The sequence below is a fragment of the Streptomyces sp. NPDC015242 genome (assembly GCF_043079125.1).
Lineage (GTDB): Bacteria > Actinomycetota > Actinomycetes > Streptomycetales > Streptomycetaceae > Streptomyces.
Window position 1 is genome coordinate 57,447 of sequence record NZ_JBIBUF010000010.1, and the last position, 57,671, is coordinate 115,117.

A 57,671-nucleotide genomic window follows, 5' to 3' on the forward strand; every position below is an offset into this window, starting at 1 on the left:
GCCTGGCCCTGCGGCGACCCCGGCGCCCCCCTGGTGATCCTGCTGCACGGCGGCTACTGGCGCTACGACCGCATGCACCTGACGCCCTTCGCGGCCTGGCTCTCCCGGCAGGGCTTCGACGTCCTGCTGCCCGGCTTCCGCCGCTCCGGCGGCGCGGGCGGCTACCCCGAGACCTTCGACGACGTCGCCCGCATCGTCGACACCCTTCCCGAGGGACGGCCCTACGTCCTGGCGGGCCACTGCTCCGGCGGTCACCTGGCCCTGTGGTGCGCCGCCCGGGGACTGCTGCCGCCCGGGTCGCGCTGGCACACCCGCACCCTGCCGACGAGTGTGCTCGCCCTGGCCCCGATCACCGACCTCGCCGCCACCCGACGCGACCGCCTCAGCGACGACGCGGCCCTGCAACTCCTGGGCGGCGAGGAGCACTTCGACGAGCGCCTGCCCGAGGTCGACCCCCTCACCCTGCTGCGGGACGCCGGCACCACCGGCGTGCCCACGGTGCTGCTGCACGGCGCCGCCGACGAGGAGGTCCCGCTCGGCCAGTTCAGCGACTACGCGGCCGTGCACCGGGACCTCAGGACGGTCGTCCTGCCCGGCACCGGGCACTACACCCTCATCGAACCGGGAGCACCCGGCGCCCGCGCGGTCGCCGACACCCTCCGGGACATGGCGGCCGCCTTCACCCCGGGGCACGCCGCCCGCGCGGACGAGGAGGCCGCACACCGATGACCACCTCACTCTCCGCACCGGCCGGCCTGCGCGAGAAGGCCGAACAGCTCGACGCCGACGACCCCCTGGCGTCCCTGCGCAGCCGTTTCCTGCTGCCACCGGACGTCGTCTACCTCGACGGCAACTCCCTCGGCCCGCTGCCCGCCGCCGTGCCCGCGGCCCTCGACGACGTGGTGCGGCGCCAGTGGGGCACCGGGCTCATCGGCTCGTGGAACGCCAACGGCTGGTGGGAGGCGCCCCTGCGGGTGGGGGACGCCGTCGGCGCGCTCATCGGCGCCGCGCCCGGCCAGACGATCGCCGGCGACTCCACCAGCGTCCAGCTGTTCACCGCGCTCGACGCCGCCGCCGCGCTCCGCCCGGACCGGCCGCTGCTGGTCACCGACCCCGGGCACTTCCCCACCGACCGCTACCTCGCCGACGCGGTGGCCGGCCGCCGGGACCTGCGGGTGCGGCGCGTGCCACCGGCGGACCTGCCGGACTTCCTCGCCGCCGAGGGCCACCGCGTCGCCGTGGTCAGCTACTCACCCGTCGACTTCCGCACCGGCGAGCTGTACGACATGGCGGCACTGACCCGGGCCACCCACGACGCGGGCGCCCTCGCCCTGTGGGACCTGTGCCACGCGGCCGGCGCCCTGCCCGTGGACGTCGACGCCCTCGGTGTGGACCTGGCCGTCGGCTGCGGCTACAAGTTCCTCTCCGGCGGCCCCGGTGCCCCCGCCTTCCTGTACGTGGCACGACGTCACCACGCGGCACTGGAGACGCCATTGCCCGGCTGGACCGGACATGCCGACCCGTTCGCCCTGGCCCGGGAGTACACACCCGCCCCCGGCATCGCCCGCGCCCGCATCGGCACGCCGCCGATCCTGTCCCTGCTGGCCCTCGAGGCGGCCCTCACCGCCTTCGACGGCGTCGACCTGGCCCAGGTCCGCGCCAAGAGCCTGTCCCTGACCGGGTTCTTCCTGCGCTGCGCCGACGACCTCCTGGCACCCCTCGGCTTCACCTCGGTCACCCCGGCCGACCCCGCCCGCCGCGGCAGCCAGGTCACCCTGCGCCACCCCCACGCCCGCGGACTGGTCGCCGCCCTCGCCCAACGCGGCGTGATCGCCGACATGCGCGCGCCCGACCTGCTGCGCTTCGGCGTCAACGCCCTCTACACCGGCCACCAGGACCTGCTCGGCGCCGCGCTCCACCTGCGCGATGTGGTCCGGCACGCCGCCTACGACCCCGCTCCGCCGGCCGCGGGGCCGGTGACCTGAGGGGCGGCGGAGGCACGCGGCACGGTGGCGGAGGCCGGGAGCCTCCGGATCCGGGTCGCGCGGGCGGCTGTCAATGACGATGATGGGGAGGTGGTTGAAAGAAGAAGGAACCGGGGGGAGGCGCCGGACACACCGGCGCACGGAACGACGGGCGCCGTGCACGCCCCGGCGGAAGCGGAGAGCGAGCCGCCGGGCGCGACGGCGAGGGCCCGCCATGGTGGTTAGCGGCGACACCACGCGCCGGTCAGGACCGGGCGCCGGTCTGCTGGGCCGGCAGGACGAGGTGGCCCGGGTCCTCGCACTCGTCGACGAGGACCACCCCGGGCCACGGACCCTGCTCCTGCTCGGTGACGCGGGCACGGGCAAGTCGGAGCTGCTGACGGCCGCCGCCGGCCACGCACGCGACAGCGGGACGCTCGTCCTGGCGTCCCAGGGCATCGAGGCCGAGTCACGCCACTCCTTCGCGTCCCTGCACCAGTTGCTGCTGCCCGTCCTCCCCGGTGTCGGCGCCCTGCCGTGCCATCTGCGCGCGGCGCTGGAGACGGCGTTCGGCACCGCCCCCGACGGCGGACCGCCCGACTCGATGCTGCTGCGCACGGCCGTCCTGACGCTGCTGGACGCCGTCTCGGACCACCGGCGGGTCCTGCTGTGCCTCGACGACGTCCCGCACATGGACCGGGACTCCCTCGCCGTGCTCGGCTTCGTGATCCGCCGCATCACCGCACAGGACGTGGCGGTCCTGCTGACCGCACGCGGGCACACGGCCCCCGCCGGGCTCCCGGCCGGCCTGCCCACCGTGCTGCTGGGCCCGCTCACCGCACAGGCCGCCGCCGAGCTGATGGACGCCCAGCCGCAGCCGCCCACCGGCCGCACGCGGATCGAACTGCTGCGGCAGGCCGGCGGGAACCCGCTGGCCATCATCGAGCTGTGCCGCGCGGCGGGAACGGGCGGCGCGGGCGTCCTGCCCGGCGGCGGACTGCCGCGCACCGAGCGCATCCAGGAGCTGTACGCCGCCCGGCTGCGCGCCCTGCCGGAGACGACGCAGCGGCTGATCCTCTACGCGGCGGCGTCGCAGGGAGAGGACCTGGCGACCGTCATGGCCGCCGCGCAGGCGGGTCCGGACCTGTCGGCGTGGGCCCCGGCCGAGGAGAACGGCCTCGTCACCGTCATGGACGGACAGGTGCTCTTCCGGCATCCGCTGGTCCGCGCGGGCGCCTACCACGCGGCACCCGCCCACCTCCGGCAGCGCGCGCACCGGGACCTGGCGGCCGCCCTCACCGCCGACCCGGCCCGCCGCGCCTGGCACCTGGCGGCGGCGTGCGTCGGCCGGGACGAGTCCGTGGCGACGGCCCTGGAGGACACGGCCGAACTCGCCGAGCGGCGCGGCGGCTTCTACGCGGCCGGCCAGGCGCTGCAGCGCGCCGCCGAGTGCAGCCCGGCGCCGGCCGACCGGGCCCGCCGGTACACCAAGGCCCTCAGGGCCGCCCAGAACGTCGGTGACCCCCTGTGGGTGTCCGAACTGTACGACCAGGTCACCGCCCTCACCGAGGACCGGGACCTGCTGGGCATGGCGGCCTGCGGGGCAGGCATGGGCCTGTCCCTGTTCGGGCACCAGCGGCAGGCGTTCCGGGTCGTGCTGAGCGCCCTGGAGCCGGACCCGCCCGCGAACGGCATGACCGTCGTCGCGCTGACCAGCATCCTCTCGGCCATCGCCTACCAGTCGGGCCTGCCCGGGTTCAGGGGCCCGGTCACGGCCGTGCTGGAGGGCGCGCGGCCGGGGAACCACGGAAGTCCCTACGCGGAACTGGCGACGAGCGACAGCTCCGACGCCGTGCGGGCCGCCGCCCTGGCCGGGGCCGATCCCACCCGGGCCGCCGAACTGCTGCGGCACCTCCGCCGGGAACCGGCCGCACGCGAGCCGGCGGCCGGCATCGCCGAGACGACACGCCTGCTGGGGCTGGGCGGCGTCTCCTGGTACGCCGACGAGTCCGACCTGTGCGTCGAGGCCCACCGGCAGGGGTACGCCCTGCTCAGTGCCTTCGGCGCCATGGGCTCGGCCGCCCCCTCCCTGGCGGCGATGGCCGCGTCGCTGATCGACACGGGCCGCTGGGCGGAGGCGGACGAGCACCTGGACCGGTCCGCCGCGCTGGCGGCCGTGCACAAGTGGGCGCATCTGCACAGCGATGTCGAGGCCCTGCGGGCGACCCTGCGGGCCCTGCGCGGCGAGACCTCCGGCAGCCCGGCGGACGCGGCCTGGACCGCGGTCGGCCTGGAGGAGAACCGCGCCACCCACGCCCGCCTCCTGCGCGCCGCGGGCACCGCCGCCGCCGCGGCCGGTGACTTCGACGGCGCCTTCCGGCACTTCCGCTCGCTGTTCGCCGAGGACGGCACGCCCCTGCACTACTTCCTGTCCCCGCGGTCGATCGCGGATCTCGCCGCGGCCGCGCAGCGCACGGGACGGGAACGGGAGGCGGCGCGGGTCGTCGACGCGGTGCGCGCCGCGGTCGGGCCGCAGCCGACGACGCGGATGACCCTGCTGCTGCACCACGCCGCCGCGCTGACCGGAGCCCCCAAGGACACCGAGCACCACTTCCGGCTGGCCACGGTGAACCCGGTGGGCGACCAGTGGCCGCTGGCGCGGGCGCAGGCCAGGCTGCACTACGCGCAGTGGCTGCGCAGGCGACGGCGCCCGCTGGACGCCCGCCCGCTGCTGGTCACGGCGGTGGAGTCGTTCACCCGGCTCGGCGCGGCGGGCCTGGCGGACGAGGCCCGGGTGGAGCTGCGCGCCAGCGGCGTGGCCACCGCCCCCGCCCAGGCCGACCCGCTGGCCGAACTCACCGCGCAGCAGCGGGAGATCGTACGGCTGGCGGCGCGCGGACTGCGCAACCGGGAGATCGCCGAGCAGCTGCTGCTGTCGCCGCGCACGGTCAGCTCCCACCTCTACAACGTGTATCCCAAGCTGGGCGTCAGCAGCCGCAACCAGCTGCGCGGTCTGTTCGAGGACCTGTGAGCCCGGCACGAGGAGCAGTAGGGTGGCGGCACTTGAGCGGCGTGGCCCCGCCCGCCGCGGCCATCGGCGTGAGGTCATGGAGCGGCCGTCCGTGACCGTGCAGGGAGTTGCGTGAACCTCGATCCCCCCACGGACGACGGCGGATCCGACCGTCCCGCCGTCGTCCTCGATCCCCTGGTCCAACGGCTCGTCGACGCCTCGGCCGCACCGCCCTACCTGCACCAGCTCGGCCCCGCCGACGGGCGGCAGGCGCTGCTGGAGATGCAGGGCCAGGCCCTCGACGACTTCGCCGTGGACGCCGAGTTCAGGGTGGCCCCCGTGGGCCCCTCCGGGCTCGTCGGCTTCTGGCTGTTCCGGCCGGCGCGGCCGCCCGGGCCCCTGCCGGTGGTGGTGTACCTGCACGGCGGCCGGTGGATGCTCGGCGATGCCCGGACCCACGCACCGATGATCGCCGAGCTGGCGTCCCTCAGTGGCGCCGCCTTCGTCGTGCCCGAGTACACCCGCACCCCCGAAGCCCGCTACCCGGTCGCGCTGGAGGAGGCGTACGCGGTGCTGACCTGGGTCACCGGACAGGCGGCGGAACTGGGCCTGGACGACCGCAGGCTGGCGGTGGCCGGTGACTGCGCCGGCGCGACCATCGCCACGGCCCTCACCATGCTGGCCAAGCAGCGCGGCGGCCCCCGCATCCGCGCCCAGCTGCTCTACTACCCGCTCACCGACCCGGACTGCGAGACGGCGTCGGCCGAGCAGTTCGAGTTCGGCTACCTCCTGACGCGCGGGGCCGTCGAGTGGTACTGGCGGCAGTACACCGACGACGAGAGCGAACTGGCCGAGCCCACGGCCGCGCCGCTGCGGGCCACCCGCGAGGACCTCGCCGGGCTGCCCCCGGCCCTCGTCGTGTCGGCGGAGGCCGACGTCGTGCGGGACGAGGGCGAACACTACGCCCGTCTGCTGCGCGAGGCGGGCGTGCCGGTGACGTCCGTGCGCTACCTGGGCACGGTGCACGACTTCGTGTCCCTGACCCCCCTGCGCGACAGCCCGCCCACACAGGCCGCGCTCAGGCAGGGCGGCCACTTCCTCGCGGACGCGCTGGCCGGCCGGTCCTGAGTCCTTCCGAAGCGACCGTCAACTTACTGATGCCGGTGGGGAACGCGCTTGCCAGGCTGGGGGAGTCCCGTCGCCGCTCGTGCCGCTGGAGAAGCCCTCATGACCGAGTCGACCCCGCTGTCCGGGTGCATCACGATCGTCCCCGCCGTGCCGCACCGGGGAGACGACGGATTCCTCTACCTGGCGAGGATCGACCGCCCTTCGCGGACCATCACCCGGGACGGGACGGAGGTCACCCTGCTGCCGAAGGACCTCGTCTTCTGCGATCCGGCCCGGCGCCGCCTCGCGCAGGCCGGCGACGACGGCCGGATGACGGTCTTCCGTATAGCCCGCCGCCACCTCGGAGTGCCGGACCCGGACCTGGACCGTGTCGTGGGGGCGAGCGTTCCGGGGCGCGGACTGGGCGCGCTGGTGTCGGACTTCCTCGCGGCACTCGCCACCGAGGCGCGGTCCCCGCGACCGATGATCGGCGACCGGCTCGCCCGCGGCGCCCTGGACCTCGTCGCCGTGCTCGTCATGGACCTCCTGCAGACCCCTGCGCCGCAGGAGGCGGAACCGGGGCGACGGGCCGACACCGAGATGCTGACCCGCATCCGGACCTACATCGAGGCGCAGCTCAGGGAGCCGGACCTGTCTCCGGGTTCGATCGCCCGCGCCCACCACATCTCGGTCCGGTACCTGCACAAGCTCTTCCAGAGCGACGGCACCACGGTGGGCCGGTGGGTACGGCAGCGCAGACTCGACTCCTGCCGCCGCGAGCTGAGCCGGACACCGAACCGCCGGATCACCGTGGCCGCCGTCGCCAACCGCTGGGGCTTCAGCAGCCCGGCCCACTTCAGCCGCACCTTCCGGGAGGCGTACGGCATGACCCCCAGCCAGTGGCAGGCACGGGCGGCCGCGGGCCCCGGCACCCCGGCCGCCCTCCGGTGACGGCCGGGAGTGCGGCATCGTGCCGATCGGCCGGCGTGCCCCGCGAGGTCCTGGACTTCGCCGGAGGCGGCGAGGAGCGCGCCCTGAGGTGCGAGGTCGTACGAGTGATCGATGCCCGCCCGGGTGGAGTGCTGGGCGCACCGCTCGACGAGCTCATGAGCGCGCAACGCGGTCCCATGAGGTGATGTCGCGGAAACTCGGGGAAAAAGTTCCGGGCAGCTGAAGGGAGGTTGTCGTGGAACGTGGAGATCTCGAACTCGGCCATGTACTGGCCGCTGCGGAGGCGGCGCCGCCGGGGGAGTCCGTGAACGTGGTGGCGCGCGATCTGCAGAAGCGGTTCGGCGCGTCACGCGTGTCGTTCCTGTTCGCCGACCTCATCGGTCAGCGGCTGGTGCGGCTCGCCGCGGCCGACGGCGACGTCACGGGCGACGCCCGGCCGATCGATCTGCGGGGCAGCGTCTACGACCGTGTGCTGCAGAGCCAGCGCCAGTACGTCGAACCGGACAGCCAGGGCGGACGCCGCGTCATCACGCCGGTCACCAACCGCGGCGACTGCATCGGCGTCCTGGAGACGACCCTGCAGTCCGCCGACGACACCGTGCTGCGCCAGGTCCGCGACGCGGCGCACGCGCTGGCGTACATCATCGTCACGGACCGCCGCTTCACCGATCTCTACCACCTGGGACGGCGCACCACCGAGACCAGTCTGGCCGCCGAGATCCAGCACCAGCTGCTCCCCTCGGCCTCCTGTTGCGAGGCACCCCAGTTCACCCTCGCCGCCGGTCTGATCCCGGCCGACGACATCGGGGGCGACACGTACGACTACACCCTCGACCACGACACCCTGCACCTGTCCGTCACCGACGCCATGGGCCACGACACGAACTCCGCCCTGCTGGCGACGCTCCTGGTCAGTGCGTTGCGGCGGGCACGACGCAGCGGCTGCGACGCGCTGAAGCAGGCCAACCACGCCCACCGGGCCCTGCTCAGCCACAGCCGCGGTCTGGCCACCGGGCAATTGCTGTGCGTCGACCTCGCCACGGGCCTGTGCGAGCTCGTCAACGCCGGTCATCCCTGGCCGCTGCGGCTGCGCGACGGTGCCGTCGAAGAGGTCAGGCTCGCGGTGAACCTGCCGTTCGGCGTGGCGGCGCCCACCTCCTACCGCGTACAGGAGCTGCAGCTGCTTCCGGGCGACCGGCTGGTCCTGCTGACCGACGGCATGCAGGACCGCGGCGCCGCGGCGGTCGACCTGGCCGCGGTCGTTCACGACACGCGCGCGCAGCATCCGCGTGAAGCCGTCCGCAGCCTGACCGGCGCGGTGCTCGACGCCTGCCACGGCAACCTCAGGGACGACGCCACCGTTCTGATACTGGACTGGCACGGCAGCCGCCCGAATCCGTCGGGCACCGCACCGGACCCCCGCTGACCGTGGCCGGACGGGCGGCCGGGCAGCGCGGGACTTCCGGAGGCGGGGGGACGTCACCGGCCCACCGGGTCCGCCTCGGCGCCGTCGTCCCGGATGCGCAGGACGGCGTGGCCGCCGTGGTGCAGCGGGGTGTCCAGCCGGACACGGGCCGCCTCGGTGGCCGTCCGGGCGTCGAAGAGGTGAACCTCGCCGTGTCCGCCCCGGGTGACGGCGACCCAGTCCGCACCGGGTGAGGCGGCCACCGCCCGGCGCTGGACGCCCTCCCAGGGGGTGCCGCCCCGGCGTGGGGCGCCCGTCATGGCGGGCAGCGGGACGCGGCGCACGGCCGGGCCGGTGTCCAGCAGGATCAGTTCGTCCCCGTCGGGGTGGACGCGGGTGAACGCGGCGTGGTCCCGCGCGAGGGCCAGCCGGAAGACCAGGCCCGGGCCGAGTTCGGTCACGGTCGTCCGGCCCGTCGTGAGGTCGTGGCGCCATGCGAGGTTCGTCCACTCCGGCCAGCGCAGCGGGTCCGCCGGGCCGCCCCGCAGGGCCGACCACAGGGCCCGTCGCCGCGGGTCGAGGCGCAGGTACCAGCCCCTGCCGGGGGCGTTCCACGGGATCACCGGCTCGGCGACGAGGGCGTCGCCCTCGCGGCGCGCCCGGCAGACCCCCTTCCCGGTGGCCGTGAAGACCCGCCCGGTGGCCGGGTCGTGGGCGTCCCCGTGACCGTCGTCCGGCAGCGGGAGGGCCCCGTGCGCCGTGACGGGCGGGCAGCCGGGCGGTGCGGCGAGCAGGTCGGCGAACCGGTGCGCGGTCAGGGCGCCCGGCTCCCGGTGCCGCAGCACGGCCCAGGGGGAGTCCCCGCCCAGGACCAGCACCCCCGGCTCACCCTCCCGCGTGCGCACCCGGACCGCGTCGCGCGTGGCCAGGTCGACGACGGTGAGCAGGTCCGACCACGGTCCGGCGTTCTTGCCCAGGCCCGTCGTGACGGCCGTCCACCGGCCGGAGGGGTCACAGGCGAGGTGCTCGGCCGGCACGGCGACCGGAACGGCGGCTTCCACCGGTTCGGCGGCGAAGGGGTCGAGCACCAGCAGTTCTCCCCGGCGGTCGTCGACGCATGCCACCCGCCCGCCCGGCAGCGCCAGGAAGCCTGCGTGCTCGGACAGGTGACGACCGGTGAGCCGGTGCGTTTCGACGCCGTCCGGCACCGTCAGCACGTGGAGGGAGCCCCCGACGTGGTCGGAGACGAGCAGCAGCGGGGCGTCGTTCATCGGGGTCCTCCAGCGGAAAGGGGATCTGATGAAAACGATTATCATGTATGGTCGTCGCGTTCCGATGCCATGAGAAGAAGCGAGGGCATTGATGCGCTCACCGTCCATATCCGTCCGCACCTGGATCGCCGCGGCCGCAGTGGGGTCCGTCCTGGTCGGATGCGGGGCGTCCACCGAGCCCGCGGGCGACGATGCCGCGGCGGCCGGCCCGAGGACCACCGTCACCGTCGAACCCATCCAGGCCACCCGGGAACTGACCGACGCGAACGGCGTGAAGATCTCCCTGAAGCAGGAACCGCGGCGCATCGTCTGCCTGTTCGCGCTCTGCGACGACATCCTGACCGAACTGGGCATCGTCCCCACGGCCACGAACAGCGCCCTCCTCGCCCATCCGGACTTCCTGGGGGAGGGGAAGGCGAAGCAGGTCGCCGTCGTCCCCGGCGGTTTCATCGCCCCCGAGGTGGAGGCCATCCTGTCCCACAAGCCCGATCTCGTGATCGGCCTGGAGGACACCCACGGCAAACTCGCGCCGGCCCTGAAGGACGCCACCACGTTCTGGCCCATGCAGCCCGAGACCTGGCAGGACAGCGTCGGATACCTGCGCGACGTCGCGGCGCTCACCGGCCGTACCGCCGAGGGCGAGAAGGCGGAGAAGACCTTCCGTGCCAAGCTCGCCGAGGCCGAGAAGACCAGGAGCGACAAGACCGCGCTCGTCATCTACGGCAGCGACGAGAACTTCGGGGTCGCCACCCCGGGCACGGACGTCGCCGCCGGACTGTTCCCGAAGATCTCCCGCTACCCGTGGAAATCCCGTGGCGTGGAGGGCAGTTACAGCCTGGAGGAGATCCTCGCCCGCGACGTGGACGTGCTCTTCGTGGAGACGATCGCCTTCGGCGAGGCCGACGGGAAGCTTTCCGAGAAGCTGGCCGGGAACCCGCTGTGGAAGAAGATCCCGGCCGTGAAGAACGGCGACGTCCACGAGGTGAACTCCGAGGTGTGGGCCAAGGGACGCGGCACCCGCTCGCTGGGCATCGTCCTCGACGAGGCCATGGCCGCCCTGCGGTGAGCGCCCGCACCGCGACGCCCGGCGCGGTGCGCGCGGGGACCGGTGAGGTACGGTCCCCGCGGGCCGCCCGGACGTGGCAACTCCTCGCGCTCGCCGCTCTGCTGGCGACCGCGGCCGTCTGCGCCCTGAGCCTGGGCACGCCCTGCGTGCCACCGCACCGGCTGCCCGGCGCGCTGCTGGACGCGGACGACTCGCTCGCCGGGGTCGTCGTCACCGAGCTGCGCGTGCCCCGCCTGCTGCTGGCGCTGGTCGCCGGCGCGTGCCTGGGCGCGGCCGGGCTCGTCCTCCAGGAAGCGCTGCGCAACCCCCTGGCCGTGCCGGAGATGCTGGGCGTGTCGTCAGGAGCCGCACTGGGAGTGGCCGCACCGCTGGTCCTGGCCGTGTCCATCCCGGCGGCCGTCCAGCCGCTGCTGGCCATCGGCGGCGCGGCGTTCGGCGGCGTGCTCACCCTGGTCGCCGCCGGCCTGGGGCGCAGCCCGTCCGCGGTCCTGCTCACCGGGGCCGCGGTCGCCGCAGCGCTGCAGGCCGCGCTGCTCGTGCTGATGGTGATGGCCGACCAGCTCGACCTCCAGCTCATCTACCGCTATCTGCTGGGCTCGCTGTCCGCCCGCACCTGGGACGACCTCACCGGGCTGTGGCCCTGGCTGCTGGTCGCCGTGCCCGCGCTGGTGCTGTGCGCCCCGGTGCTGTCGGTGCTGCGGCTGGGCGACGAGGACGCCGAGGCGCTCGGGGTGCGCGCGCAGCGGGCCCGGTTCGCCGCGCTGGCCATCGCCGTCGTGCTGATCGCGCCCGTGACCGCCGTGTGCGGTCCGGTGGCGTGGGTCGGCTTCCTCGCTCCGCACCTGGCACGCCGGCTCCACCCCACGGGGGACGCGGTGGCCTGGCTGCCGTGGTCGGCGGCGTGGGGCGCCGTCGTGGTGGCGGTCGCCGACCTGCCGGCCCGGCTCGCGCTGGCGCCCGTGGAGACACCGGCGGGCGCCTGGACGGCCCTCTTCGGCGTTCCCGTCGGCGTCGCCCTGCTCCGCTCGCGCCGCCGGAGGCCGGCGCGGCCCGCCTCGCGCACCTCCCGGGGCGTGCGGGAGCGGGGGAGCGGCGCCGCTGTCTCGTCGATCGAGCGGAGGGAGACCCGGTGACCCGGCGTATCACGGTACTCGTCGCGCTCCTCGCCGTCTGCGCCTGCGCCGGGCTCACGGCCGGACGGGGCATGTCCCCTGCCGCGGTCTGGGACGTCCTCGGCGGGGGCGGCGACGCCACCGAGCGGCACATCCTGCTGCGACTGCGCCTTCCCCGGCTGCTGGTGGCCCTCGGGGCGGGGGCCTGTCTCGGCGTGGCGGGCCTGGTCCTGCAGTCCGCGCTGCGCAACCCCCTCGCCGGCCCGGAGGTCACCGGCGTGACCCCGGGCGCCGTCCTCGGGGCCGTCACCGCGAGCGGTCTCGGGCTCGCGGGATGGGAATCGCCCCTCGCCGTCGTGGTGTCCGCGTGCGCGGGCGGCTTCGCGGGAGCCGGCCTGCTGTGGCTGCTGGCCGGCCGCGGCCGGGGGGACCCCGCGCAGACGGCCGTGCACGGCGTGCTCGTCTCGGCGGTGCTCGGCGGACTCACGGCCATGGTCCTGCTGGTGGCACCCGGTGAACTCGGCAGCGTGGTCCAGTGGCTGGTCGGCACGACCGAGGGCCGTGTGTGGCAGCACTGGCACCTGCTGTGGCCCTGGGCGCTCGTCTGGGGAACCGCGGCGTGGTTGCTGACCGGGCCTCTGACGCTGCTGCGCTGCGGCGACGACGTCGCCGTGGCCGCCGGGCTGTCCGCCGCCCGGGCCCGCGGCCTCGCGCTGGTGTGCGCGGTCGCGCTCACGGCGGGCGCCGTGGCCGCCGTGGGGGCGCTGGGGTTCGTGGGCCTGCTCGTACCGCACCTGGCCCTGGCCCGGTTCGGCGCGGACCTGCGGGTGGCGCTGCCCGGCGCCGCGCTCGTGGGCGCCCTCGTGGTGTGCGGGGCCGACGCGGCGGCCCAGCTGGCGTCCCGGCTGCTGGCCGTCGCACTGGACTCCGGCCGGCTCACGCTCCCGGTCGGGGCCCTCACCGCGTGCGTGGGCGCCGGGCTGCTGCTGGTCGTCGTGCGCCGCTCACCGGGTCGCACGTTCTGATGTCGACGAAGGACAGAGCATGACCGAACCCATGGGCATCCACGTCGAGGGAGTCCGCTTCGGCTACCCCGGCCGACCCGTGCTGCGCGGCGTCGACGTGAGCGTCGCACCGGGCGAACTGACCGCCCTCATCGGCCTCAACGGCTGCGGCAAGTCGACCCTGCTGCGCCTTGCGGCCGGGCTCCTGCGGCCGGACGAGGGGCGGGTGCTGCTCGGCGGCGACGACCTGTCCCGGCTCTCCCGGCGCGCCACCGCACGCCGGGTCGCCCTGCTGCACCAGTCGGCCCCGGCCGTACCCGGTATGACCGTCCGTCACCTCGTGCGGCAGGGGCGGTACGCCGCGCGCGGCCCGCTCGGGATGCTGCGCGAGGGTGACGATCCCGTGGTGCGGCGGGCGCTGCGCGACGTCGGGGTGGAGCAGTGGGCCGACCGTGACGTCGACGCGCTGTCGGGAGGCGAACGGCAGCGGGTGCGGCTGGCGATGGCGCTCGCCCAGGACACCCGGGTCCTGCTGCTCGACGAGCCGACCACCTACCTCGACCTGCACCACCAGCTCGACGTGCTGCAGACCGTGGTGCGGCTGCGCGCCGAACGCGGTCTCACCGTGGTGATGGTGCTGCACGACCTGGCCCACGCGGCCCGGTTCGCCGAGCGGATCGTCGCCCTGCGCGACGGCCGTGTGGTGGCCGACGGGCCGCCGAAGCGGGTCGTCACACCGGGGCTGCTGGCGGAGGTGCTGCAGGTGGCCGGCCGGGTCGGTGAGGACCCGGAGGGCGGCTGGCCGGTGTGTTACCCAGATCACCCTCTCCCGGTACTAGAAAATGAAAATCAGGTTCATTAGTGTGGCGTCCACGGCGCTCAGCCGAACGCCGTATCTCCCTGACGATGAAGGAGAGTTCATGGACAACGAGCAGGTCTTCGCGCCCATCGCCGACCCGGGTCAGCTGGCCCACGACTCGGCCTCCCACTCCAACGCGCTCGTCGAGAACCCCTTCGAGGACACCGAGGAGTAAGCGGGGGCTCAGCTCCCTCGACCGTGGGCCCGCCCGTCGCCTTCCGGGCGGGCCCACGCCCGTCCCACGCCCGTCCCAGGCCCGTCGTCAGGAGGATCACCGTGTCCCGCAGCCGTCTCGCACCCGGTGTCGAGGTCGTGGCCGTGCCCGGCCGAGGACTCGCCGTCCGCACTTCCGAAGGGGAGTTCCTCAGCGTCAGGACCGGTGAGGCGGACGAGCGGCTGCTGCTCTCCCGGCTCTCCGGGGAGACCACCGTCCCGGCGGACGCGGAAGTCGACCGTGTGGTGCGCGGATTCGAGCAGGCGGGCTTCCTGGCGGACGACTCCCAGCCCGCGGCATGGCCCGCCGGCCGGCGGAACGTCCGGCTGCTCGGCGACGCGGCCCTGACCCGGCCGCTGGCCGCGCAACTGGCGGCGCTGGGCGCCGAACCGCACATCACCGCGGGCCGTTTCCCTTCCGCCGCCGACGACTTGACGCTTGTCGAGGGCGGATCCCCGTCCGGTGCCGACGACCTGCCCAGCACCGCAGGCACCTCAAGCACCGCAAACACCTCCCCGTCCGGTGCCGATGACCCGCCCACCACACCGGGATCCGCACCGCGGGGCGTCGACGAACTGCTCAGTACCGCACCCGCCGCCGTCGTGTGGTGTCTCGACGGACCCGTCCCGGACGGGCTGTGGGACGACGCCGACCGGCTGCCCGAGCACGGCGTCGCGTGGCTGCGCTGCCACCGCGAGGGCTGGCAGGCGTACGTCGAGCCCCTGGCGGCCGAACCCGGAGACGTCACCTCGGCGCACCTGCGCTCCCGGCGCCTGGCCGCGACCCCGGCGCACCGCGAACTCGCCGCGTACTGGCACGGGCCGCGCACCTGCGGCCGCCCGGCCCGGCTCACCCTGCCCGCCGCCACCCTGCTCGCCGCGCTCCTGGCCGACGACCTCCACCGGTGGGCCACCGGCACGCCCGCCACGGCCGGACTCCCGGCGCGGCGCCGGCTGCGCCAGGTCGACCTGCGCACCCTGACCGTCACCGAGCACCCCGTGCTGCCCGTCCCCGCCGTCGCCCCGATGCCGAAGAAGGCCGGATGACGGCGTACAGCACGGCGGTCGGAGGACTCGCCACCGACATCACCCTGCCCGACGGCGACGGACCCTTCCCGGCCGTCGTCATCCGCACCCCCTACGACCGTGCCCGGCACCGGCCCGAGGCGCGCGGCTGGGCCCGCCGGGGTTTCGCCGCCGTCGTCCAGGACGTACGGGGCCGCCACGCGTCGGCGGGGGAGTGGCAGCCCTACGCGCACGAGACCACCGACGGGACGGCGGCCGTGCGCTGGATCCGGCGGCAGCCGTGGAGCGACGGCCGGCTGGTGGCCGCCGGCGCCTCCTACGCCGCCCACTGCGCCCTCGTCCTCGCCCTCGACGCACCCGGGGACGCCCGGCCGGACGCCGTCATCGCGGCCGTGCCCGCCCTCGGCCCGGCGGACACCGCCCGCGAGGCGTCCGGCGTGGAACGGCTGCTGGCCCGCGCCGGATGGTGGGCCGCCCACGGCGACCGGCGCGACTCCGACGAAACCGCCCTGGACAAGGCCCTCGCCGAGGACCCCGGCCTGCTCGCCCACCTGCCGCTGACCGCCCTGCCCGAACGGCTGGGACGCCCCCTTCCCTCGTGGGCGGGACTGTGGCGGCACCACGCCCGCGGACGCCTCGTGGCGCGGGCGGCATACGCCGCAACGCCCCTGCTCGCGGTGGGCGGCCACCACGACCACTTCGCCGATGAGACCGGCGCCCTCTGGCGCGCCTGGAAAGGCCCCTCGGCGCGCCTGCTGCTCGGCCCCTGGGGACACGCCCTCACCTCCGCCCCGGGTCCGGACGCGGGACCCGCCCACCGGCTCGACCTCGGCGAGCTGTACGTGCGCTGGGCGCGCCGGGCCCTGACCGGCGGGCTCGCCCCCGGCCGCCACGGCGCCCTCGCGCTCGGCGGCGCGGACCTGTGGCTGCCCGCCGGTGCCGAGGGCGCACCGCGCACCCTGCGCACGCGCCTGGTGCACGGGTCCGCCTTCACCGCCGACCCCGCACGTCCGGTCCGCTCCGACGACCTGACCGTCCCCGCCGACGGCCCGGCGGACCGCTGCCTGCTGCTCACCCCGCCGCTGCCGCGCCCCCTCGACCTGGTCGGCCCCGCCGCGGTGCGGCTGCGCGCCACCGCCCACTCGCCGTCCGCCGACTGGGCGGCCCGGCTCGTCGCGCTCACCCCGGAAGGGACCGCCGAACGGCTCGCCGCCGGCATCGTCCGGCGGTCCGGACCGGCGGGCCGCGCAAGCGAGTTCACCGTCGGCCTCGGCCGGCTCGCCCGCCGGATCGGGGCCGGCACCCGGCTGCGCCTGGAGATCTCCGGACACCACTTCCCGGCCCACGCACGCAACCCCCACACCGGCGACGACCCGGTCACGGCCGTCCGGGCCGCCGTCTCGCGGCGCGAGGTCGAACCGGCCGCGGTGGCGCTCACGCTCCACGTCCTCCCCCGCCGTCCCGCCCCCACCGACCCCGCCCAGGAGATCCTGCGATGACGGCGCTGCCGCTGGAAGCACTCGTCGACCCCGTCTGCGGCATCGTCCGCAAGGTGAAGCCCGTCGAGCACCCCCCGGGCACCCCGCCCCGCTACACCGCGCTCACGGCCGAGATATCCGACGCGCGCAGACTCGGCCTGTGGCCCGCCGACCGGGTCTCCCTCGGCACCACCTTCGGCGACCCCGCACAGGCCCGGATCGCCGCGATAGCCGAGGGCGTCGAGCGCTACTGCGGCAACCGCGTGCCGCCGCCCGGCCACCCCGACGCACCCCTGCGCGCCACCGCCGCCGAACTCGCCGACAAGGGCCTGCGCCTGTACGGCCCCGGCGAACTGCCCGCCTACGCGCCCTGGCAGTACGCCCGGGACAGGTTCCCCTACCGCCCCCTCACCGCCGACACCCCGGCCCTGTGGACCCGCGGCACCGAACGGCTGCCCGACGGCACCGCCGCCGAGGTCTGGGCACCCGTCTCGCTCACCCACCTCAACTGGCGCCAGGGCGACCTGCGCGAGCTGCCCCGCACCCACCACCTCAACTACGCCGGGATCGCCACCGGACAGGGCCTCGACGACGCCGTCGAACGCGGTCTGCTGGAGATCGTGGAACGCGACGCCCTGGAACTGTGGTGGCACCTGGACGGCCCCGCCCGCGGCATCGACCCGGCGAGCGTGCCCGGCCTCGCCGGCGACCTCGCCGGCTCCGCCCTCGACGTCCACATCGTCGAGATGCGCTCGGAGTTCGCCCCCTGCATGGCCGCGCTCGTCCACGACCCGCGCCTCGGCCTGTACGCCGCCGGGTTCGCCTGCAAGTACGACCCGGCCGAGGCCGCCCGCAAGGCCGTCCTCGAAGCCGTCCACACCTGGGTCTTCACCCAGGGGCTGACCGATCCCGGCGGCTGGGTCTTCCAGGCCGTCGAGGCCGGGCTCCTCGCCCGCGGGCTCTACCTGGAGCACCGCCCCGACGGACGCTACCTCGACGTGTGCGGCGAGCAGTTCGAACACGTGCGGGACCTGGGCGCGCACGTGCAGGTGTGGCTGGACGAGCGGATGGCGGCCGAGGCCCGCCGCTTCACCGCGCCGGCCCTCGGCACGGTGCCCGTCGACGCCGTCGCCCCCGGCAGCCGGGAGCGCCTGGACACCGCGCTGCGCGACGGCGGCCACCGCGTCATGACGTTCGACCTCACCACCGAGGACGTGGCCGAGACCGCGCTGCGCGTCGCCAGGGTCCTGGTCTCCGGGCTCCTGCCCAACGCGCCCGCCGCGTTCGGCTACTTCGGCTGCCCGCGCCTCGCCGAAGCCGCCGTCGCCCGCGGCTGGCGCGCCGAACCGCCGCACGCCCCGGGGGACTTCACCCTGGCGCCACCGCCGCACATGTGAGGCCTCCCCCGTGGAACACGCCCGTGAGGACCGCATGCCGGACCTCGTCGCCGCCCTCGCCCGCGCCCGGTCCCCGGAGCGGCCCGGCCCCGACACGCCTGCCGGGGGAGCCGTCCGGACCTGGCCCGGCCCGCCGCTCGCCGTTCCGCAGGCCGGCTCGGCGGACCTCGACCTGCACCTGCTGCTGCGCCTGTCCCTGGCCGCCTCCGACCGCTCCGGGCGGCTGCGGCCCGCGCCCTCCGCCGGCGCCCTGCACCCCGTGGACACCGCACTGACCGTGGGCGCCGGCTGCTCCCTGCCGCCCGGCCGCTACGGCTACGACCCGCTGCGCCACCGCGTGCACCACCTCGGCCCGGCACCCCACGGCACACCCCCGGGGGTGACCGCCGACCTGTCCGTCACCGCCCGGCGCACGCTCTCCCACTACGGGCACCGGGCCTGGCCCCTGCTGCTGCTCGACACCGGCCACGCGGCCGCCGCCCTGTTCCTCGCCGCCCGGGCCCTCGGCGTGCCCGAGCCCGAGGTACGGCTGGACGGACAGGCCGAGAGCCCGCTGGCCGCCGTCCACGTACCGCTGCCCGGCCTGCGCGGCACACCGGCCCCGGCCGGAACCCCCGCCACGGGCGGGCCCGCCGGCCCGCCCGGCGCCGCAGAACTGCTGGCCCGCCGCAGCTGCCCGCCTCCGCTGCGGGGCACCCCACCCCCCGGCGCCCTGCGCGCCGTCCTCACCACCGCCGCCCGGGCGGGCGCCGGTGACCTGCGCTGGAGCGCCGCCGTCGGCCCGCCCCGACCGGGCCTGCTGGCACCGGCCGCCGACGGCACGCCGCGGCGGTACGCGTCCGGTGAGGCCCGTCCGACACTCGCCGCCTGGGCCGCGGGCCAGGCGTGGATCGCCGACGCGGGCGCCGTCCTGCTCGCCCACGGCTGTCCCGCCGACGCCGACGCCCCGCACATCCGCCGCACCCACCTGAGGGCCGGCTTCGCCGTCCACCTGGCCCATGTCACCGCCCTGCGCCACCGGCTGGCCGCCCGGCCCGTCGGCTCCTGGCAGCAGGCCGACCTCGGCGCCGCGCTCGGCGCCGCCCCGGGCCGTGACTGGGTCGTGCACGCCCTGGCCCTCGGCACCCGCCACGCCGACGAGGAGAACTCCCCGTGATCGTCCACCCCGAGCTGCGCCGCGCCGCCCGGCGCGCACGGCGCCCCCTGCTCGCGGCCACCCTCCTGCAGGGAGCCGTCACCCTCACGCACCTCGCGCAGGCGGCCCTGCTGGCCCTCGCGCTCGCCGCACTGGCCGACGGCGGCACCGGGCGGCTCCCGTGGCTGCTGGCCGCCGTGCTCGCCGTCGTCGCCGTCCGCGCCGGCCTCGCCCTGGGACAGCGACGCACCGCCACCCGCGCCGGGGCCCGGGTCAGGGTGGCCCTGCGGGACGAACTCGTCGCCCACCTGGGCCGCCTGGGGCCCGCGCACCTGACCACCGCGCGGGCCGGAGCCGTCCGCACCACCCTCGTCGAGGGGGTGGAGGGCGTCGACGCCTACGTGTCCCGCTACCTGCCCCAGCTCCTGGTCACCCTCGTGGTGCCGCCCCTGGTCCTCGCCGCTCTCGCCGCGGTGGAACCCCTGGCCCTCCTCGGGCTCGTCCCCGCCCTGCTTCTGGCCCTGCTGGGACCGCGCGCCTGGGACCGGCTCCTCGCCGCCCGCGGCAAGGAGCACTGGGACACCTACGAGGGACTGGGCGCCGACTATCTGGAGGCCCTCCAGGGCATGCCGGCCCTGCGCGCCGCGGGCGCCGTCGGCCGCACCCGCGCACGCCTGGAGGAGCGCTCCGCGGCCCTGCACCGCGCGACCGTCGCGAAACTGCGGGTCTCCCTGGTCGACACCGGCATCACCGACCTCGCCATCCAGGGCGGCACCGCCGCCGCGGCGCTCCTGGCGTGCCGGTCGGCCGTCACCGGATCCACCACGGCGACCACCACCTATCTGGTGCTGCTGCTGGCCTCCGAGTGCTTCCGTCCCGTCCGTGACCTCGCCCGCGAATGGCACGCAGGCTACCTGGGGGCGTCGGCCGCCGACGGGCTGCGGGCCCTGCGCACGGCCGAGCCGGCGGTCCCCGACACCGCGACCGCCCCCGCGCCCCGGCACGCACCGCCCGAACTGCGCTTCCACGACGTCCGGTTCACCTACGACGGCGCCCCCGCACCCGCCCTGGACGGCGTCTCCTTCACCGCGCGGGCCGGACTCACCACCGCGATCGTCGGACCGTCCGGCGCGGGCAAGACGACCCTGCTGGCCCTGCTCCTGCGCCACCACGACCCGCAGGAGGGACGGATCACCCTCGACGGGCGCCCCACGACCGAGTACGCGCTCGGCTCCCTGCGGCAGAGCATCGCCGTGGTCTCGCAGGAGACGTACCTCTTCCACGCCACCATCGCCGACAACCTGCGCATGGCCCGGCCCGGCGCCACCGACGACGACCTGGCCCGGGCGGCGCGCGCCGCCGGGATCCACGACGAGATCACCGCCCTCCCGGACGGCTACGCCACCGTGCTCGGCGAACGCGGCGCCACCCTCAGCGGCGGCCAGCGCCAACGGCTCGCCCTCGCGCGGGCCCTGCTGGCGGACGCCCCGGTCCTCGTCCTCGACGAGGCCACCAGCGCGGTCGACGAGCGCCGCGAGGCGGACATCGTCCGGGAGTTGCTGCACGCGGCCGGCGGCCGGACCGTGCTGGTGGTCGCCCACCGGCTCGCGGCCGTCCGGCACGCCGACCACATCGTCGTCCTCGACGCGGGACGGGTGGACGCCGCCGGCGACCACACCGGCCTGGTCGAGGCCGGCGGTGTCTACACCCGGCTGGTCGAGGCCGGCCACGCCCACCGAGGGGAACTCGCCGCATGAGCACCGTCACCGGCCCCGCCGCCACCGCGGCGGACGCGCCCGCGCGCGGCGCGCTGCGCGCCCTGCTGCCCGCCCTCGCCGCGCACCGCGCCATGACGGCACGCACCTGCGCCGCCGCCGTGCTCGAACAGGGCTCCCTCGTCGCGCTGCTGACCCTGGCCGCGCACACCGTGGGCACCGCCGTCATCGACGGGCACGCGCCCTCGGCCGGCACCGTCGCCGCGCTCGTCGCCCTCGTCGTGACGCGCGCCCTGATGACCTGGCGGGAGATGGACCTCTCCCACGACCTCGCCTACCGGGTGCTGGCCGCACTGCGCGTGCGCGTCTTCGACGGGCTGGCCCGCAGCGCGCCCGCCCGGGTCGCGGGCCGCCGCAGCGGCGACCTCGCCGCCACCGCCATGGCCGACGTGGAGGCCCTGGAGTTCTTCTACGCCCACACCACCGCCCAACTGCTCGCGGCCGGCACGGTCCTCACCGGCGGCTCGGTGCTGCTCGCCCTGGTCGAGCCGTGGCTGCTGGCGGCCGTCCTGCCGGTCGCGGCCCTGCTCGCCGGGGCGCCCTTCGCCGACGCCCGGGCGCGCACGGCACGCGGCGGCCGCACCCGCGCGGCCGTGGCCGCGCTGTCGGCCGACACGGTGGAGACCGTCGACGGGCTGCGCGAACTGCTCGCCTTCGGCGCTCTGGGCGGACGCCGCCGCGCCCTGGCGGAGCGGGGGCGGCAGGTGGGGGACGCCCAGCGCGCCGAGGCCACGTGGGAGGCCGTCGCCGCCGCCGTCCGCGACCTGCTCATCGTGGCCGCGGTCCTCGGGGTGGTGGCCGCGGCCGCGCAGTCCGTGACCGCCGGACGGCTGCACGGCGCCTGGGCTCCGGCCGCGATGGCGCTGGCCCTGTCCGTCCTCGGGCCGGTCGCGGAGTCGGCCCGCGCCCTCAGTCAGGCCGTGGCGCTGCGGGCCGCCGCCGCCCGGGTCGACGCGGCCGTCAGGGCCCCCGCCCTCGCACCGCCGCCCGCCGCACCACGCCCTCTGCCCGCGGGGCCCCTGGGCGTCCGGCTGCGGCAGGTGCGCTTCGGCTACGGCGGCGAACCCGTGCTGGACGGCGTCGATCTCACCGTCCGCCCCGGCCGGACCCTCGCCCTCGTCGGCGCCTCCGGTGCCGGCAAGTCCACCTGCGGCCACCTGCTGGCCCGCTTCTGGGACCCGTCCGCCGGGGCGGTCGAGTTGCTGCCCGCCGACGGCGAACCCGTGGACGTGCGCGAGGTGGACGACGCCGCACTGCGGCGCGCGGTGGTGCTGGTGGGACAGGACACGCCCCTGTTCCACGGCACGCTCGCCGAGAACCTGCGGCTCGCCGCACCCGAGGCCGACGACCGGGCGCTGGCCGAGGCGGCACGGCTGTGCGGCGTCGACCGGATCGCCCCGCTGGACACCCTCGTGGGGGAGCGGGGCGCCACACTCTCCGGCGGTCAGCGGGCCCGCATCGCCCTGGCCCGCGCGCTGCTGGTCCGGCCGCGGGTCCTCGTGCTCGACGAGTCCACCGCCCACCTGGACAACGCCGGCGACGCCGCACTCGCCGCGGCGCTGGCGCGGGAGGAGCGCACCACCCTGGTCATCGCCCACCGCCCGGCCACCATCCGGCGCGCCGACCGCATCGCCGTCCTGGAGGGCGGCCGCATAGCGGAGGAGGGCACCTGGGAGGAACTCACCGGCCGGCCCGGCAGCGCGCTCAACCGGATCCTCACGACCACCCCCTGAGCGGGCCGGGCGCCGCGAGCCGGCCTTCTGCCGGCGGCAGAACACCGGCCCGACCGGGCCCGGCGATCACTACAGTCCAGCTCATGACGACGGTTACCACGCGCACCATCACCTACGCGGCCGACGGCCTGACGATGACCGGCCATCTCGCGCTCCCGGCCGGAACCGACCGCCGGCCCGCGGTCCTGGTCGGGCCCGAGGGGGTGGGGCTCAGCGACGTCGAGCGCCGCCGGGCCGACGCGCTCGCCGAGCTGGGCTACGTGGCGCTGGCCTTCGACCTGCACGGCGGGCGCTACCTGGGCGACCCCGAGGAGATGCTGGCCCGTTGCATGCCGCTGCTCTCCGACCCCGGCCGGATGCGGGACATCGGCCACGCGGCGCTCGACGTGCTGCGCGCCGAGCCGCGGACCGACCCCGGCCGGATCGCCGCCGTCGGCTACGGCACCGGGGGCGGGATCGCGCTGGAACTCGGGCGCGACGGCGTCGACCTGCGCGCGATCGCCACGGTCAACGGACTGATCACGGGCCGCCCGGACGAGACGGCGCGCATCCGCTGCCCGGTGTGGGCCGGGGTCGGGTCGGAAGACCCGATCATGCCGCCCGCGCAACGGGACGCGTTCACCGCCGAGATGCAGGCCGCGGGCGTCGACTGGCGCCTGGTGGTCTACGGCGGTGCCCTGCACGCCTTCCACCACCCCCCGGTCGACCACACCGTGCTCCCCGGCGTCGGCCACCACCCGCAGCACGCCCGGCGCGCATGGCGGGACGTCGTCGACCTGCTCGCCGAGTGCCTGCCCCTGACGGAGTGACAGCGTCGCGCTGCTTACGACCGCACCCGCCGAACCTCGAAGGGACGGGAAGCGGAGACGGCGGCCGCCGTCCCCGCGCGTTCGTGGGTGTGGCCGTGTTCCGCCTCGCACGCGTCGCCGGTGTCCCACGCGGGAAACGGGTCGTCGGCGGGTGCCTGCTCGGCGTCGGCCAGCAGGCACGCGGTCAGCGCCGCGCGCAGACCCGGCTCCCGCAGGCCGACGCCGATGAAGACGAGCTCCTGCGCGTGCGGCGCGTCGGTGTCCCGGATCCCGGACGGTTCGAAGCGGGCCACGGCTCCCGCCTGCGACCACAGGCCGGTCACGCCGTCCCGCCCCGCCAGGGTGAAGAAGCCCTTGGAGCGCAGTACCTGACCGTACGCGCCGCTGTCCAGGTCCTCGGTGACGAACGTCCACAGCCTGCCGGGGTGGAACGGCCGCGCGGAGCGGAAGACCAGGGAGGAGATGCCGTACTCCTCGGTCTCCGGGACGTGGTCGCCGTTGAGTTCGCGCACCCAGCCGGGCGCCTGCTGCGCGCGCTCCAGGTCGAACCGCCCGGTCTCCAGGACGTCGCGCACCCCGACCCGGCCGTGCACCGCGGGGATCAGGCGAGCCGTCGGGTTCAGCCTCGCCAGCACGCCGCGCACCCGGTCGGCGTCGGTCTCGGCGACCAGGTCCAGCTTGTTGAGGACCAGCACGTCGGCGAACTCGACCTGGTCGATCAGCAGGTCGCTGACGGTGCGTTCGTCGTCCTCGTAGGGGGCCAGGTCCCGGTCGGCCAGGTCGTCGCCCGTGGCCAGTTCCGCGAGGAAGCCGGCGGCGTCGACGACGGTGACCATGGTGTCGAGGCGGGCCACCTCGTCCAGTGTGGCGCCGTCGTCGCGGGCGAAGGCGAAGGTCGCGGCGACCGGCATGGGCTCGGAGATGCCGCTGGACTCGATGAGCAGATAGTCGAAACGGCCGTCCCGGGCGAGCCGGTCGACCTCCTCCAGCAGATCGTCCCGCAGGGTGCAGCAGATACAGCCGTTGGTCATCTCCACCAGCCGCTCCTCGGTCCGGGACAGGGCGGCCTCGCCGCCGCGCACCAGGGCGGCGTCGATGTTGATCTCGCTCATGTCGTTGACGATCACCGCGACGCGCAGGCCCTCGCGGTTGGTGAGGACGTGGTTGAGGAGGGTCGTCTTTCCGGCGCCGAGGAATCCGGACAACACGGTGACGGGGAGACGCTGCGAGGCCATCGGGGGTCCTCTCGGTGGGAGCAGGGGAGACCGACAGCATACGGCAATGGTTTTCATGTGCGATAAGGGTTCCGGGTGCTCAGCGCGCGGTCCGCCGCCGCTCGTGGGGGATCCTCTCGCCGGCCTCGACGGCGACCGGCAGCCGGTTCCCGGCCGGCGGCAGCGGGCAGGTCGCGAAGTCGGTGTAGGCGCACGGCAGGTTGGTGGCGCGGTTGAAGTCCAGCACCACGGTCCCGTCGGGCGCGGGGGCGTCCACGTGCAGGGCGCGGCCCGCGCCGTACGTGGTCACGCCGGAGGTCGCGTCGGTGAACAGCACCAGCAGACTGCCCGGCGTGTCCCCGGTGAAGGCGGTCAGGTCCGGTGTCAGGCCGTCGATCCCGAAGCGGATCGTGCCGGGGGCGTCGTAGACGTGCTGGAGCCCTTCGACCACGGCGCCGACGGTGGTCGGCCGCGGCTCGGCGAAGGCGGTGTACGTTCCCGTGACCACCCAGCGCGGGTCCGGCGCGTACGCGGGCGTGCCGGTGAACCCGGTGCGCAGGGGATGGCGTGGGTCCCGCGGCCTGATGACGTACCGGCCGCCCCGCTCGGCGACCTCGATCACCGTGTCGCCCCAGGCGGCTTCCGTACCGCCGCGCTCCGGGATGCCGCCGAAGGTGTGCCGTCCGCGCACCGGGGTTCCGTCGACCACGAGTTCCTCCCCGTCGTCGAGCACCACGGTGACGCCCTCGTCGCCCGCGGACCAGGTGCCGGGCACACCGGGGAGGCGCTGAGGGCTGGTGTCCGGCCAGTACAGGCCCGTGACGGCGAGGAATCCGTGCTCATGGGCGAGGGCGGCGTCGCGCCGCAGATGCCACGCCTCCCAGTCGGCTGTGAAGGCGTCGAGCGAGGTGGCGGGGTCGTGCAGAGTCATGTCCGCTCCTGGGGAGAAGTGCGCGAGAGGAGATGAGGGCGTCGGTCAGGGGCTGGGGAGGAGTTCCCGCACGAGCGCGGCGACCTGGCCGGCCTCGATGAGGAAGCCGTCGTGGCCGTGGGCGGACGCGATGACCCGCAGGCCGTCCGCCGTGCGGATGCCCGCCGCCAACTCGGCCTGCTGGGACGGCGGGTAGAGCCGGTCGGAGTCGACCCCGGCCACGAGGGTCCGGGCGGTCACCCGGCTCAGGGCGGCCCGCACCCCACCGCGCCCGCGGCCGACGTCGTGGCTGTTCATGGCCTCGGACAGCACGACGTAGCTGGCCGCGTCGAAGCGGCGCACCAGCTTGACCGCGTGATGGCCGAGGTAGGACTCGACCTGGTACCGGCCACCGCCGAACGGGTCCTCCGCGCCCTGGGGCGAGCGGCCGAAGCGGAGCTGGAGTTCCGGCTCGCTGCGGTAGGTGACATGGGCGATCGCCCGGGCCAGGCCGAGTCCGTCGTGCGGTCCCTCGCCGGTGGCGTGGTAGTGGCCGCCACGCCAGTTCGGATCGGAGCGGATCGCCTGCACCTGGAGGGAGGACCAGGCGATCTGCTCGGCGCTCGCCGCGGCCGCCGTGGCGAGCAGCAGCAGCGCGTCCAGCCGTCCGGGGTACGACACCGCCCACTCGAGCGCCCGCATCCCGCCCATCGAACCACCGACCACCAGGGCCCACCGGTCGACGCCCAGCGCGTCGGCCAGCCCTGCCTCCGCCGCCACCTGGTCACGCTGCGTCAGGAACGGGAACGCGCCGCCCCAGGGCCGGCCGGACGGGTCCGGCGAGGCCGGCCCCGTGCTGCCCTGGCAGCCACCGAGCACGTTCGGCGCCACGACGAAGAAGCGGTCCGTGTCGAGCGCCCTGCCCGGGCCGACGAGGCCGTCCCACCAGCCCGGAGTGGGGTGACCGGGCTGGGCGGGCCCGGCCACGTGGCTGTCGCCGGTGAGGGCGTGCAGCACCAGCACCGCGTTGGACCGGTCCGGCGCGAGCCGCCCCCACGTCTCGAACGCCAGCCGTACACCGGGCAGTTCACCACCGGCTTCCAGGGCGAGCGGCTTCTCCCGCTCGTACCACCGGCGACGCCCGGGCGGGTCCCCCTCCCGCCAGGCCCCGGAGGCCGGCGGGAGGGGGACCGGGGACGGCGTCAGGGCGGTGTTCAGGACGCGCCCTTCGCCGCGCGGAACCCGGCCTCCAGGTCCGCCTTGAGGTCGGCGAGGTTCTCGATGCCGACCGAGAGGCGCACCAGACCCGGCGAGGTGCCGGTGGCCGCCAGCTGCTGCTCGTCGAGCTGGCTGTGGGTGGTGGAGGCGGGGTGGATGATGAGGCTGCGGACGTCGCCGATGTTGGCGAGGTGGCTGAACAACTCCACCGCGTCCACGAACCGTTTGCCCGCCTCGGCGCCGTCGCGCAGCTCGAAGGAGACGATCGCGCCCGCGCCGCGCGGCAGGTACGTCCGCCCGGCCTCGTACCACCGGCTGGACGGGAGTCCCGGGTAGTGCACGGTGGCGACCTCGTCGCGCTGCTCCAGCCACTGGGCGAGGGCCAGTGCGTTCGCGGAGTGCCGCTCGATGCGCAGGCTGAGCGTCTCCACGCCCTGCAGCAGCAGGAAGGCGGAGTGCGGGGAGAGCGCGGGACCGAGGTCGCGCAGCAACTGCACCCGCAGTTTCACGGCGAAGGCGCCCGGGCCGAGCGCGGGCCAGTACCGCAGGCCGTGGTAGCTCGGGTCGGGCTCGGTGAAGTCGGGGAACCGGTCGGCGTGCGCCCCGAAGTCGAAGGTGCCGCCGTCGACCACGACGCCCGCGATGGTCGTGCCGTGCCCGCCGAGGAACTTGGTCGCCGAGTGCACGACGATGTCCGCGCCGTGCTCGAAGGGCCGCAGGAGATAGGGAGTCGGGACGGTGTTGTCCACGATCAGCGGCACGCCCGCCTCGTGGGCGACGTCCGCGACGGCCCGCACGTCGAGGACGTTGCCGCGCGGATTGCCCAGTGCCTCGGCGAACAGCGCCTTGGTGTCGGGCCGGACGGCGGCCCGCCAGGCCTCGGGGTCGTCCGGGTCGTCCACGAAGGACACCTCGATGCCCAGCTTCGGCAGCGTGTGCCGGAACAGGTTGTACGTACCGCCGTACAGGGAGGTGCTGGAGACGACGTGGTCTCCCGCGCTCGCCAGGGTGAGGATCGCCAGGGTCTCCGCCGCCTGCCCCGAGGACAGCGCCACGGCCGCGACCCCGCCCTCCAGCGCGGCGACACGCTGCTCGAAGACGTCCTGGGTGGGGTTGTGGATGCGGGTGTAGATGTTGCCGGGCTCGGCCAGCGCGAACAGGTCGGCGGCGTGCCGGGTGTCGCGGAACACGAACGACGTCGTCTGGTAGATGGGCGTCGCGCGCGCACCCGTCGTGGGGTCGGGCGCGGCGCCGGCGTGGATCTGCCTGGTCTCGAAGGACCAGGCCGAGGTGTCGGGCCCGGTGGGCTCGTCGTCGGGGGTGTGGCCGGCGGTGACGGAGTCGATGGGCTGGCTCATGGTGGTGCTCCCTGGTGCGGAGGGGAAGCGCGCAGGCGCGAGGGAGCCGCAGAGCCGCGCGGGCACCCCGAAGGGGGCGGCGATCAGCGCGGATACGGCGAGGAAGAGGAGAAGAAGAGGCTGCTCAGTGGCCGGAGCGAGGCGTCAGCTCGTGGCGGAACAGCCCGTGGTGGTGACACGCACGTAGTCGACGTGGCGGCGGGTCACGAGCACGGTCATGGAGCCAGACAACCACACGGGGGCCGGGGTGCACCAGGTCACCCGGGAAATCTCAACCACTGGGACGCCGGTCCCGGGCAGGCTCCCGCGGGTGCCCGCCCGCCGGGCCCGCGGTGGTGCGCCGGTCACCACCGCGGACCCGGCGTGTCGTGGCCTCAGACCCTGGCCGGGTCCTTCGTGTCACTCGCGGCGGACACAGCGGGCCCGGCCACGGACGGCGCCTGCGGGCCGCCCTCGCTGAGGCCGTACCGCGCGTGGAACGCGCGCAGGAAGCCGGGCGCGTACCAGGCCGAACGCCCGAGCAGACGCATCGCGGCGGGGACGAGGACGCCGCGGACGGCTACGGCGTCGATGAGGATGGCCAGTCCACTGCCGAGGCCGAACATCTGCATGAAGCTGAGGTCGGCGGTGCCGAAGGCGAAGAAGCTCACCGCGAGGAGGCAGGCGGCGGCGCTGACGATGCGTCCGGTGTGGCCGAGGCCGTCGACCACCGCGGTCCCGTTGTCCACCCCCTGGTCGTGCAGCTCCTTGATCCTGCTGGTGACGAAGACCTCGTAGTCCATGGACAGGCCGAAGGCTATGCAGAACATCAGCACGGTCATCGACAGCTCCATCGGCTGCGGCGTGAAGCCGAGCAGGGAGGACAGGTTGCCGTCCTGGAAGATCCAGGTCATCACGCCCAGGGTGGCTCCGAGGCTGACCAGGTTGAGCGCCAGCGCGCGCAGAGGCTGCACGACACTGCCGGTGAACAGGAAGAGCAGCAGGAAGGTGGTGAGGACGACCAGGGTCACGGCGAGGGGGAGCTTGCCCGCGATGGACGCCTTGGCGTCGACGAGCACGGCGTCGTTCCCGCCGACCAGGGGCTCCGTGCCCGGGGGCGGAGTCACCGAACGCACCCGTTCGACCAGCTTCTCGGCCGCCTCCGACTTCGGTGTCAGGCCGCTCACCACGCTGATCCGCTGCGCGTCGGGCCGGCCGAGCGCGGGGTCGGCCGGGCCGGTCGGCGCGGACCGTCCGGCCGTGTGGACGCCCGCACTGGTCTCGACCCGCTCCACACCGTCGAGCGCGGCCAGCCGGCCCGCGTACGCCGCCAGCGGGGCGCCGGCGACGGACTCGTCGATGGCGATGTGGAGGGCCGAGTCCTCGCCGCCGCCGAAGTCCTCCCGCAGCACCCGCGCGACCTGGCGGCTCTCGGCGTCCTCGGGGAGCACGCGTTCGTCCGGTGTGCCGAAGCCGATGTGCAGCAGCGGGCTCGCCGCCAGCAGCAGCACGGCGAGGACGGGTACCGCCGTGAGCACGGGCCGCCGCATGACGGTGCGTGCCAGCCGTCCCCACAGGGGCGCCCGCGCCCCGGAACGCTGGGCCTTCGCCCACGGCATCCGCCCGCTGTCGACCCGGTGCCCCAGCACCTTCAGCAGGGCCGGCATCACGAACAGGGTGCTGAGCGCGGCGATGGCGACGACGCCGACCCCGGCGAAGCCGAACGAGCGGAGGAAGTACTGCGGGAACACCATGAGCGCCGCCAGGGCCGCCGCGACGGTCGCCGCGGAGAAGGCCACGGTGCGGCCCGCGGTGTGCACGGTCCGCCGGACGGCGTCGTCCACGCCGGCCCCCGCCGCCAGCTGTTCCCGGAAGCGGCTGACCATCAGCAGGGCGTAGTCGATGCCCAGCCCGAGACCCAGGGCGGTGGTGAGGTTGGTCGCGGTGTCGGCGACGTCGGTGACGCTGCCGAGCACGAAGAGCTGGGCGAAGGAGCCGACGACGGCGATGAGAGCGACAGCCAGCGGCAGCAGGGCCGCCACCACGCTGCCGAAGACGATCAGCAGCAGGACGAGGGTCAGCGGTATCGCGATCGCTTCGGCGAGGATCAGGTCCTCGACCACCTGGTTCGACAGGCCCGCGCCCACCGCGGCGCCTCCTCCGGCCCGGACGGTGAGGGTGTCCCGGTACGTGCCGCCGTAGGTGTCGAGGATTTCGGTGGAGCTTTTCCGCTGCTCGGTGGTGTCGCCCTTCACGTGCGCGAGCACCAGGGCCTCGCGGCCGTCCTCGGAACGCAGGTCGGGGCTGTTCGTCTCCCAGTACGAGACGACGTTGCCGAGCCGCTCGTCGTTCCTGAGCTCCGCCACCAGGCCGAGGCCGCTCTCGGCGGCGGCGGGGGCGTCGACGGGGCCGTCGGGGGAGCGGATCAGCAGGACGAGGTTGGACTCGCCGCCGAACTTGTCGGCGATGACCTGCCCCGCACGGGTGGAGGGGGAGGCGGGGTCGTCGAACCCGCCGCCCTTCAGTTTCTCGAAGGCGCCGGCGCCCAGCACGCCCATCAGGGCCACGGCCAGGGCGGCGACGATCAGGACGAGCCGGGACCGGCGCACCGCCAGTTCGGCCAAACGTTCGAACACGAGTCGATCTCCTCGGGTGGTCTCTGAAGACGGGGTGTCGGCCGGGCGGGGGCCGGCTCCATGCGCCGCAGAGCCCTTCGCCCGTCCAAGGGGGCGCGGTACCGCGCTCTTCGTCGCCGGGAACGACGCTAGTGAGGCGCGGGATTTTTGAGCAGAAGGAGATTTACCTAACAGTGTCAGGTAAATCTGGCACCCCCCGTTTTCTGATGCCGCGTCGGGTCGGCCGACGTAGGATCGCCGCCATGGCCGCAGAGGAGTACGCGACGGCGCAGCCGTCCCTGCGCGAGCGCCGCCGTGCCGTCGCCACCCGGGAGATCGTGGACGCCGCCGAGCGCCACGTCGCCGAACACGGACCGCACGCCCTGTCCCTGAGAGCGGTCGCCCGCAGCCTCGGCATGACCGTGCAGGGGCTCTACCACTACTTCCCGAGCCGGGACGCCCTCGTCACCGCACTCGTGGCCAAGGCGTACGAGGACCTCGCCGACGCCGTGACATCGGCCGTCGAGGCAGTGGCGGAGAAGCCGTCGGCGCAGCGGTTCCTGGCCGCCGCCGAGGGGTACCGCCGATGGGCCGTCACCCACGTCGAGCGGTTCCAGCTGCTGTACGGCGCGCCACTGCGCCAGTACGAGGCACCTGCCGAGGGCCCGACCACCCTGGCCATGCGGCGGATGGGCACGGTCTTCCAGCGGGAGATGTTCGACGGGTTCACCACGGCGCAACTGGCCGCAGCCGACACCCGGGCGCTGTCGCCGGCGCTCCGCGCCCAGCTGGCGCCTCTGTTCCCGCACGGCGCGGACACCCTGCCGCCTCCCGCGACCGCTCTCCTGCTCGGCGCGTGGGGGCACCTGCACGGCATGGTCGTCCTGGAGGCATTCGGGCACACCTCCTTCGTCGGCGCACACCAGGCCGAGATCTTCCGCATGGCGATGCGGGACCTGCTGGACGACATCCACCGCCGCATCCCGGCGCAGCCGGAGGAGACGCCGGCCGCACCCTGACGCTTCACCGGGCAGCCCGGAACGAGTTCCCCGGGCGGCCCGGAACGGCTCACGAGGCCGCCCGCACCGCCCTCATCCCGCGGCCGCGACCGGCTGCGTGAGGTTCACCGGGTTGCCGTCCGGGTCCGAGATGTGGGCGACGCGTTGCCCCCACGGCATGTCGCTGGGGCCGCTGCGGACCGTGCCGCCCAGGGCCGTCACCCGGCCGAGCGTCTCGTCGACGTCGTCGACTCCTATGCTGAGCAGGATCCTCGGCGCGCCCCCGGACCCCAGGTCCTTCTTGTCCACCAGCCCCAGTTCGGTGTCGCCGATGCGCAGTCCGAGATAGAAGGCCGGGCCTTCCTCCGGTACGCGGGATACCTCCTCCGCGCCGAACAACTGCGTGTAGAAGCCGAGCAGGACGTCCTGGCGGGCCGTCAGGATCACCGGCTGGATGGTGGACATGGCACTCCTGTCGTGAGCGGTCGTGTCACGGGGCAGACCGTCCGCGGACCTGGAACTCATCGGCGACGGTGGACCCCCCTGACGCCCGAGGGGAGTTGCCCACTCAGGAAGACTCCCGCACCACCAGCTCCGTCGGCAGGGTGACCTGCTGCCGGGGCGCTCCGTGCCGTGTGATGTCGGTCAGGATGCGGGCCATGGTCCGGCCCAGTTCCTCCACCGGCTGGCGCACGGTCGTCAGCGGCGGGCTGGTGTGGCGGGCGAGGATGGAGTCCTCGAAGCCGACGACGGCGACATCACCGGGCACCTGTCGCTTCCACCGCCGCAATTCGGCCAGGGCGCCCACGGCCATGAGATCGGAGGCGGCGAAGACGGCGTCCAGGTCCGGGGCGCGTTCAAGAAGCAAACGCATGGCACGGGCACCGCCCTCCTCGGTGAAGTCGCCGATCTCGACCATGAGTTCGGAGGCGGCGAGGCCCGCCTCCTCGTGCGCGGTGCGCCAGCCGGCGAGCCGGCTGCGGCCGACGTCCATGTCCAGCGGACCGGTGATCGTGGCGATCCGCCGCCGTCCACGCTCCAGCAGATGCCGTACCGCCGCGGCGGCGCCCCCGGCGTTGTCCGAGTTGACGTAGCTCAGGCGCTCACCCGCGTCGCGGCGGCCGGCCAGCACGGTGGGCAGCCCCATCTCCTCCAGCATTCCCGGCAGCCGGTCCTCGGAGTGCACCGAGACCAGCAGCACGCCGTCCACCCGGCGCGTCGCCACCGACTCGGTCAGCTGGTCCCGCTCGGCCTGGTCGCGGACCAGCATCAGCTGCAACTGGGTGCAGCTCTCGGCGAACGCGCCGCTCACGCCGCGGATGAGGGCCGCGAAGAACGGCTCGGAGCCCAGCCGGCTCTCCGACTCCGGGATCACCAGGGCCACGGCGTCGGTGCGGTTGGTCACCAGACCGCGGGCGACCGAGTTGGGGACGTAGTTGAGCTCCTTGATCGCCGCCAGGACGCGGGCCCGGGCCTCGGCGCTGACCAGGTCCGAGCCGTTGACGACACGGGACACCGTGGTGCGGCCCACTCCGGCGCGGGCCGCGACCGTTTTGATCGTTGGACGGCGGTTGCCGCTCATGTGCTCCCCCCTCGGCGCCGCGGAGGCAGGACCTGCCGCGGAGGTGACCTGCGGCAATTCTTGCAGACGCGGCAGCCGGGGAAGCACCCCGGGGATGCCGGGGGAGCCCGCCGCGCCGCCGCGCGGTGGCGACGAGTCGCGTTCAAGTCATTGACAGATCGGTCCCCGCCCACGAGTCTTCGATGCGCCGGTGGGAACGTGCCCACCCACAAGTGGGCACGTTCCCATTGTGTAGAGCCGCCATGAACGTCATCGCTGTAGCCATCGCAGTAGTCAGCGCAGAACTCGTCACTCCGATGTGTCAGCGCCGTCGCTAGGAGGAGATCAATGGGCACTTTCGGTTCGTTGCGCAGAAAGGCGGTGGCGACGGCCGCGACCGCAGGCGCGCTGGCGCTCGTCGTCGGCTGCGGCGGGAGCGACAGCTCCGCCACCGGAGGTGGGAAGAAGGACGGCAAGGTCACCATCACCATGGGCCTGTACGGCGTGATGGGCATCAAGGAGACGGGCCTGCTGGAGCAGTACGAGAAGGAGAACCCCGAGGTCGACATCAAGGCGGAGATCGCCGGCGACGAGCAGACGTACTACACCGCCCTGCAGACCAGGCTCGCCGCCGGCAAGGGCCTGAAGGACATCCAGGGCATCGAGATCGGCCGGGCCAAGGAGATCACCGACACCCAGGCGGACAAGTTCGCCGACTTCGCCGGCCTGTCGGGCACCGACCACTTCCTGCCGTGGAAGCAGTCCCAGATCAGCACCGCCGACGGCAAGGTGCTGGGCCTGGGCACCGACATCGGGCCCATGGCCGTCTGCTACCGCAAGGACTACTTCGAGAAGGCGGGCCTGCCCACCGAGCGGGACGAGGTGGCCAAGCTCTGGGAAGGCGACTGGAAGAAGTACGTCGAGGTCGGCCGCACCTTCAAGAAGGACTTCAAGGGCAAGAACGTCGCCTACATGGACGCGGCCAGCGGCCTGTTCAACGCCATGGTCTACGGCCACTCCAAGCAGTTCTACGACGAGAAGGGCGAGTTGATCTACGACTCCAACCCGGTCGTCAAGGACGCGTGGGGCCTCGCCGCCGACGCGGCGGAGGACGGCCTGACGGCCAAGCTCCGCCAGTTCCAGCCCGGTTGGGACCCCGGCCTGGCCAACGGCACGTTCGCCACGGCCGTGTGCCCGGCCTGGATGCTCAGCCACATCAGCGAGAAGGCCGGCCCGGCGAACAAGGGCAAGTGGGACGTGGCCAAGGCCCCCAAGGGCGCCAACTGGGGCGGTTCCTTCCTCGGCGTCGTGGAGCAGAGCCCGGTGAAGGAGGAGGCCAAGAAGCTCGTCGCCTGGCTGACCGCGCCGGAGCAGCAGGCCCACATCTTCAAGGAGATCGGCAACATCCCCTCCTCGCGGCAGGCGCTGGACAGCCCGGACGTGAAGGGCGCCGAGTCGGAGTACTTCAGCGGCGCGCCCATCGGCCAGATCTTCGGTGCCGCCGCGCAGGAGATACCGGACAAGCAGGTCCTCGGCCGCAAGGACGGCACGATCAAGGACACGTTCTCCCAGGGCCTGACCCTGATCGAGCAGCAGGGCACCGCGCGTGACAAGGCGTGGGACACCACCGCCGAACGCATCGAGAAGGCCGTCGGCTGATCCCTGGGCTCCCGCCGCCGCCCGGGCCCGCACCGCCTCCCCGCAGGCGGGCCCGGCGGCACCCGGCTCACACATCCGCTCTCAGGAAGGAAGTCCGGTGGCCACCTCCACCACCCAGGCCCTGGCCGGGGACGAACCCCGGGGGCCGTCCCCGGACCGGCGCCCCGCCCCGCGGCGCGGCCCGTTGCTGCACCGGCTCGACGTCAAGGGCGCGCCGTACGTGTTCGTCGCGCCGTTCTTCGTGATCTTCGCGGCGTTCAGCTTCTACCCGCTCGTCTACACGTCGTGGATCTCCCTGCACGACGTCGAACTGGCCACCCTCGACGTCATGGAGTGGGTGGCGTTCGACAACTACGTCGAGCTGTGGGGGGACTCCAGGTTCTGGAACGCGCTGCAGAACACCATCACCATCGGCGTCATCTCCACCGTTCCGCAGCTGCTGATGGCACTGGGGCTGGCGCACCTGCTCAACTACCGGATGCGCGCCTCGCTGTTCTTCCGCGTCGCGTCGCTGGTGCCCTACGCGACCTCGGTCGCCGCCGCGGCCCTCGTGTTCACGATGATCTTCGAGCGCGACTTCGGGATGATCAACTGGGCGCTCGGCTCGGTCGGCATCGACCCCGTGGACTGGGAAGCCGACAAGTGGCCCGCCCAGGTCGCCATCTCCACCATCGTCATCTGGCGCTGGACCGGCTACAACGCGCTGCTCTACCTCGCCGCGATGCAGGCCATCCCCGCCGAGCGCTACGAGGCCGCCTCCCTCGACGGGGCGTCCCGCTGGCAGCAGTTCACCCACGTCACCGTCCCGGGGATCCGCTCCACCATCGTCTTCACCATCGTGCTCTCCACGATCGGCGCGACCCAGCTGTTCGGCGAACCGCTGATCTTCGGCCAGGGCCCCAACGGGGTCAGCGGCGGCGCGGACAACCAGTACCAGACGCTCGGCCTGCTGCTGTACGAGGAGGGCTGGAAGAACTACCAGATGGGCCGCTCCGCGACCGTGGCCTGGGCGATGTTCCTGCTGCTCGTGCTCGTCTTCGTCGTGCAGCGCCTCATCCAGCGCGCGCGTTCCCGTACGTCCTGACCTGGAGTCACCATGACCACTCAGAGTCTCCCGGCCCGGACCGGTACCGAGGCCCGGACCCCCGCCGGCCGGCCGGCCGGGCGCGGGGGCCGCAGGCTGCTGCGCCAGCGCGCCGGCCGCCAGCACCACGCCGGCCCCCTGTCCTACGTGCTGCTCGGCATCATGGCGCTGCTGTCGATCTTCCCGCTGTACTGGACGATGGTGGCCGCGTCCACCGACAACACCCGGGTCAGCCAGACCCCGCCGCCGTTCCTGCCCGGCCCGAACCTGTTCAGCAACCTCGCCCGGGCCTGGGACGAGGCGGCGATGGGCAAGGCCATGATCAACAGCCTGATCGTGGCCGGGGTGATCGCCCTGTCCACGGTGATGTTCGCGACGCTCGCCGGGTTCGCCTTCGCCAAGCTGCGGTTCAAGGGGCGCAACGTCCTGCTCATGCTGGTGATCGGCACGATGATGGTGCCGCCGCAGCTCGGCGTCGTACCGCTGTTCATGATGATGGCCGAGCTGGGCTGGTCCCAGCAGCTGCCGGCCGTCATCTTCCCGACGCTGGTGAGCGCGGTGGGCGTGTTCTTCATGCGGCAGTACCTGTCGGAGGCGCTGCCGGACGAACTCGTCGAGGCCGGACGCGTGGACGGTGCGCACTCGCTGCGCATCTTCTGGAGCATCGTGCTTCCGGTCGCCCGACCCGCGATGGCCGTCCTGTTCATGATCACGTTCGTGCACGCCTGGAACGACTTCTTCTGGCCGTTCGTGGTCCTCGACATGACCAACCCGACGGTCCCGGTCGCCCTCACCCAGCTCAGCGCGGGCTATGTCCGCGACCAGTCGCTGATCATGGCCGGCGCGCTGCTCGGCACCCTGCCGCTGCTGGCGATGTTCATCGTCTTCGGCCGGCAGATCGTCAGCGGCATCATGGCCGGCGCCGTCAAGGGCTGACCGCAGCACCCGCTCCCGGACGACGCCCCGGAGCCCCTCCACCCCCGAAGACCCCGTCTCGAAAGGACCCACGTGGTCACCGCAGCAGAGCAGACCGCGTCCGCGCCGGACGCCGCCCGCACCTTCCCCAAGGGCTTCCTGTGGGGCTCCGCGACAGCCGCCTACCAGATCGAGGGCGCCGCCACGGAGGACGGCCGCACACCGTCCATCTGGGACACCTACGCCCGCACCCCCGGCCGGGTCCGCAACGGCGACACCGGTGACATCGCCACCGACCACTACCACCGCCGCAGCGAGGACGTCGCCCTCATGGCCGAACTCGGCCTGGGCGCCTACCGGTTCTCCCTCGCCTGGCCCCGCATCCAGCCCACCGGCCGCGGCCCCGCCGTGCAGAAGGGCCTGGACTTCTACCGGCGCCTCGTGGACGAACTGCTGGAGAAGGGCATCAAGCCCGTCGCCACCCTCTACCACTGGGACCTGCCGCAGGAACTGGAGGACGCCGGCGGCTGGCCCGAGCGTGCCACGGCCGAGCGGTTCGCCGAGTACGCGGCCCTCGCGGCCGACGCCCTCGGCGACCGGGTGAAGACCTGGACGACACTCAACGAGCCCTGGTGCAGCGCCTTCCTCGGCTACGGCTCCGGGGTCCACGCCCCCGGCCGCACCGACCCGGTCGCCGCCCTGCGCGCGGCCCACCACCTCAACCTGGGGCACGGCCTGGCCGTCCAGGCGCTGCGCGACCGGCTCCGCGCCGACGCGCAGGTCTCGGTCACGCTCAACATCCACCACGTCCGCCCGCTCACCGGCTCGGACGGCGACGCCGACGCGGTACGCCGCATCGACGCCCTCGCCAACCGGGTCTTCACCGGGCCGATGCTGAACGGTGCCTACCCGGAGGACCTGTTCAAGGACACCGCCGAGCTGACCGACTGGTCCTTCGTCCAGGACGGCGACCTGACGCTGATCCACCAGCCGCTGGACTTCCTCGGCGTCAACTACTACAGCCCCACCCTGGTGTCCGAGGCCGACGGCAGCGGCACCCACACCTCCGACGGGCACGGCAACAGCCCGCACAGCCCCTGGCCGGGAGCCGACCGGGTGGCCTTCCACCAGCCGCCCGGCGCCACCACCGCCATGGGCTGGGCCATCGACCCCAGCGGCCTGTACGAGCTGCTGCGCCGGCTCGCCTCCGACTTCCCCCGCCTGCCGCTGGTCATCACCGAGAACGGCGCCGCCTTCGACGACTACGCCGACCCCTCCGGCCAGGTCAACGACCCGGCCCGGATCGCCTACGTCCGGGGCCACCTGGCCGCCGTCCACCAGGCGATCCTCGACGGCGCCGACGTGCGCGGCTACTTCCTCTGGTCGCTCCTGGACAACTTCGAATGGGCGCACGGCTACAGCAAGCGCTTCGGCGCGGTGTACGTCGACTACCCGACCGGCACCCGCATCCCCAAGGCCAGCGCCCGCTGGTACGCCGAGGTCGCCCGCACCGGAGTGCTGCCCGGCGCCTGACCGGCCGGCGGTGGGCGGCACCATTCGCGTGAGAGAGATCGAATTCCGGGCCGGCAGTCGGATAATCGGCGGCCATCGGGGTAGAACGGTGGGCGGGTGCCTTCCGGTGACGGCGGGGACCCACCCACAGACCAGCCGGGACCCCTCGGCAATATCGAAGGACAAGCAGCATGGCCAGCGGCACTGTGAAGTGGTTCAACGCCGAAAAGGGCTTCGGCTTCATCGCCCAGGACGGCGGCGGCCCCGACGTCTTCGCGCACTACTCCAACATCACCGGCAACGGCTACCGGGAACTGGTCGAGGGCGAAGCGGTCACCTTCGACGTGACGCAGGGCCAGAAGGGCCCCCAGGCCGAGAACATCGTGCGCGGCTGACCTGCGTCGCAGCACCACCCTGCTCCACAGCATGACGAGGGGCCCGGCTCATGCCGGGCCCCTCGCCGTGCGCCGGCGGCAGCTCCGCCGCAGGACGTCGGCGACGGGGCGGGTGGCGTGCGGGCGGCACGAGCGAGTGCTGGCTGCTCCGGCAGGTCGAAGTCATCGCCGTACCGCTGCTGGTGTCCAGCCACCTCAGCGGCGCGGGACTGATCGCCCCGCCCGCCGTCTCCACGACGATCGCCGGCACCTCCCCGTTCTCGACCAACGGCGCCCTCGTGCTGAGCAACGCCCGCGGGGTGGACACCCGCCGCTTCTACCGGCAGGTCATCGGTTACACCGGGGGAATCGTCGCCCTGGGTCCCCTGGTCGCGTGGGGCGCCCTGGTCCTGCCCTGGTCCCGGCGCGAGGAGCCGGCGCGGCGAGTGATCGGTGCCGCGGCCCGCCCGGGGGTACCCGGCAGGGCCGAGCGGCCCCCGGGGAACGGACCGTGGGTCCCTGGGCCCACCGGACCGGGTGCGCCGAGGCTGGAAGCAGAAGGGCCACGCGTCGCCGCCGGCCCGGGACGGGAGTGTCCAGTGAATGATCCGGTGATCGTGGGCGTGGACGGCTCCGCCTCCGCCGTCAACGCGGTGGAAGTGGCGGCACGCGAGGCGCACCTGCGCGGGGTGGGACTCCGGCTCGTGCACGCGTTCGGGCGCGGGTCCGGACCTGCGCCGACCGGTGCGCCGCCGTGGCACCCGGGTGACGACGGTCTGGAACCGATGGTGCGCGGGGCGTTGGCCGGCGCCGAGGAACGGGCCCGGGCGATCGCGCCGGACATCGGCATCTCCCGGTCGGTGGTGGCCGGTGAGGCAGTCGACGTGCTGGAGATCGAGTCACGCTCCGCTTCGCTCGCGGTGGTCGGCCACCGGGGCCACAGCGGCTTCGCCGGCCTGCTGCTGGGCTCGACGGCGGTGCATCTGGCGGCGCACGGCCGCTGCCCCCTGATGGTGGTGCGCGGCCGTCCCGATCCCGCGGGTCCCGTCCTCCTGGCCGTGGACGGTTCCGAGGCGGGCCGGGCTGCCGTGGAGTTCGCGTTCGCCGAAGCCGCCTGGCGTGGGGCTCCGCTGGTGGCCGTCCATGTGTGGAACACCTGGAGCGAGCGTGCCTATGAGGGCCCGGGCGACCCGCTGAACGCCATGGTGGCGGACGCCGAGCACCTGCGCGCGGCCGAGCAGCGCCTGCTGGACGAGGCCGTGGCCTTGGCGCGGAGGGCCTGGCCCCGGGTGGAGGTGGAGCGGCGCCTGGTGCGTTCCCGGATCCGGCCGGCTCTGATCGAGGCGAGCCGGGACGCCCAGGTGGTGGTGGCGGGCGCGCGGGGCCGGGGCGGCTTCGCCGGACTGCTGCTCGGTTCGGTCAGCCAGGCCCTGCTGCACCACGCCGACTGCCCCGTCGTCGTGGTGCGCGGCGGGTCATGACCCTCCCTCTCCGGCGGTGGAGCCGGCCGGGGCGGGGACGACAGGACTGCGCGGCAGGGACGTTCGGCCCCGGCCCCGGGGCCCCGCGACCCCCTGCGACACCCTCCCGGGACACGGCACATTGAGGTCGACGACAGCGAGAGTCAAGGGGACCTCGGGCGTCGCCCTGGAGGGGATGAGCATCATGGCAGTGCACGATCACCCGCACCGGCACCTCGGAGTCCGTTTCCCGTCGCTCAAGGGGACCCGGAGCGCTTCCGCGGCGGCCGACACGACGACGGCGGCCGCGACCGCCACCCGCGCGTACGTCTTCGCCGGGCTGCGGCTGCTGACCGGATTCGTCTTCCTGTGGGCGTTCCTGGACAAGACCTTCGGGTTCGGTTACGCCACCCGGTCCGGCAAGGGCTGGATCGACGGGGGCTCGCCCACCGAGGGCTTCCTCGGGCACGTCGCCGTGGGACCGATGGAGTCGACGTTCCACGCCTGGGCCGGTGCCGCCTGGGCGGACTGGCTGTTCATGCTCGGCCTGCTGGGCATCGGCGGGGCACTGGTCCTCGGCATCGGGCTGCGGCTCGCCGCCGTCGCCGGCACGGTGATGATGGCGCTGATGTGGATCGCGGAGTGGCCGCCCGCCAAGCACCTGTCGGACGGATCGCCGACCATGTCGACGAACCCGTTCGCCGACTACCACGTGGTCTACGCCGTCGTCCTGGCCGCCCTCGCGGCCGCCGGCGCCGGCGCCACGTGGGGACTGGGCAGGGCCTGGGCGCGGCTGCCCTTCGTCAGCCGCAACCGCTGGCTCCTCTGATCCGCACCGCACCCGCACCGGGGCGCCACCGCTGACCGCGGCGGCGCCCCGGTGGTGCTTCCGCGCGAATCGCCGGGGCGCACAGCGCCGTCAGGGATCGCGCCGGTCCTCCGGATCGACGCCTTCCGTCTCGATCCGTTCCTCGCGGACCTGGCCGCGCACCGTCTCCTCGCCGGTGTGCTCCTCGGTCGACAAGCGGACCCGTTCCACCGGCACCGCCTCGGTCTGGGTCACGGGGCGTTCCTCGTGCAGCGTGACCTCGTGCTCGGCTTCGGTGATGTCGGGTCCGGCCATGGCCGCGTCCCGGTTCTCCTCCGTGATCGGCTCGCGTTCGACGCGGACTTCCTCATGGCGCACCGGAACGGTCTGCTGCACCTCCTCGGTGACGACGTACTTGCGCAGACGCGCTCGGCCGACCTCGCGGCGCTCGGTGCCCACGTGCATGCGCTCCTCGGAGCGCGTCATGGCGTCGTCCGCTCCGCCACCGGTGCCGGCGTAACCGGAGGCGGCCGTCGTCTCACCGGTGTCGGTGCGGTCCCAGCCGGCCTCGCCGGACCGGCCCGGCTGCTGCCAGGATCCCTCCCAGTCGATGCCGTAGTGCTGGTAGAGGCGGTGTTCCTCGTCCTCGGACAGGTGCCCGCCCGCGTCGACGTCGACGTTGGGCGCTTCCTTGACCGTGTCCTTGGGGTAGGGGACCTCCAGGTGGTCCTCCACGACGGAGGCGTCGTGGATGGGCACGAACGACTCGTTGGTGCCGAACAGGCCGGTCTGGACGCTGACCCACTCGGGCTGGCCGGTGACGTCGTCGAGGAAGACGTGTTTGGCGTCGCCGATCTTGTTGCCGTCGGCGGCGTAGACGGGGTGGTCGAGCACGGTCGAGATCTGCTCGCGGGTGATCACTGATCTCACCCTTCTCTCTGGGGTCGCTTGCACATGCCCTTGTCGACTCACCAGGGGAGACCGGGTGAAACCGTATATTTCGTCCGAATTGTGCAGATGGGTTGGCCGGCAGCTGTGGCTTCCGGCCCCGGCGTCAGCGCCTCCGGCAGGCGTCGGGGAAGGCGCTCGCCCCGGCCGGCAGTTCGGCTCCAGCACGGCGAAGTCCATCGGGGCCGTCGCGCAGACGACGGTGAACAGCTGGGCCATCGCCGCCTGGGGCGCGAGCGGTCCTGCGGATCCCCCGACGCGTTTGATGACGGGCCTCATCCCATGACACATGCGGGAGCGCCGCGGACGGTGTTCCGAACCGGGGCGGAGGGTGTGACGCGACGCATCGTCGCCGACCCGGCCGGCCGAGCGTGCTTCGCGCGGCGCGGGGGACACGGAGCGGTATGGCGAGAAGAACCGGGAACACGGCATCGGTGCAGGCGCGGACGCAGGGAGGCACACAGCAGGGGGCGGGGCTCAAGCGCGCGCTGACGACCCCGCTGCTGTACTTCTTCATCCTGGGCGACGTGCTCGGCGCCGGTGTGTACGTCCTGGTCGGCCAGGTCGCGGCCGACGCCGGGGGAGCGGTGTGGGTGCCGCTGGCCGTCGCGCTGCTCCTGGCACTGCTGACCGCCGCCTCCTACGCCGAGCTGGCGACGAAATACCCGAGGGCGGGCGGAGCCTCGCACTACGCGACGCGCGCGTTCGGGCCGTTCGCCGGCTTCGTCGCGGGCTTCTGCATGCTGGCCGCCGGCATCGTCTCCGTGGCCGCACTGGCCCGCGGATTCGGCGGCGACTACCTGGCGGCCTTCGTCACCCTGCCGGTAGGGCTCGTGGCCGTGCTGTTCCTGGCCCTGCTGGCCCTGGTCAACGCGCGGGGCATCAAGGAGTCGACCCGCGCCAACGTCGTCGCCACCGTCGTCGAGGTGGGCGGGCTGGCCGTCATCGTCGTCCTCGGCGCGTGGCTGCTGCTGCGCGGCGACGGCGACGTGGGGCGGCTGACCCAGCTGGGCACGCCGGAGAAGGGGGCGGCCGCGGCCGTGCTGAGCGGCTCGGTGCTGGCGTACTACTCGTTCGTCGGGTTCGAGACCTCGGTGAACGTCGCCGAGGAGACCCGCGACCCGCGGCGCTCCTACCCGCGCGCCCTGTTCGGCGCCCTCGCCACCGCCGGGGCCGTGTACGTCCTGGTGGGCCTTGCGGCCTCCGCCGCGGTCCCGACCGCCCGGCTGGCCGGGTCGAGCGGCCCGCTGCTGGAGGTCGTCGAGGAGGCGGGCGGCGTGCCCACCCGTCTGTTCAGCGCCATCGCGCTCGTCGCCGTGGCCAACGGCGCGCTGCTCACCGGCATCATGTCCTCCCGCCTGGCCTACGGCATGGCGAAGGACGGGCTGCTGCCGGCCCCGCTGGCCAGGGTGCTGCCGGGCCGCCGTACGCCCTGGGCCGCGATCGCGGTCACGACGCTGCTGGCCATGCTCCTGGCGCTCACCGGCAGCGTCGCCACCCTCGCGTCCACCCTGGTCCTCCTGCTGCTGGTCGTCTTCCTCATGGTCAACACGGCCGTGCTGGTGCTGCGCAGGGACCCGGGGGAGAACGACCACTTCCGTGCCCCGACCGTGCTGCCGGTGCTGGGCATCGCCTCCTGCGTCCTGCTCGCCACGCAGGTCGAGGCCGAGGTGTGGCTCCGCGGCCTGACGATCATCGCCGTGGGCGTGGTGCTCGGCGCCCTCACCGCCGTACGGCGGGCCGGGCGCGCGCGGCAGGACGTGCGGGACGCCGGCTGAAGGCGGCACCGATGAGCGGGCCGCTCCGGTGCTCGACAGGGTGCTGATCACCACGTGCCGCCGCGCCGGACGCGCCGGACGCGTCGGTCATCCGGTCAGATGCGAGATCACCGAGCGCATCGCACGGTCGAGGGCGGGGCGCGTCTCCTCCGGTGCGTCGAGGGTCTCGAACCCGTGGTGGCCGTTGGGGACGTCGATGAGTTCGAGTCGGGCGGCGCAGGAGCCGGCCGCGCTCACGAACGCCTCCACGGTCGCGGCGATCCCGGGCGCCTCCCGCCCCGCCCGGAGGAGGACGACCGGCAGGTCACCCGCCCCCGCCACGGCCCGCGCGGGGTGGAAGCGGGTGCCGGCCATCCCCCAGGCGGGCAGGGGAGCCAGGACGGGATAGGAGGCGGCCAGGCAGCGCAGCCAGGCGGGAGGCCGGGCCAGCCAGTCGGTGGTGAGCAGGCCGCCGCCGGAGAAGAACCACAGGGCGATCCGGTCTGCGTCCACCCGCGGATCGGCCCGCACCCGTTCCACGCCGTCGGCGACGTCCGCGGCGGCGCGCTCGTAGTCCGCGAGGTCGTGCAGGCGGTGTTCCAGGGTGACACCGACCATGCCCCCGGCGGCGGCCAGACGGGCGTGACCCACCAGGGTCGGCCACTCACGCGGACGCGGCCGCGCCCCCGCGGGCACCGGTCCGCCGTGCACGAAGACCACGGCCGGCCGTGGCCCCTCGCCGTCGGGGACGTACAGATCGACGGGGCCCCGTCGGTCGCGTGGCAGCTCGGGCAGGTCCCACGGGAACGGGCGCAGGTGGGCGGGCACCGGCGCGTCGCCGCCGGCCGCCCGCAGCCGGTGGCCCTCACCGGCCGCGGCACGCAGCAGGACGTCCGCGAGGTCGGCGGGGCAGGACAGCATCGGCCAGTGCCCGGTGGGCAGTTCGAAGAAGCTCACCTGAGGCTCCGTCAGGGCGGCGAGCGCGGGATCGCCGAAGTCGACGAGCCGCTGGACCGAGCCGATGTCGGCGCCGTTCCGGGTGCACAGCACGCCGGTGACGGGCACCGCGGCCACCGCCCCGCTCAGCCGCAACGGCTGGAGCATGGTGCCCAGCGGCTGGGGCGCCGCCCGTGCGGTCAACCGCTCCAGCGCCGTCGCGTCGAGGCCGGCCGTGCTGCCCCAGCGTTCCCACGCGCCGGGCGCTGCCGGCGGTGCCAGCACACCCTCGCGCCGTCCCGCCCCGGCGCGTTCGGCCAGCTGCGCCCGCAGCGCCTGGTCCGGTACGGCGGCCAGCGCCGGGACACCGTTCTGCGGCATGCCGCAGTCCAGATGGACGACGCGTGCGACGCGCCCCGCCCGCCGGTCGGCGGCGCCGAGCACCGGGTGGATCCCGTAGTCGTGACCGACGAGCACGATCTCCCGCCCCGACGCCACGTCCACCGCGTCGATCGCCGCGACCACGTCCTCGATGTGCGTCTCCAGACCGACGTCCGCGGGGGCGGCGGGCCGGGCCCCGTCGACACCCGTCAGCGGCACCGCGTGCGCCTCGCTGCCGGCGGCGGCCAGCTGCGCCGCCGTCTCCTCCCACACGTGGGCGCCGGTGAACACACCCGCCACCATGATGAACACGTGCACGCCAAACCCCTCCCAGGATCGGTCACACGGCGCCGCGCCGGTCGCGCACGCCGGGGCCCGCGGGCCGCACCGCCGGCCCGGACCACGTGCCGGTACCGTAGGAACTCCCCTTGAGGGAGGTTCAACTGTCCACGTCATCCGAGCCGTTGTGGAGCATCGGTGAGCTCGCCGAGCGTGCCGGTGCCACCGTCAAGACCGTCCGCTTCTACTCCGACCGGGGCCTGCTCCCCGAGACCGCCCGCAGCGGTGGCGGACACCGCCGCTACGGCCCGGCGGCGCTGGAGCGGCTGAGGCTGATCCGCTCCCTGCGCGGCCTCGGCCTCTCCCTGCCCGGCATACGCCGTGTCCTGGACGACGAGGACGCGGCCGGTCCCGTCCTGGAGGGCGCCGTCGACAGCCGCCTGCGCGAGCTCGGCGACGAACTGAGGACCCTGCGCTGGCGGCAGGCGGCACTCGAACTGGTACGGGACTGCCCCCCGGCCCGGCGCGCCGGCCGGCTGAACCTGCTCAGCGCGCTGAGCACGCCGCCCAGCACCGCGCCGCTGGCCAGGTTCTGGCGCGGCTGGCTGCCCCCGCGGATGCCGGCCCGGGCGACCGCGGCGTTCCTGGAGGTGGCCGTCCCCCAGCCGCCCGACGCACCGCGGCCGGCCCAGGTCCTCGCCTTCGCGCGCCTGCACGCGATGACGACGGCTCCGTGTCCGGAGGGTCGCCGGCCCCAGCCGGACGTGCACCGCGTGGCAGGGGCCCGCGGCGCGGCGGTGCTGTACGCGGGCCTGACCGAGGCCTTCGCACTCGCGGGCACGCACCTGCGGCGGGCGCAGGCTCCGCATCCGGGCGAGGCCCTGGACGCCTACGTCGCCGCGTACGCCGGTGCCTACCGCAGCCGGGACACCCCCGGCTTCCGCCGTCTGCTGGCCGGCCGCCTCGCGGCCGAGCCGCGCCTGGACCAGTACTGGCGGCTCGTGGCCATCGTCCTGAGCGAGCCGGGCGGGGGCGTGCAGCCGACCCCGGGCTCCGCGGACGAGTGGCTGCGCACGGCGCTGCGACAGGAGGCCGGAACGGCGTGAGCCGGGCCCCGGATGCACCGCCGTCGGCGGGCGGTGGCCGCCAGGCATCCGCACCAGCGCCCCGCACCTTCCCGGACGGGCACCCGAGCCGTCGACGGGCCTGTACCGCCTGCCCGGTTCGGCCCTCACCGCCCTGCCCGGACACGTGCTTCCATGACACCGTGAACAGCGCCGCCGCGGACAGCAACCGCCGTGTGCTCCGGGCCCGGGACGCCATGGACCGCGCCTACGCGCAGCCGCTGGACGTACCGGCGCTGGCCCGGATCGCCCATGTGTCACCAGCCCACTTCACGCGCACCTTCCGGGCCGCCTTCGGCGAGACACCGCACCGGTACCTGCAACGCCGCCGCATCGAACGGGCCATGTTCCTGCTGCGCGAGACCGACCGCAGCGTCACGGACATCTGTTTCGAGGTCGGCTTCGGCAGCACCGGCACCTTCAGCCGCACGTTCCGCAGCATCGTGGGCCGCTCGCCCAGGGAGTACCGCAGGCACGCCGTCGCCGCGGACGTACCCACGTGCTTCACCATGGCCTGGACGCGACCGGTCTCCGCACCGCCGGGCCGGCTGAGCAGTTCTGGATAAGTTTTTTCCGGTACCTCGCCCGTAGCGTGAGGAGCATGTTCACGGCCATCACGCATTCGCAGATCTACGTGCTCGACCAGGACGAGGCCCTCGACTTCTACGTCGGCAAGCTCGGCCTGGAGGTCACCGCCGACGCCGACCTGGGCTTCATGCGCTGGCTCACCGTCAGCATTCCCGGCCGTCCGGACCGCCAGATCCTCCTCGAGACACCCGACCCGCCGCGCCTGTCGGCGGAGACCGCTCAGCAGGTCCGTGAACTCCTCGCCAAGGGAGCCATGGGCGGCCACCTCGTCTTCAGCACCGACGACTGCCGCACGACCTACGCGACCTTGCGAGGCAGGAACGTCGAGTTCACCGAGGAGCCCACCGAACGCCCCTACGGGATCGACTGCGGGCTCAGGGACCCCTTCGGCAACAGCATCCGCTTCACCCAGCCGAAGCAGCCGCCGTCCGCACCGCGCAGCACCACAGGGAACACAGGACACGAGGAGACAGCATGACCACGACCAGGATCGGCACGGCCCTCACGGCGCTCGGGCTCACGGCCCTGTCGCTGACGGCCTTACCCGGAGCCGCCCAGGCCGCCGGCACCCCCGCGTCCCCGCGGGCCGTCGCGGCGGACGGCAATCTGCACGCCTGGGAGCACGAGAAGAAGGGCGGCCGGCACTGTGCCTGGCCCGGCAACGTCCTCAACTGGGAGAGCTGCGACATGCGCAACCGGGCCAGTTCCCTCTACAACAACGGCAGGACGCACGACGTCTTGCTCTACTTCAAACCGGAACACGTCGGCGCTCACTACTGCCTCAACCGGGGTGTGTATCTCGAGAACATCGTCCATCACTACTTCCCGCACAACGGCGAGGGAGGGGGCACGTCCCTCAACGACAACATCGCCTCCCACAAATGGGTGGCCGACTGCTGACGTCTCCCCCGACCGGGTCGTTCGGGCGGGTCCTGGCCGGGAACTCGGGGGCCATGACCGACGACGCACGCAGTATCCGGCTGGTGCAGACCGTGCTCGACAGCACCGACGCCCGCGGACTCGCCGAGTTCTACCGGTCCCTGCTGGGCCTCGCCTACGCGGAGGGGCACGAGCCTCCTCCGCCGGGCCGGCCGGACGAGCGCGGCAGGGACTGGCTCGTGCTGCGTGACCCCGACGGCGGACCGCAGCTCGCCTTCCAGCAGGTGGAGCGCCTGCGCGAGCCGGAGTGGCCCGACGGCCCGGTGCCCCAGCAGATGCACCTCGATCTGAGCGTCGCCTCGCTGGAGGAGCTGCGGCGCCAGCACGAGCGCGTGCTAGCCCTCGGCGGCGGTCTGCTCGACAACCGCGACCGGCCGGATCCCGACGACGAGGAGCGCTTCCGCGTCTACCGGGACCCCGAGGGCCATCCGTTCTGCGTCTTCGTCGCCGAGTGAGAAGGGCGGGCGGGAGCATCGCGCGTCCCGCCTCCCTGAGAGCGTACGTTCGTACATTCCCCGGTACATGCCGATGACCTGTCACTTCAACGGCATGGACGACCTGCTGCGCGAGGCCTTCGGCCGCTTCACCGACCGCATCGTCGCCGTCTTCGACGCCCACCTGATGGCCCCGAAGAGGCCCAGATGGCGGTGGCCGACCTTCGTCGCCCGGATCACCGCGACCGGCGGCCGGAGCCGCTGACCAGCGCGCCGGTGGGCGCCTCGGCGCCCGCGGGTCGGTCCGCGTCGGCGTAGGGTTCGGTGGCGCCGTCGGCTTCCGCGGTGTTTCCAGGAGCAGTGGATCATCGTCGGCGGCAGGCCGGCCGGGCAGTGGGTGTGGGGAAAGAATGGTTCCGTCAGCAGGGGAGAGGCCCGAGTCTTCCGCTCCGGGCAGGCGCGCTCGCGGCAGGCGCGGCGTGGTCGTGGGGCTGGTCTGCGCCGCGGCCGCCGGCGGTGTGGCCGCCTTCTTCCTCCTCGGGGACGACTACGCGGACGGTCACCGGGTCGGCAGGGCGCTCGACGGTGACATCCAGGCCGGATTCGAGGTGACGAGCCCCCATGCGCAGGTCGGCAAGGAGTACTGGGTCGCGCTGCCCACGGCCGACAACGTCTCCGACCAGCCTCTGACACTGCTGCGCGGAGAAATCACGCAGGTCCCGGAGGGGCTCGACATCGTCGGCTACAAAGCCATCAGCCACGAGGACACCGGAGGACACCCGCTGAGCGCCTCCCCGGTCGAGGGCTCACCGGGCGTACCGAACCTCACCGCACTGCCCGATCACTCCGGGCGGCCGTCCCTGATACCGGCGCACGAACCCGGTGACGTCTTCTGGGCGGCCCGGGTCCGCGTGACGGGAATGGTCACCGGCGATCTGACCGGGTGCCGCTACTACTACCGGCAGGAGGGCGCCGAGTACCGGCAGGACCTGGCCTGCACCTCCACGATCCGCGTCGGGCGGCCCCTGGACTGACACCGGACGCGTCTCTCGCCCACGCGCGGCCCGCCCCGCGACGGACGGGCGGGCCGCTCCTGGTGGCGGTGCGGGGCGGTTACTCGCCGGTGCGGGTGACGCCGAACATCAGGGTGCGGCGGGAGACGTCGTAGTGCACCGTTTCCGTGTTCTCCAGCAGGTCCTGAAGAACGTCGGCGTCCTCGGCGTCCACCGTCAGCACCTCTTCCCAGGCGCCTTCGTCCAGGACCAGCTGCAGGGTGAAGGTGCCCCGCCGGCCGGGCTCCCCGGCCACCCAGCTGAACTGGTAGTGGTTGACCTGGCGGACCTTGATGCTGTCGTCGGTGACGGGCTGCTGAACCTTCGCCATGGGGGGACGTCCTTCTGTGTGCTCGGATGAGGAGGGCACCGGCCGCCCGGCCGGCGCCGCGCGCCAGGTACCCAGCAGGCCGGCGCGGTAACGGGCTGAAGCTGTCGGTCCGGCCGAAGGATCCGGCCATGAGGGGCAGTGCGTCCGCGTCGTCCTGGGCGCCTCAGCCGAGCGGGAGGGCGTGGCGGGCCCGCTCCCACATGCCGGGCACCTGCTCGGCGGGACGCTGCTGCTCGCCGTGCAGGGCGTTGAGGACGACCAGGCAGCCGGTCAGGGCCGGTACCGCCCACTGCGCGCACGCCAGCTGTCGCTTGGTCTTCTCCAGGTCGACGGGGTTGCGGGCGGCCTGCTCGGCGTCCTCGGGGTCGCCAGTTCCACCTTCTTGCCCAGCACGCGGGCCCAGGCGGTGGCGGCCAGGGCCGCGGCGGTGACGACGGTCTTCGCCGTCGTGGAGGCGGCCACGCCCTGCTGGGTGGCGACCCGGTGCGCGTTCACGGCGAGCAGGCCACCGCCGCCGAACAGGTGCGCGCCGATGGAGGCGGCGTTCACCGGCGTCCACTTCGCCCACCCCGACGAGGCGATGCGGTCGGCGGCCGTCTGCGTGGCAGCTTCGTCCCTGGCGGCGCCGTTGAGGCCGACCGCGCCCATCAGGGAACCGCCGAACCAGGCGGCCAGACCGAGGTCGTGCAGGCTGCGGATGAGAGTGTTGCGCTCGGACATGGCGGGGCTCCTCGTACGGATGATCGGGGCGGACCGGCGGCGCGCCGGTCACCCTTCACCCTCGCCCGGCTCCGTGGCGGCGGCCATCACGGCTGACCCGGACGTGTACCGCCGCCCGACCCGATCAGCCCGTCCGGCCCCCGCGCCGGACCGGTGGTTGGGCCGGATCGGTGGTCGCGCCGGACCGGTGGTTGGGCCGGATCGGTGGTCGGGTCGGACCGGTGGTTGGGCCGGATCGGTGGTCGGGTCGGACCGGTGGTCCGCCGGACGGGGGCAGGTCAGCCCGCCGGTACCGGAGCCGGCCGCCGGGTGTCGTCCGGCGTCGCGGTCCGGGCGCGCCACCAGCGGCGGGACGCCAGTGCGGCCAGCGCGGCACCGGTGGCGTTGACCAGTACGTCGTCCACGGAGGACACCCGGTCCAGGCGCAGCACGTACTGGAGGGTTTCGACCAGGACCGAGCAGCCCGCCCCGAGCGCCAGGATCCGCGGCAGCGACGTCAGCGCGGTGAACCGCATCGGCGCGAAGAAGCCCAGCGCCGCGAACACCAGCAGGTTGCCGAGGATGCCGAGCGGTCCCATGGTGACCAGGTCGGTCACCGGGACCAGGCTGAGGCGGCCGGAGACCTCCCCGGCCCGCGCGCCCGGCATCAGGATCAGCCACACCCACGGCACCGTGCCGTGCACCAGGGCGACCTCGGCGAGCGACCTGCGCACCGCCCAGGCCGGCTCGGTGCCGGCCGCCCTGCGGCGGTGGGCCAGCACCCACACCACCAGCCCGGACAGCGGCAGCAGGGCCACCATGCCGAGCATCACGCCGTTGAAGGTGTACAGCCAGGCCTGCCAGCCGCCGCCCAGGACCAGCGGCACGGACCTCACGAACAGGGGCAGTACGAACCCGGCGACCGCCGCACCGAGGATGCCCAGGCCGGCGAGCACGGTCCAGCGGAGGATCCGCCGCGGGTGACCGGCCAGGGCCGGCTGTGATGTGTTCTGACGCATGACCTCCACTGAAGACGCAGAGCTGTTGCGGCGGCGTATGCGTTTTCCGATACGCGCGCGATACACGGATCTCCCGGGCGCGGGAACCGGCCGGCGGGAGCCCCCCGACCGACCGCGCGCCGGACCGTCCGCGCGCCGGGCAGCGGCGCGACGGTGTCCGGCGCCGCGTCGCGTCACCGGTGGGGGGCAGCCCCGGGCCGTTCGGGTCCGGAGGGCGTCGGCCACGCGCGTGGTGGCGCGCCCCCGGTCTCCTGCGGGGAAGCCGCGGGCAGTTCCACCGTGACGCGGAGCCCTCCGCCGGTCCGCGGGGCGAGGGTGAGGGTTCCGTCGTGGGCGTGGGTGATCGTCTCGACGATCGCCAGGCCGAGACCGGCGCCCGCGTGGTCGTTGCGCACCCGCTCGGTGCCGCGCTGGAACGGCTCCGTGAGCGTCGGGACCAGCTCCGGGGAGACCGGCTCGCCGGTGTTCTCGACCTCGAGCAGCACCGTCCCCCGGCCGGCCCCGGTCGTCACCCGCACACTGCCCTGCTCCGGCAGATTGTGGACGATCGCGTTGTGCACGAGGTTCGTCGTCAGCTGGAGCAGGAGCGCCGGCGATCCGAGCGCGAGGGCGACGTCGCCGTCGGTCTCGAGGGTGACGCCGTGCTTCTCCGCGAGCGGGAGGAGCGTCTCGGTGGCTTCTTCCGCGACCAGGGACAGGTCGACGCGTTCTCGCGCGAAGGACCGTCCGCCGGCGCGGCTGAGGAGCAGCAGTGCCTCGGTGAGGTCGATGGCCCGCGTGTTGACGGCGTGGAGGCGGTCGATCAGCGGGTCGGTGGCACGTGCGGGATCGGCGCGGGCCACCTCGAGCAGCGACTTCGACACCGACAGTGGGGTGCGCAGTTCGTGGGAGGCGTTCGCCGCGAATCTCTGCTGTGCGGCGACGTGGGCTTCGAGCCGCGCGAGCATCGTGTCGAAGGCGTCGGCGAGTTCGCGGAACTCGTCCTGGCGGCCCGGCAGCCGGATGCGGTGGGAGAGCGATCCGCCGGCCGCCGTACGGGTGGCCTGTGTGATGCGGTCCAGCGGGGCGAGCATGCGCCCCGCGAGGATCCATCCGCCGAGCAGGCCGAAGACCAGCAGGAACACCATGACGGCGGCCGCCGTTGGGGCGAAGCCGCGGACGAAGGTGGTGCCCGGCGTCGCCTGCCACGCGCCCTCCGCGTTGGTCTGCAGCCACCCGAGGCGCAGGAGGAACACCCCGATGGCCAGAAGCAGCAGGGCGCCCGCGAGCATGAGGAACCCGGCGTAGCTGAGGGTGAGCTTGAGACGGACGCTCAGGCCGGGTGCCCTATCCATGGTCCGTTCCCTCACGTTCCGTGCCGGGTGGTGCGGCGATGCGGTAGCCGACGCCGGGTACCGTGGCGATGAGCCCCGGTTCGCCGAGCCGCTTGCGCAGCGCGGAGACGGTGATGCGCACGGCGTTGGTGAACGGGTCGGCGTTGACGTCCCACGCGCGTTCCAGGAGTTCCTCGGCGCTGACGACACCGCCTTCCGCGGCGACGAGTACTTCGAGCACCGCGAACTGTTTGCGGGTGAGCGCCACGTACCGGCCGTCCCGGTGGACCTCTCTGCGGAACGGGTCCAGGCGCAGGCCCGCGATCTCCCGCACGGGCGGCCTGGCGTACGCACGCCGGCGGTCCAGTGCGCGCAGCCGGAGCACCAGCTCCCGCATCTCGAAGGGTTTCGTGAGGTAGTCGTCGGCGCCGAGACCGAATCCGGAGGCCTTGTCGTCGAGACGGTCGGCCGCGGTGAGCATGAGGATCGGCATGCCGCTTCCCGAGGCCACGATGCGTGCGGCGATCTCGTCACCGGAGGGCCCGGGGACATCCCGGTCGAGGACGGCGATGTCGTACGTGTTGACGCCCAGCATCTCCAGTGCGGTGTGGCCGTCACCCGCCGTGTCGGCCGCGATCGCCTCCAGACGCAGGCCGTCGCGGATGGCCTCCGCCAAGTAGGGCTCGTCCTCGACGATCAGCACACGCATGGCGCCGATCCTACGAGCCGGCGTATATCGCCGGCGTATCGGAAACCGCATACGCGCGGGCTGCACCGCGCTGTTTGACTCGGCGCATGTCCTACAGCGAACCAGCGAGAACAGCAGCTCAGAGCCGGGGGTGCCGCGTGACCGCGGGCGGCGGCCTCACCGTCCGGCCGATCGACGCCGCCGAGCACCTGGCGTTCGTGCGGGCGCAGCGGTCGGTCAGCTTCCTGCAGACCCCGGCCTGGGGCCGGGTCAAGACGGAGTGGCGCAGCGAGTCCCTCGGCTGGTTCGACGGCCGGCGCCTGGTCGGTGCCGGACTCGTGCTGCACCGGCCGGTGCCCCGGCTCGACCGCTTCACCCTGGCCTATCTGCCCGAAGGGCCCGTCATCGACTGGACCGGCGAGATCGGCGCGTGGCTCGATCCGCTGGCGGACCGGCTCAAGGCACACGGAGCGTTCGCGGTCCGGCTCGGCCCGCCGGTGCGCACGCACACCTGGAGCGCCGCCCAGGTCAAGGAGGGTTTGGCCGCCCCGGGGGTCCGGCGCCTCACCGACCTGCCCAGCCGGTGGACCGACCCGGTCGGCGCCCGCGTGGCCCGCGGGCTCGCACAGGCCGGCTGGCTCCCGCAGAGCCCCGAGGACGGCTTCGGGGTCGGGCATCCGCAGTTCGAGTACGAGATCCCGCCGGACGGTCAGAGCGCCGCGGGCTCCTCGGCGAGGAACTTCTCGACGAACTCCTCCGCGCGACGGTCGAACTCGGCGTACTGCGCGGCCCGTTCGGCGCCCGCCACCGCTTCGCCGATCAGCAGGTTCCCCTCCGGGTCGACGCGCTGCGGGCGCTCTTCGGCGTCGGTGAGGAGGCCGACGGTCGAGTGGGAGAAGCCGCAGTAGAAGGCGATGCCCTCGCTCAGGCCGGTCTCCAGGACCCGCTGCATCCCCTCCACGACCGGGTCGTCGGAGGGGGCGCCGGCCAGGCCGAGCCACAGGATGCGCTTGCCGGCCAGGCGGGGCCTGCTGCGGCCGTAGGCGAACCCGTAGTTCCACACGCGGTCGATCCAGCCCTTGAGGAGGGCGGGCACGCTCTGCCAGTACACCGGGAAGACGGCCACGATGGCGTCCGCGTCGAGGATGCGCCGCATGTGGGCGTGCGTCTCCTCCGAGTACCGCTTCTCCCGGTTGCCCCAGTCCGGCTGGTCCGCCACGTTCATGCGCGGGTCGAACCCCTCGGCGTGCAGGTCGAGCAGGGCCACGCGGTAGCCGGCGGCCTCGAGCCGGGCGGCGGCGCGGCGGGCGGTGTGTGCGGTGAGCGAGTCGGTGCGGTGGTGCGCGACGACGACGAGGGCTGTCCCGGCATGGCTGTCCTGCTGTGTCACGGTGTCTCCCGGCTGGTCTCGGTCAGTGCGACCCGTCCAGTACAGCCGCAGCGCCCTGGATGATCCATGGGAGAAACGCTCCAGAACATAGGCGATCGTCTACGGTGGTACCCGTGGATCCTCTGAGTTCGCTCCTGAGCGGCATCCGGGCCGAGGGCTCGGTCGTCACCCATGCCGTACTGGCACAGCCGTGGACCATCCGCTTCACCGACGCCGCGCCGCTCACCATGATCAGCGTCCTGCGCGGCGGCGGCACCCTGCTGCTCCCCGACGGCACCGAACGCGCGGTCGGCGCGGGCGACACGGCCGTCGTGCGCGGCCCCGAGCCGTTCCACCTCGCGGACGATCCCGCCACCGTGCACATCCCTCATGCCGCCTACGAGATCGCCTGCTTCACGGACGCCGCGTGCACCGCCGAGGAGCTCGGCGGTATCCGCTGGGGCGCCGACTCGAAGGAGGCGACCGCGTTGATCGTGGGCGCCTACCGTGCCTCGGGCCATCGCCACGAACGGCTGCTGCGCGCTCTGCCGCCCGTGCTGGTGGTCGAGGAGGACGCCGAGGTGTGTGCCTGGCTGGAGACGGTGGCAGCCGACGCCGCCCGCCAGTCGGCCGGATCGCAGGCGCTGATGGACCGGCTCCTGGACTGGGCCCTGGTGTGCACGTTGCGCAGCTGGTTCGACGGGGCGGGTGCCGACGCGCCGAGTTGGTACCGGGGTCTCGCCGACCCGGTCCTCGCGCCGGCCCTGCAGTCCTTCCACGACCGGCCCGACCAGGCCTGGACGGTGGCCTCCCTGGCCGCCCGGTCCGGTGTGTCCCGGGCGCTGTTCGCCAAGCGCTTCACCCGGCTGATGGGCCGCCCGCCGCTCGCCTACCTCACCGAGTGCCGCCTGGACGAGGCAGCGGCCCTGCTGGCCGACACCGACCTGAACATCGCTCAGATCGCCCGGTCCGTCGGCTACGCCGACGCCTTCGGTTTCAGTGCCGCGTTCAAACGCCACAAGGGCCTGAGTCCGAGCAGGTTCCGTGCCGCGGTGGCTTCGGCGGCGTCGGCACCGAGCGTGGCGTCGGCACCGAGCGTGGCGTCGGCACCCAGCGCGGCGTCGGCGGATCCGGCCGCGCTCCGGCCGGGTTAGCCGGGCCCGGGGCGGCCGGGCCGAGGGGAGGCGCGGTCGGAATCCGCGCCAAGTGTTGACGGGTTCATGTCGCGTCCGTTTAATCAGACCTTAAGTTAAGGCAGTTGACCGTTGTCGGCTGCTGCGCCCGCCCCTCCTCTCGCCTTGACGGACCAGTGCCCGCCCGTCCCGCGGAGCCCGCGGTTCCCGGGCGCTCCGCGGTACGCGCCCGTGAAGGCGAGGCCCCCCACAGAGAGGTCACGTCATGACGCTGCTCCGCAGACTTCCGCTCGGGCGCGGAACACCTCCGGCCCCCCGCAGGCCCGGCGCCGCGACAGCCGCGGGGCTCCTGGCCCTCGCTCTGGCCGCAGGACTCGGCCTGGCCCCTCCGGCCGCGGCGGCGGGGGAGCGCGTCGACGTCTGGCTCACTACGACGTCGGACTCCGCCGGCCGCAACGTCACCCGCGGACTCGCACAGCAGACACCCCTGAACTTCGGCTCGCCCGGCGGCGGCGCCGACCAGACGATCAACGTCGACGAGGCCACGACCTACCAGCAGTTCGAAGGCGGCGGCGCGTCCATCACGGACACCACCGCCCACCTGCTGCGCGGCGGCGCGATCAGCGCTTCCACCCGCGACACCGTGATGCGCCGCCTGTTCTCCCCCACCGAGGGCATCGGCCTGTCCTTCGTCCGCAACCCCATCGGGGCCTCGGACCTGTCCCGGCCCGGCCACGTCTCCCTCGACGACACCTGCTGCGACCTCGGCGACTTCGGCGCCAACGGCTACGACACCGGCGTCCGCCTGCTGACCGTGCAGGCCAAGCAGCTCAACCCCGCGCTGCGCGTCAAAGGCGTGCCGTGGAGCGCGCCGGGCTGGATGAAGGACAACGGGCGCATGGACCAGATGGGCTGGCTGAAGTGGGAGTACTACCCCCTGTACGCCCAGTACCTGGTGAAGTACATCCAGAGCTACCAGGCGGCCGGCGTCGACATCGACTACCTGTCGGTGCAGAACGAGCCGAACTGCTGCCAGGCGGGCAACCCCACCGCCATGGACTACCCGGGGATGAACTGGAACGCCTCCGGCCTGATCGAGTTCACGAAGAACCACGTGTACCCGGCGTTCCGCGCGGCCGGCATCGACACCAAGGTCCTGGTCCACGACTGGAACTACGGCGACTACCAGGCCATCGGAGCCCCCGTCCTGGCGGACGCCGGCGTGCGCAACGACCCCCTCTTCGGCGGCATCGCATGGCACGGCTACGCCGGTGACCCCGCCGTGGGCAGCCAGGTGCATGCCCAGTACCCGGACGTGCGGCAGTTCAGCACCGAGCACTCCGGCGGCACCTGGATCGGGAACCAGCACAACGAAGACCTCGCGGACATCATCAACTACGCCCGCAACTGGAGCGGCAGCCTGGTCAAGTGGAGCCTGGCCCTGAACCAGAACATGGGCCCCCACAACGGCGGATGCGGCACCTGCACGGGCCTGATCACCGTCCAGGAGGGCGGGCCGCGCGCGGGGCAGGTGGACTACACCGTCGAGTACTACACCACCGGCCACCTGACCAAGTTCGTCCGGCCCGGCGCCCACCGCATCGCCTCCACCGCGGGCAGCGCCGTGCCCAACGTCGCCTGGCGCAACCCGGACGGCTCCAAGGCGCTCATCGCGCACAACGGCAGTGCGTCGGCCCGGTC

At 74.0% G+C, this 57,671-nt stretch carries 51 protein-coding genes and 2 pseudogenes (2 of these 53 cut by a window edge); 37 read left to right on the top strand and 16 right to left on the bottom strand.

Annotated elements, in window-relative coordinates; genetic code table 11:
- The 6 genes from ACF07N_RS30215 to ACF07N_RS30240 form a co-directional block, all read left to right on the top strand.
- Positions 1-729, top strand: the 3' portion of a protein-coding gene (locus ACF07N_RS30215) for an alpha/beta hydrolase family protein (protein WP_392118899.1). It extends 120 nt beyond the left edge of the window; 729 of the gene's 849 nt are visible here — the last part of the coding sequence; its start codon lies off the left edge, out of view; the stop codon is at positions 727-729.
- Positions 726-1,985: a kynureninase gene (locus ACF07N_RS30220; RefSeq protein WP_392118902.1), complete on the top strand. Its 1,260-nt coding sequence runs from the start codon at positions 726-728 to the stop codon at positions 1,983-1,985. Before ACF07N_RS30215 ends, ACF07N_RS30220 begins: the two co-directional genes overlap by 4 nt.
- Before the next feature lie 214 nt (positions 1,986-2,199).
- Positions 2,200-4,995, top strand: a complete 2,796-nt coding sequence (locus ACF07N_RS30225; protein ID WP_392118905.1) for an ATP-binding protein — start codon at positions 2,200-2,202, stop codon at positions 4,993-4,995.
- 111 nt (positions 4,996-5,106) lie between these two features.
- A complete protein-coding gene (locus ACF07N_RS30230) occupies positions 5,107-6,102 on the top strand; it encodes an alpha/beta hydrolase (RefSeq protein ID WP_392118908.1) in 996 nt (331 codons plus the stop codon).
- A gap of 99 nt (positions 6,103-6,201) precedes the next feature.
- The gene (locus tag ACF07N_RS30235) at positions 6,202-7,032 is read left to right on the top strand and encodes an AraC family transcriptional regulator (RefSeq protein WP_392118911.1); all 831 of its coding nucleotides are present in this window, start codon (positions 6,202-6,204) and stop codon (positions 7,030-7,032) included.
- 235 nt (positions 7,033-7,267) lie between these two features.
- A complete protein-coding gene (locus ACF07N_RS30240; RefSeq protein ID WP_392118914.1) occupies positions 7,268-8,458 on the top strand; it encodes a PP2C family protein-serine/threonine phosphatase in 1,191 nt (396 codons plus the stop codon).
- A gap of 53 nt (positions 8,459-8,511) precedes the next feature.
- Here ACF07N_RS30240 and ACF07N_RS30245 read toward each other — a convergent pair whose 3' ends face one another.
- Positions 8,512-9,708, bottom strand: a complete 1,197-nt coding sequence (locus ACF07N_RS30245; RefSeq protein ID WP_392118916.1) for a hypothetical protein — start codon at positions 9,706-9,708, stop codon at positions 8,512-8,514.
- A gap of 91 nt (positions 9,709-9,799) precedes the next feature.
- Between ACF07N_RS30245 and ACF07N_RS30250 the strand changes: the two genes are divergently transcribed.
- From ACF07N_RS30250 to ACF07N_RS30305, 12 genes are all read left to right on the top strand, one after another.
- Complete coding sequence (locus tag ACF07N_RS30250; protein ID WP_392118919.1) at positions 9,800-10,774, top strand: ABC transporter substrate-binding protein; 975 nt, start codon at positions 9,800-9,802, stop codon at positions 10,772-10,774.
- A 101-nt stretch (positions 10,775-10,875) separates the two neighbouring features.
- A complete protein-coding gene (locus tag ACF07N_RS30255; protein ID WP_392119507.1) occupies positions 10,876-11,907 on the top strand; it encodes a FecCD family ABC transporter permease in 1,032 nt (343 codons plus the stop codon).
- Positions 11,904-12,911, top strand: a complete 1,008-nt coding sequence (locus ACF07N_RS30260; RefSeq protein ID WP_392118922.1) for a FecCD family ABC transporter permease — start codon at positions 11,904-11,906, stop codon at positions 12,909-12,911. Before ACF07N_RS30255 ends, ACF07N_RS30260 begins: the two co-directional genes overlap by 4 nt.
- 19 nt (positions 12,912-12,930) lie before the next feature.
- Positions 12,931-13,752 (top strand): ABC transporter ATP-binding protein, encoded by an 822-nt coding sequence (locus ACF07N_RS30265; RefSeq protein WP_392118924.1) that lies wholly within the window; start codon positions 12,931-12,933, stop codon positions 13,750-13,752.
- A 58-nt stretch (positions 13,753-13,810) separates the two neighbouring features.
- Complete coding sequence (amiA, locus tag ACF07N_RS30270) at positions 13,811-13,924, top strand: streptamidine family RiPP (RefSeq protein ID WP_241270818.1); 114 nt, start codon at positions 13,811-13,813, stop codon at positions 13,922-13,924.
- Positions 13,925-14,025: 101 nt separating this feature from the next.
- A complete protein-coding gene (locus ACF07N_RS30275; RefSeq protein ID WP_392118927.1) occupies positions 14,026-15,009 on the top strand; it encodes a hypothetical protein in 984 nt (327 codons plus the stop codon).
- Positions 15,006-16,487, top strand: coding sequence for a CocE/NonD family hydrolase (locus tag ACF07N_RS30280; RefSeq protein WP_392118930.1), 1,482 nt, complete (start codon positions 15,006-15,008; stop codon positions 16,485-16,487). The genes ACF07N_RS30275 and ACF07N_RS30280 overlap by 4 nt, the downstream gene beginning before the upstream one ends.
- Positions 16,484-17,863, top strand: coding sequence for a YcaO-like family protein (locus tag ACF07N_RS30285; RefSeq protein WP_392118933.1), 1,380 nt, complete (start codon positions 16,484-16,486; stop codon positions 17,861-17,863). The genes ACF07N_RS30280 and ACF07N_RS30285 overlap by 4 nt, the downstream gene beginning before the upstream one ends.
- 10 nt (positions 17,864-17,873) lie before the next feature.
- The gene (locus ACF07N_RS30290; RefSeq protein WP_392118936.1) at positions 17,874-19,019 is read left to right on the top strand and encodes a SagB/ThcOx family dehydrogenase; all 1,146 of its coding nucleotides are present in this window, start codon (positions 17,874-17,876) and stop codon (positions 19,017-19,019) included.
- Complete coding sequence (locus ACF07N_RS30295; RefSeq protein ID WP_392118939.1) at positions 19,016-20,755, top strand: ABC transporter ATP-binding protein/permease; 1,740 nt, start codon at positions 19,016-19,018, stop codon at positions 20,753-20,755. The genes ACF07N_RS30290 and ACF07N_RS30295 overlap by 4 nt, the downstream gene beginning before the upstream one ends.
- The gene (locus ACF07N_RS30300) at positions 20,752-22,506 is read left to right on the top strand and encodes an ABC transporter ATP-binding protein (RefSeq protein ID WP_392118942.1); all 1,755 of its coding nucleotides are present in this window, start codon (positions 20,752-20,754) and stop codon (positions 22,504-22,506) included. The genes ACF07N_RS30295 and ACF07N_RS30300 overlap by 4 nt, the downstream gene beginning before the upstream one ends.
- 83 nt (positions 22,507-22,589) lie before the next feature.
- On the top strand, positions 22,590-23,315 hold the full coding sequence (locus tag ACF07N_RS30305) for a dienelactone hydrolase family protein (protein WP_392118945.1): 726 nt from the start codon (positions 22,590-22,592) through the stop codon (positions 23,313-23,315).
- Between the two features lie 14 nt (positions 23,316-23,329).
- Here the strand turns inward: ACF07N_RS30305 and ACF07N_RS30310 are convergent, their stop codons facing one another.
- The 5 genes from ACF07N_RS30310 to ACF07N_RS30330 form a co-directional block, all read right to left on the bottom strand.
- Complete coding sequence (locus ACF07N_RS30310) at positions 23,330-24,550, bottom strand: GTP-binding protein (RefSeq protein ID WP_392118948.1); 1,221 nt, start codon at positions 24,548-24,550, stop codon at positions 23,330-23,332.
- A 79-nt stretch (positions 24,551-24,629) separates the two neighbouring features.
- A complete protein-coding gene (locus tag ACF07N_RS30315) occupies positions 24,630-25,460 on the bottom strand; it encodes a DUF1684 domain-containing protein (protein WP_392118951.1) in 831 nt (276 codons plus the stop codon).
- A 45-nt stretch (positions 25,461-25,505) separates the two neighbouring features.
- Positions 25,506-26,657 carry a homoserine O-acetyltransferase gene (locus ACF07N_RS30320; protein WP_392119510.1) on the bottom strand — a complete coding sequence of 384 codons (1,152 nt, stop codon included), beginning with the start codon at positions 26,655-26,657 and terminating at the stop codon, positions 25,506-25,508.
- Positions 26,654-28,015: a bifunctional o-acetylhomoserine/o-acetylserine sulfhydrylase gene (locus tag ACF07N_RS30325; RefSeq protein WP_383326211.1), complete on the bottom strand. Its 1,362-nt coding sequence runs from the start codon at positions 28,013-28,015 to the stop codon at positions 26,654-26,656. The genes ACF07N_RS30320 and ACF07N_RS30325 overlap by 4 nt, the downstream gene beginning before the upstream one ends.
- Before the next feature lie 374 nt (positions 28,016-28,389).
- Positions 28,390-30,630, bottom strand: coding sequence for an MMPL family transporter (locus ACF07N_RS30330; protein WP_392118954.1), 2,241 nt, complete (start codon positions 30,628-30,630; stop codon positions 28,390-28,392).
- 242 nt (positions 30,631-30,872) lie between these two features.
- On the opposite strand from ACF07N_RS30330, the gene ACF07N_RS30335 reads away from it, so the two are divergent.
- Positions 30,873-31,628, top strand: coding sequence for a TetR/AcrR family transcriptional regulator (locus tag ACF07N_RS30335; RefSeq protein ID WP_392118957.1), 756 nt, complete (start codon positions 30,873-30,875; stop codon positions 31,626-31,628).
- Positions 31,629-31,700: 72 nt separating this feature from the next.
- Here the strand turns inward: ACF07N_RS30335 and ACF07N_RS30340 are convergent, their stop codons facing one another.
- Positions 31,701-32,072, bottom strand: a complete 372-nt coding sequence (locus ACF07N_RS30340) for a VOC family protein (RefSeq protein WP_383345983.1) — start codon at positions 32,070-32,072, stop codon at positions 31,701-31,703.
- A 103-nt stretch (positions 32,073-32,175) separates the two neighbouring features.
- A complete protein-coding gene (locus ACF07N_RS30345; RefSeq protein WP_392118960.1) occupies positions 32,176-33,189 on the bottom strand; it encodes a LacI family DNA-binding transcriptional regulator in 1,014 nt (337 codons plus the stop codon).
- A 327-nt stretch (positions 33,190-33,516) separates the two neighbouring features.
- On the opposite strand from ACF07N_RS30345, the gene ACF07N_RS30350 reads away from it, so the two are divergent.
- From ACF07N_RS30350 to ACF07N_RS30380, 7 genes are all read left to right on the top strand, one after another.
- Complete coding sequence (locus ACF07N_RS30350) at positions 33,517-34,827, top strand: ABC transporter substrate-binding protein (RefSeq protein ID WP_392118963.1); 1,311 nt, start codon at positions 33,517-33,519, stop codon at positions 34,825-34,827.
- 97 nt (positions 34,828-34,924) lie between these two features.
- A complete protein-coding gene (locus tag ACF07N_RS30355) occupies positions 34,925-35,911 on the top strand; it encodes a carbohydrate ABC transporter permease (RefSeq protein ID WP_383326229.1) in 987 nt (328 codons plus the stop codon).
- A 12-nt stretch (positions 35,912-35,923) separates the two neighbouring features.
- A complete protein-coding gene (locus ACF07N_RS30360; protein WP_392118966.1) occupies positions 35,924-36,847 on the top strand; it encodes a carbohydrate ABC transporter permease in 924 nt (307 codons plus the stop codon).
- A gap of 72 nt (positions 36,848-36,919) precedes the next feature.
- Positions 36,920-38,359, top strand: coding sequence for a GH1 family beta-glucosidase (locus tag ACF07N_RS30365; RefSeq protein ID WP_392118969.1), 1,440 nt, complete (start codon positions 36,920-36,922; stop codon positions 38,357-38,359).
- Between the two features lie 170 nt (positions 38,360-38,529).
- Entirely contained in the window at positions 38,530-38,733 is a 204-nt protein-coding gene (locus tag ACF07N_RS30370) for a cold-shock protein (protein WP_201836437.1), read from the top strand.
- A 578-nt stretch (positions 38,734-39,311) separates the two neighbouring features.
- Positions 39,312-40,193 carry a universal stress protein gene (locus ACF07N_RS30375; RefSeq protein ID WP_392119513.1) on the top strand — a complete coding sequence of 294 codons (882 nt, stop codon included), beginning with the start codon at positions 39,312-39,314 and terminating at the stop codon, positions 40,191-40,193.
- A gap of 184 nt (positions 40,194-40,377) precedes the next feature.
- On the top strand, positions 40,378-41,001 hold the full coding sequence (locus ACF07N_RS30380; protein ID WP_392118972.1) for a hypothetical protein: 624 nt from the start codon (positions 40,378-40,380) through the stop codon (positions 40,999-41,001).
- Positions 41,002-41,091: 90 nt separating this feature from the next.
- Here ACF07N_RS30380 and ACF07N_RS30385 read toward each other — a convergent pair whose 3' ends face one another.
- Positions 41,092-41,901 (bottom strand): DUF2382 domain-containing protein, encoded by an 810-nt coding sequence (locus ACF07N_RS30385; protein ID WP_392118975.1) that lies wholly within the window; start codon positions 41,899-41,901, stop codon positions 41,092-41,094.
- 431 nt (positions 41,902-42,332) lie between these two features.
- Between ACF07N_RS30385 and ACF07N_RS30390 the strand changes: the two genes are divergently transcribed.
- Positions 42,333-43,706: an APC family permease gene (locus ACF07N_RS30390; RefSeq protein WP_392118978.1), complete on the top strand. Its 1,374-nt coding sequence runs from the start codon at positions 42,333-42,335 to the stop codon at positions 43,704-43,706.
- 87 nt (positions 43,707-43,793) lie between these two features.
- Here the strand turns inward: ACF07N_RS30390 and ACF07N_RS30395 are convergent, their stop codons facing one another.
- On the bottom strand, positions 43,794-45,320 hold the full coding sequence (locus tag ACF07N_RS30395; RefSeq protein ID WP_392118981.1) for an alpha/beta fold hydrolase: 1,527 nt from the start codon (positions 45,318-45,320) through the stop codon (positions 43,794-43,796).
- Positions 45,321-45,445: 125 nt separating this feature from the next.
- On the opposite strand from ACF07N_RS30395, the gene ACF07N_RS30400 reads away from it, so the two are divergent.
- The 7 genes from ACF07N_RS30400 (at position 45,446) to ACF07N_RS30430 (ending at position 49,400) form a co-directional block, all read left to right on the top strand.
- Entirely contained in the window at positions 45,446-46,387 is a 942-nt protein-coding gene (locus ACF07N_RS30400; RefSeq protein ID WP_392119516.1) for a MerR family transcriptional regulator, read from the top strand.
- 215 nt (positions 46,388-46,602) lie between these two features.
- Positions 46,603-46,971 (top strand): helix-turn-helix domain-containing protein, encoded by a 369-nt coding sequence (locus ACF07N_RS30405; RefSeq protein WP_392119518.1) that lies wholly within the window; start codon positions 46,603-46,605, stop codon positions 46,969-46,971.
- 35 nt (positions 46,972-47,006) lie between these two features.
- A complete protein-coding gene (locus ACF07N_RS30410; RefSeq protein ID WP_383345935.1) occupies positions 47,007-47,471 on the top strand; it encodes a VOC family protein in 465 nt (154 codons plus the stop codon).
- On the top strand, positions 47,468-47,893 hold the full coding sequence (locus ACF07N_RS30415) for a peptidase inhibitor family I36 protein (RefSeq protein WP_392118984.1): 426 nt from the start codon (positions 47,468-47,470) through the stop codon (positions 47,891-47,893). Before ACF07N_RS30410 ends, ACF07N_RS30415 begins: the two co-directional genes overlap by 4 nt.
- A gap of 53 nt (positions 47,894-47,946) precedes the next feature.
- Positions 47,947-48,387, top strand: a complete 441-nt coding sequence (locus ACF07N_RS30420) for a VOC family protein (RefSeq protein WP_392118987.1) — start codon at positions 47,947-47,949, stop codon at positions 48,385-48,387.
- Positions 48,388-48,454: 67 nt separating this feature from the next.
- Positions 48,455-48,631: a hypothetical protein gene (locus ACF07N_RS30425; protein WP_392118990.1), complete on the top strand. Its 177-nt coding sequence runs from the start codon at positions 48,455-48,457 to the stop codon at positions 48,629-48,631.
- A gap of 214 nt (positions 48,632-48,845) precedes the next feature.
- Positions 48,846-49,400, top strand: coding sequence for a hypothetical protein (locus ACF07N_RS30430; protein ID WP_392118993.1), 555 nt, complete (start codon positions 48,846-48,848; stop codon positions 49,398-49,400).
- Between the two features lie 79 nt (positions 49,401-49,479).
- On the opposite strand, the gene ACF07N_RS30435 is transcribed toward ACF07N_RS30430, so the two are convergent.
- The 5 genes and pseudogenes from ACF07N_RS30435 to ACF07N_RS30455 all read right to left on the bottom strand — a co-directional run bounded on the left by ACF07N_RS30435 (position 49,480) and on the right by ACF07N_RS30455 (position 53,489).
- Complete coding sequence (locus ACF07N_RS30435; RefSeq protein WP_383326321.1) at positions 49,480-49,749, bottom strand: hypothetical protein; 270 nt, start codon at positions 49,747-49,749, stop codon at positions 49,480-49,482.
- Positions 49,750-49,912: 163 nt separating this feature from the next.
- Positions 49,913-50,469, bottom strand: a pseudogene (locus ACF07N_RS30440) (hypothetical protein).
- Positions 50,470-50,747: 278 nt separating this feature from the next.
- Entirely contained in the window at positions 50,748-51,467 is a 720-nt protein-coding gene (locus ACF07N_RS30445; RefSeq protein ID WP_392118996.1) for a VanZ family protein, read from the bottom strand.
- A 173-nt stretch (positions 51,468-51,640) separates the two neighbouring features.
- Entirely contained in the window at positions 51,641-52,801 is a 1,161-nt protein-coding gene (locus ACF07N_RS30450) for a sensor histidine kinase (RefSeq protein ID WP_392118999.1), read from the bottom strand.
- A complete protein-coding gene (locus ACF07N_RS30455) occupies positions 52,794-53,489 on the bottom strand; it encodes a response regulator transcription factor (protein ID WP_392119001.1) in 696 nt (231 codons plus the stop codon). The genes ACF07N_RS30450 and ACF07N_RS30455 overlap by 8 nt, the downstream gene beginning before the upstream one ends.
- A gap of 86 nt (positions 53,490-53,575) precedes the next feature.
- Between ACF07N_RS30455 and ACF07N_RS30460 the strand changes: the two are divergent.
- Positions 53,576-54,184: pseudogene (locus tag ACF07N_RS30460) on the top strand (peptidoglycan bridge formation glycyltransferase FemA/FemB family protein); the annotation flags it as partial.
- On the opposite strand, the gene ACF07N_RS30465 reads toward ACF07N_RS30460, so the two are convergent.
- Positions 54,178-54,858: an NAD(P)H oxidoreductase gene (locus ACF07N_RS30465; RefSeq protein ID WP_392119004.1), complete on the bottom strand. Its 681-nt coding sequence runs from the start codon at positions 54,856-54,858 to the stop codon at positions 54,178-54,180. The pseudogene ACF07N_RS30460 and the gene ACF07N_RS30465 overlap by 7 nt on opposite strands.
- A 104-nt stretch (positions 54,859-54,962) precedes the next feature.
- Here ACF07N_RS30465 and ACF07N_RS30470 point away from each other — a divergent pair, with 104 nt between their 5' ends.
- Entirely contained in the window at positions 54,963-55,991 is a 1,029-nt protein-coding gene (locus ACF07N_RS30470) for an AraC family transcriptional regulator (RefSeq protein ID WP_392119007.1), read from the top strand.
- Positions 55,992-56,235: 244 nt separating this feature from the next.
- Positions 56,236-57,671, top strand: partial view of a lectin gene (locus ACF07N_RS30475; protein WP_392119010.1) — the 5' portion only. 487 nt of this gene lie beyond the right edge of the window; only the first 1,436 of its 1,923 coding nucleotides appear in the window; its start codon is at positions 56,236-56,238; its stop codon lies beyond the right edge, outside the window.

Bases quoted from the DNA above. Each gene is read 5' to 3' on its own strand.
- ACF07N_RS30410 (WP_383345935.1), top strand. From the start codon at position 47,007: ATGTTCACGGCCATCACGCATTCGCAGATCTACGTGCTCGACCAGGAC.
- ACF07N_RS30325 (WP_383326211.1), bottom strand. From the start codon at position 28,015: ATGAGCCAGCCCATCGACTCCGTCACCGCCGGCCACACCCCCGACGAC.
- ACF07N_RS30425 (WP_392118990.1), top strand. From the start codon at position 48,455: ATGCCGATGACCTGTCACTTCAACGGCATGGACGACCTGCTGCGCGAG.
- amiA (WP_241270818.1), top strand. From the start codon at position 13,811: ATGGACAACGAGCAGGTCTTCGCGCCCATCGCCGACCCGGGTCAGCTG.
- ACF07N_RS30415 (WP_392118984.1), top strand. From the start codon at position 47,468: ATGACCACGACCAGGATCGGCACGGCCCTCACGGCGCTCGGGCTCACG.
- ACF07N_RS30235 (WP_392118911.1), top strand. From the start codon at position 6,202: ATGACCGAGTCGACCCCGCTGTCCGGGTGCATCACGATCGTCCCCGCC.
- ACF07N_RS30280 (WP_392118930.1), top strand. From the start codon at position 15,006: ATGACGGCGTACAGCACGGCGGTCGGAGGACTCGCCACCGACATCACC.
- ACF07N_RS30360 (WP_392118966.1), top strand. From the start codon at position 35,924: ATGACCACTCAGAGTCTCCCGGCCCGGACCGGTACCGAGGCCCGGACC.
- ACF07N_RS30370 (WP_201836437.1), top strand. From the start codon at position 38,530: ATGGCCAGCGGCACTGTGAAGTGGTTCAACGCCGAAAAGGGCTTCGGC.
- ACF07N_RS30390 (WP_392118978.1), top strand. From the start codon at position 42,333: ATGGCGAGAAGAACCGGGAACACGGCATCGGTGCAGGCGCGGACGCAG.
- ACF07N_RS30225 (WP_392118905.1), top strand. From the start codon at position 2,200: ATGGTGGTTAGCGGCGACACCACGCGCCGGTCAGGACCGGGCGCCGGT.
- ACF07N_RS30310 (WP_392118948.1), bottom strand. From the start codon at position 24,550: ATGGCCTCGCAGCGTCTCCCCGTCACCGTGTTGTCCGGATTCCTCGGC.
- ACF07N_RS30450 (WP_392118999.1), bottom strand. From the start codon at position 52,801: ATGGATAGGGCACCCGGCCTGAGCGTCCGTCTCAAGCTCACCCTCAGC.
- ACF07N_RS30455 (WP_392119001.1), bottom strand. From the start codon at position 53,489: ATGCGTGTGCTGATCGTCGAGGACGAGCCCTACTTGGCGGAGGCCATC.
- ACF07N_RS30435 (WP_383326321.1), bottom strand. From the start codon at position 49,749: ATGGCGAAGGTTCAGCAGCCCGTCACCGACGACAGCATCAAGGTCCGC.
- ACF07N_RS30315 (WP_392118951.1), bottom strand. From the start codon at position 25,460: ATGACTCTGCACGACCCCGCCACCTCGCTCGACGCCTTCACAGCCGAC.
- ACF07N_RS30350 (WP_392118963.1), top strand. From the start codon at position 33,517: ATGGGCACTTTCGGTTCGTTGCGCAGAAAGGCGGTGGCGACGGCCGCG.
- ACF07N_RS30335 (WP_392118957.1), top strand. From the start codon at position 30,873: ATGGCCGCAGAGGAGTACGCGACGGCGCAGCCGTCCCTGCGCGAGCGC.
- ACF07N_RS30345 (WP_392118960.1), bottom strand. From the start codon at position 33,189: ATGAGCGGCAACCGCCGTCCAACGATCAAAACGGTCGCGGCCCGCGCC.
- ACF07N_RS30220 (WP_392118902.1), top strand. From the start codon at position 726: ATGACCACCTCACTCTCCGCACCGGCCGGCCTGCGCGAGAAGGCCGAA.
- ACF07N_RS30380 (WP_392118972.1), top strand. From the start codon at position 40,378: ATGGCAGTGCACGATCACCCGCACCGGCACCTCGGAGTCCGTTTCCCG.
- ACF07N_RS30265 (WP_392118924.1), top strand. From the start codon at position 12,931: ATGACCGAACCCATGGGCATCCACGTCGAGGGAGTCCGCTTCGGCTAC.
- ACF07N_RS30405 (WP_392119518.1), top strand. From the start codon at position 46,603: ATGGACCGCGCCTACGCGCAGCCGCTGGACGTACCGGCGCTGGCCCGG.
- ACF07N_RS30340 (WP_383345983.1), bottom strand. From the start codon at position 32,072: ATGTCCACCATCCAGCCGGTGATCCTGACGGCCCGCCAGGACGTCCTG.
- ACF07N_RS30250 (WP_392118919.1), top strand. From the start codon at position 9,800: ATGCGCTCACCGTCCATATCCGTCCGCACCTGGATCGCCGCGGCCGCA.
- ACF07N_RS30305 (WP_392118945.1), top strand. From the start codon at position 22,590: ATGACGACGGTTACCACGCGCACCATCACCTACGCGGCCGACGGCCTG.
- ACF07N_RS30300 (WP_392118942.1), top strand. From the start codon at position 20,752: ATGAGCACCGTCACCGGCCCCGCCGCCACCGCGGCGGACGCGCCCGCG.
- ACF07N_RS30245 (WP_392118916.1), bottom strand. From the start codon at position 9,708: ATGAACGACGCCCCGCTGCTGCTCGTCTCCGACCACGTCGGGGGCTCC.
- ACF07N_RS30285 (WP_392118933.1), top strand. From the start codon at position 16,484: ATGACGGCGCTGCCGCTGGAAGCACTCGTCGACCCCGTCTGCGGCATC.
- ACF07N_RS30445 (WP_392118996.1), bottom strand. From the start codon at position 51,467: ATGCGTCAGAACACATCACAGCCGGCCCTGGCCGGTCACCCGCGGCGG.
- ACF07N_RS30420 (WP_392118987.1), top strand. From the start codon at position 47,947: ATGACCGACGACGCACGCAGTATCCGGCTGGTGCAGACCGTGCTCGAC.